A 56,974-nucleotide genomic window follows, 5' to 3' on the forward strand; every position below is an offset into this window, starting at 1 on the left:
TTTGTGTAGGTACACTTTTGCTTACTAAGTTATTTATCTTCTTGAACAAACTCGCTCATAAAGTAAAACTGTTTTTGTTGCCGTTCGGTCAACCTGTTTTCTACATAATTATCAACCAGCTCATTCAAGATAGCATATGTTTTATTCTCATCCATAAACTTCCCAAGCATATTGATCTGCGTATGAAGCAAAGAAGGAACTTTAATCGTTTTAGTCGAGTTATTTTTCCCAACCACTGCTTTACGTTTTTTTGTCTCTTTTGGAGGTTCTACCGACACAGGCACCCTGTCATGGTTTTTCTTCTGCGGTACAACCGTTTCTTCTTTTATAGAATGGATACTAGTTGTTTTTATTTCCGGCTTCTTTTCTGCCTTCTCCGCTTTTGGCTCTTCTTTTTTCGCTGATTCTTCCCTATTCTTTACTTGATTAGTAGATACTGAACTTTTTGCATTATACTTAAAAGGATCTTTGTCGTTAAACTTAACAGGCTGCGCTCTTAAATTATCCTTTTTAGGAACTCTCAGTAACTGTCCTTTTATGTTTTTCTCACTCACCGGCTTCTTCACCGCCTTCAATCTTTTCTATTTTGTCGAGCATTTCCTGAACAACATCAACGAAAACTTGATGCGCGCGATTGTCATGGTGATCTTTATATGTAATTCCTGTGATATCCCAGGCTTTTAGACGTTCTAAATGCTTCACGTAATTTTCGAATACGTTATCATCACCAAACATTTCTTTGGCTCTTTCTACAGTCGCATGGTCTACCCGCCCACCTGGACGTAATAAAACTGGAAGTACCCCTGCTACTTGGATATAAGCCTCGTACTCATCTATCATAAATTGAAGGTAGGAAATGTAGGTTTCTGCACCTTCCAGTGAAAGCTCCTGTGCCTGCAGAATAATTAAGACATAGTCGGCAGCCATCATCGCATTATCAGAGTAATCACTGATGGTAGGTGGTACATCAATTAAGATATAATCATAGTTTTCTTTTAACGGCTCCAATAACCGATTTAAATAAGAAACCTGGTCAAGATCTTCTTGAAATTTGCTGTATAAAAATTTTGGAAGGTTTTTAAATGAAACAGTGGCCGGAATAAGATCCAGATTGTCATTTACATGCATAACCGTAGAAGCCAGATCTCCCTTTTCAAACCCTTCAAAAATAGAAGACTTGATTTCTGTAATTCCTGCTGATCTAGCAATAAGAGTTGTCGCATTTGCTTGCGGGTCCATATCAATAAGAAGAACTTTTTTATTCAGTTCTCTCGATAATTCCCAAGAAGCCATTACTGCCACTTTCGTTTTCCCAACTCCGCCTTTAAAGTTACCTACTACTATCGTTTTTGCTGTCATCTAACCTTCTCCTCTCAATAAGTGCTGCTTGCAAAAGTATACCTAACATATTTCTACTTATTTTTATCTTATCACAGGTAGAAATTTGCGAGAAGCACCTTTTTAAAAATAATGTCCAAATTTGGCATTTTCGCGGCTAAATAATTTGTAACATAAATGTAATATTTCACACTTTTTAATCCTTCTCCCTCGCACAAGTAGAAATTTCTACTTTTCTACTTGTGCAAAAATCGTCGGATTTCCCGCACAGGTAGAAATTTCTACTTTTCTACTTGTGCAGAAATCACTGACTTTCTCGCACAGGTAGAAATTTCTACTTTTCTACTTGTGCAGAAATCACTGACTTTCTCGCACAGGTAGAAATTTCTACTTTTCTACTTGTGCAAGAACCACCGACTTTCTCGCACAGGTAGAAATTTCTACTTGTGTTTATTTTGCATTGCCATTAAATCCTTTTATATCAAGTATTCCGAAAATTCCTTTTTACTTCATATTCTCGCACAGGTAGAAATTTCTACTTTTCTACTTATACAGAAATCACTGACTTTCTCGCACAGGTAGAAATTTCTACTTTTCTACTCATGCAGAAATCACTGACTTTCTCGCACAAGTAGAAATTTCTACTTTTCTACTCATGCAGAAATCACTGACTTTCTCGCACAAGTAGAAATTTCTACTTTTCTACTCATGCAGAAATCACTGACTTTCTCGCACAAGTAGAAATTTCTACATGTGCTATTTTATTACCTCTGAAAACGCATTCTAGAGGGATTTACAAAGAATTAAAGGTGGTGTAGTGTAGGGGGCAATAAAAACAACAACTAAAAAATCCACATCTAAATAAACGTATTTCAACATAAAAAGGCAAAAGCGTGTTGATGAGTACTTGCAGCACTTCATCAGCCATTCATCGTAAATAGGCCACGATAAACACTTGCTTTCACCTGAAAACTTTGTGTTTTCATTAACCGAGAAGAGCTATGCCTTCTCGGTGGTGAAGCGAACCATTTATGGATCCTCACAGGAAAAATAAAGGCGTGTTTATCGTATAGCGATAGATACGCCTTTTATCTTTTCTGAAAGGAGATGAACCAGTATGGGGAAAAATAGAAAACTATCAATCCAGGAGTTTCAATTTTTATACAGCTATGAGCCTTACACGCAAAACCGCAGCCAGCAGCAAAAACAAAAGCTGAATCTTTTATCAAAAGTGATAACTGCGTACGGAGACACTTATTACAACTTAAAAGATAAAACCCGCCAGGTTATTGAAATGGTTTGCTGGTTTTCTGCAGAAAAAGGGTACTGCTTTGCAAAAGAAGATTACTTTTCAGATCGGTTTGGCCTTGCTCCAAGAACGGTCAGAAATATTTTCAAACAGCTTCGCGATGCTGGTGTTATTCTAACTGTACACCGCCATTCTACAACGCAGAACGGCCTAGGATCCGCCATACATATTTTTATGGATCATCCGTATTTTCATATCTGGAACAGCGCGTTTGAACTTGTTAAATGCCAAGCTGAATGCCAAGCCAAAAATTCCGAAATCCCTTGTGAGAGTAAGGGTGAAGAGCAGAAAAAAGTTTCTACCAAGAATTTATCCATTTCTAAAAATCTTTTAAAAATCTTACGTAAGAAAAACGGTCTGGATGAAACATATATCCCGGAAAATATTCCGCAAGAATTTATTTCTGCTGTAAAACCATTCTTCAGAACCGCCGAAGAGGTTTATCACTTATGGGGACGTGTAGTGATCAGCTACAAGCAGTCCAGCCTCAAGAATCCGGTAGAGTTTTACCAGAAGAAAGCTGTTGAAAGCTTTAAACAAGCGGTTTTTGCTTATAAGAACCGCTTAATTAAAAAAGATTTCTCCGGCTACTTTTATGGCATCTTAAAGAACAAGTTCAGCCAGCAAAAAGCTGAAGAAACATTTGAGACGCATCCAATTCTTTATAACTGGCTGGAGGAGGATATGAAACGGGACCAAAACATATCTCCAGCTAACGAAAATAGCAGCTGGCGTGAGGAAATTCAGCGATTGATGCAAAGGGATGAACAAGCACTGTCTATCCAGGAAAAAGCTTATTTACCGTATTGATGTTAAGAAACAAAAGAATCCATATTCTTCTTACAGTATTACAGTAAATCGCCGTGTCGAGACAGGAGCTTTTGGAGCTAAGCCGGATGATCCAACGAACTGCATAAGACGGGCACAAGTTATTACGCTCTGGATATAAGTCTGCTCCTAATCTGTATTCTTCGGGAGTAAGGCCAGCAAAGAGACAGAGGCCCTGAATAATTCATACTTTTAGATTTTCAACCTGATATTTGATGCCGTGTACGTTATTGATATTAGAAGCTCTTTCACTTTTTCGGTGTTTGGGTCAAAAATAATTTTGCTCAGTACAGGTTACAGTATTTAAGCAAGAGTAAAATAGCTTTTACTGGACTGGCTAGTACGGTCCTGTTTGCTGAAGGTCTTTTTAGAATAAATATTACTCGGCTCATTATTATCACTTTGAGTATCATCTCATTCTGAAATTAGCTAAAAGGGACAAGAACCAAGCAATATGCGAAAAGTCTGTCCGCTAGCTCTATGGCTGTACATCAATACTTTTATTTAAATATAGGCAGGTCTTTAGCTGTCATTGACTTTATTGTTTTTTCCCTTTTTAATTGCAACTCTTCTCTAGACATTCTTGCCTTTTCATTTAGAAAAAAACAAACTGTAAAACAATTTGCACTAAGTGACCTTAAGTCGGGAATCTCCTATGGGACAAAGCAACCAAACTTACGCTTAATCGCAGGGACATTTCTAAAGGGTGGAAATGGCAGTGAGCATCCCTCAGCTGTTCGATTTATTTGTGACAATGGAGCATTCAGGATTGGCTAAAAAAATGTAGGATAATTTCTTATCTCTGAATGATAAAGTATTAAGCGACAGTCAGCAAAAGTATACCTACGCACGTGTGTACCTAATCAAAAGTGTACCTAATCAAAAGTATACTTTTGATTAGGTACACTTTTGATAGTAATTTCTATACAAACTCTCCTTTATTGTTTAATATCCAGCCTTCTCTATACCAAATAGTTGAAGAGTGATTTTGGTTAGGCATCTCTGAAGTTGTATTTGTTTGTATCTTTTGGTATACATAAAATTTCAAATTGTCATCATATGTATGTATCAGTATACGAAAAGAGAGAAGGTAACAAAAACTGTCTAGAACAAGCCATAAGAAGGGAACCTTTCTCATTAATTGCAAAGTAATCTAAAGGAGTCTTCTAGTCGGTAATACGATAAAAAGGTAACACTTCCAACCATCCTTCCTGCTCACGAAAAAGCAGCAAGGATTCTTAAAGAAGACATAAGTGAATACCGCAAAGCATAAGATGTAGTTGCTGTGAATACAAATTCTTTCGTTAAACATACAATATTAATAATGGCGAATACAAATTGGTTCACTTTAGAATACAATTGCACTTTAAACACAAGAGGCAATTCTTCTTTTTACCAACTATTTTAAAAAGTCACTTTAAATAAAAAGCAAAAAATTAATGATGATGAGCGATGCTGTAATTTTTATCGTGCAGCCGGCTAAGCTCCATCATAGGGTGTTTCGCTTTCCACTACCGTTACAACCCGTAGGCATTTTTCTCATGAAATAACCCCTCACTTGCTAATAGTACATAAACGGTTACACCATTCAGGCTTTACGAATTTGCATAAATTACTTAAATTGACCAGATGGATAGTAATGTCCTGAAAGTCCCTCACTCATATTCGTCCCCTTCCTCTTCACAGGTATACCTAATCAAATGTATACCTAACAAAAAGTGTATCTAATCAAAAGTATACTTTTTGTTAGGTATACTTTTTGTTAGTGATTTTGGACAGGAATTTACTCAAAATCATTAAGCCATACCTGAAAGGAAATACAAAGCTTTCTCACTTTTTTAAAAGGGGGGACAAAGGCTTTGGTGATTAATCCTCATTAGAAAATTTAAATCAGGATTACAGACAAGTTCAGAATTGTATTCAGATGGAGATACAAATACGAGTATAAATACATCTGCAAGTTTGAATATAATTTAGATAAAGGTTTTAACATAACCCTCTTATATCTTTATAAACTAGGTCTGCTGATAAGTTAGTTGAATTTAAACTGTGTCACTGTCTGCAGATTACACTGCTTAGCAAATAACAAAAAGAACCTCGCTTTGACTAAGCAGAAGTTCTTAAAAGATGATCTGTTTAAGAATATTTTGTGAGCCTCATTACATCCATTGGTTTCTCTTTTTTTCCGCTAACACTGTATTACATTAAATATCTCGGAGACATAGGCGGCTGCCTTACATTTATCAGTAGAAAGCAGTAGCTTTCGAGCATGAAAGCCAAGACCCGAAAATGAAAAGGAAAGCGGGTAGATTCAATACTGAACACCGGAGAAGCCTTTAATGGATCCCCTTCTTTTTTAAAACACAACACAACTGATGTGCAAATTCGCTCCATTGCTTACATGATTCAAGGCGCCTATCTAAAAAGATCCGATAAACTCCTTTATAACGGCTGGACTCACTGGATTCATCCCACAAGTACAGACGAATATCGAATTTTTGGGCAATGGCAAACATGTTAATCTTTTCAGAAGTCCGAATAGATGCTAAAGAATACAGCCGGTCAATATACTCTTCTAGCTGATGATTATTCATAGAATCCTCCATTCGACTAAATTTTTGCTAGCATGTTAGTTTTCCTAAATCTTGACCTGCCGAAGAATGTTAAACACTTGTATCTTCATTTTTAATCGTTTCCCACATCTTTTTTAGTTTTCGCAAATCTTCTTCATTGGATTCGGGAAGTTCCCGGTACCATCTTTCCAGTTCAGGATCCCTGATAAATGAGTGCAGTTCCTGGTCGCTTGTGCTGTAGTGACTGCTTTCTTGGATGCCAAGCAGCCATGCAATCGGCGCTTCATACAATTCTGCAAAAAGAGCGAGCTTTTCATTGGTCGGTTTTCTTATGTTTTTCTCGTATCCCGACATGCTGGAGGTAGAAATATTTAATAAGTTTGCGACTTGAGTTTGCGACAGCCCCTTTCTGATCCTGCATTGATATAATTTTTCGCCTAGACTCGACATATGTCATCACCCTGCCCCTACAGTATTAAGAAAAGTATACCAAATTGCCACAAAAAGAGGAAATTTTCCTATTTTTGAAAAAACACATTGACTTCCACAAAATGTGGAAATATAATGTGTTACATAAAAAGGAAAACAAGTAATCTACTAACACCCCAGTCAATGGCATTCTATACATTCTTGTTTTAAAAACAAAGGGGGAGTGTGGCAGATGTCTTTCTTTGCAGTACAGGTAAAAAATGGACAGGAAATTGAAGCAAAGGAAATGCTGAAGTCTGTTTTGGAAGCTATGAGTAGTGTAGGAGTAAAGGCTATTTATGCGCTGGAGTCTTTTACCCATGTACTAAAAGATGATTCTTTATGCGATGAAGTTTCGGAATATTTAGACGAATGTGATGTCGCCCAGTATCTTGAGAGAAAGCGCATTAAAGATAATCTCAGTGCACTGCGTGCAGCACATGCTGAAATCTCATCAGACAGCAGTGAAGAAATGGAAAGTCTTCGGCTGTGTTACCAGAAAGAAATCAGCCGGCAGTCAAAAAACCTGAAAGATCTGCAGCTTTCAAAGAGAATTTACTCGGTCATGAAGGGCTATATTCTGCTGGAGCTGAAAGAAAATTTCTGCGAGCTTCCGAAAGAGCTTTGGCAGTTGGTGAAGAGAGTGCCAAAAGTATGCGGCATTGTCAGTCCTTATTCAATCCCGAAAGAAGAAGTGGAACATTTTTTTGACACAATAGACCTTACACCAAGCATAGAAATGAATGTCATTCAAGAAGAGGCAAATCTGCCGCAAGTGGAAGAACCTGAAATTATCCAGGAGGATTTGGACTGTGAGAAAGAGATTGTGAATTTCAAACAGGCACAAAATGATGGGCAAGAGAACGATCCCGAATGGCCGGGTGAGAAGCTGCCCATCCAAAAATGGATCCAAGCGTGCCATCTGTTTCTGCATGAGAAGAAAAAGACACTCCAAATGCCTTTTCCGTTGTTTACGTATTTACAAAAAAGAAAAGGCTTCACCTGCGCTTTTCTTACAGGAAAACTGTCAATCCATCTGCCGGTCCCAGGAGTTATCAGGCTGGAGAGGAGCGGGTAGACTTTTGTGCCTTTCTCTAGGAAGAGAGCTGGCAGATTCAAATAAAAATACCATGTTTAGTGGTTCAGGTAACAAAACTCCATAAAGGAACAAGCCTGGAAAGAATCTTTTGATCTCTGGACGGGATGGCGCAGCCATGCCTTTTTGTAAAAAAAATAAAGGAAATGAGTGATTCGATGGAAAAGGTAGCTGTAGACCTAGGTTATGGGTTCGTCAAAGCCATTTCTTCATCCGGGAAAAGAGTGCTTTTTCCTTCTCTCGTAGGCAAAGGCTATGAGCGGGCTCTTACAGATTTGTTCGGCCAGAAAAACCTAACACTCTCTAACATGCAGGTTGTCTATCAGGGGGAGGATTATTTTATTGGTGAGCTGGCCAAAGAATCCCGATCCGCTTCAAGAATTTTTGAGAGGGAGCGATTCACCCATGTTTACACACATGTTCTGCTCAATGCAGCTATTCAGGCGGTGACGGATAAGTCGACTAAAAACGTGCAGCTGGCTACGGGGCTGCCACTGGATTTTTATCACGCCCAGGCAAAAGAATTTCAACAGTCGATTACCGGGATACAGCCGAAACTGGAATGGAAAACAGGACCCTTCAGCCATGTAAGCAGAGCCGTCCATATTGAGCAGGCACTTGTGTTTCCGCAGGGGGCTTCAGCCGTTTTCTCTGCGCTGATCAATCATGAAGGAAGCTTTGGGTATCCGCACCTGATGAGAGAGGGTGCTGTGGTAGCCTTAATTGATGTCGGGTTCAGGACGACTGACTTTGTGGTAGTGGAAATGCAGTCCGGCGGTTCTTTTGCGCCGATTGCTCGTTTGTCAGGAACAGCGGATGAAGGAGTGATCAACCTTCACCGTGACATTCGTCAGGCTTTTAAAGCCCAGACAGGCGGTGCTGATATAAATGAATTCTTTATTGACCGGATATTGAAAGATAATGAGCTCAGCTATAAAGGGAAGCGGATTGATTTTGCCAATGTAATCGAAAAAAGCAAGCAGTCCATTTCCGCAAATATTGCAGACCGCCTAAAAGGGGTCTGGGCAGAAGAGTCAGACTTATATGAAGGAATTTTTCTTGCAGGCGGGGGCGGCGATTTGTTTGAATCTTATCTTCAGCCATCATTTGACCACAGATTAATTACGATTAATGAAAGCCAATTTGCGAATGCAATTGGTTATTTGCGTTTGGGAAAAGCATTGTTTAGCCAACAATCCACCCGGAACATGATGTGATCAGATGGAACAGAAGTGGAAGAAACGGTACAGCTTTCGGCTGAAAGCAGGCGATGATGAGCTGTATGAACTGCTTGAAGGGCTTGCAGATTCCAAAAGAAGTGAAGCCATCCGCCGGATGCTACTGTTTGCCTGCCGGACCATTGCGGAAGAAAAGCAAGAATCAGATAAGCATGAAGCCGTCTGGAAAGAACTGCAGGCAATGAGGGAAATGGCAGAGAATCATCATCAGGAGCTCCTTAACCAGCTGGCAAAGGAACAAATAACTTTTACACAGAAGAAGGATCCTGTGCCAAGGAAAGAAAATGAAAAGCGGCTGACTGAAAAAGCATTAAACGATAGTGCAGCAGCCATGATGACGTCCTTTGGCATAATCGACTAGAAAAGAAAAATCGTGCAGGAGAAATGTCTAAGAAAAGCGCAGGATACAACACGCTCAGCAGCGTGTTTTTTGTGTTTTTTCTTAAAGGTGGTGATGCTCATTCAAAATCTGTAATTCTAACGGAAGAAAGGATGGACCTATATGCTGAAGATTCTGCTGGGAGCCTTGTTAATGATGTTTTTGATTTTCGCCATTGGAAGCGTAATGCTGGAGGAATTCCCAGGTGCGCAGCCATTGTGGAATGAAAGCAAGGCACAGGCTGCCTCTTTGTATGAAACCTCTTTGGGAAAGTTTGGTGCAACGGGAACCATACTGCTGATTATCGCCATCTGTTTCCTGGCTGGAACAAGCAGGAAGTATTAAAGGAGTGTGTTTATACATGACAAGCAGTGTAAAAAGAATATCCAGGCGTGTTGATATGCTGAAGAAAATGCTCAGTCCGCCGCAGGCGGTCCGGAAAAAAGAAAAACAGAGCCGGCCTAAAGGCTATATGGCGAGAAGAGCAGGAGCCGCTGCTTTTTGGGTACTGTTCAGCTTTATGTTTTTAACCGTCGCTGTAACGCTTTTCTCAAAGACCGAAAAACCGTACACGCCTAAAGCCACAACGGTGGAAGCTGTAGAAAATCCCGCTGTAAAACCAGAAGCCGTCCAGTTTGCCAAAAGCTTTACCACCCACTATTTCAATTGGGGAAACAGTGAGGAAGAAAAGAAAAAGCGTCAGGAAAAGCTAAAAGCGTTCCTCGCTGAAGGACTGGACCCGCAGGCAGGCTTGAATATGGAAAAAGTAACATGGAATTCAGTTTACAAAAGCTCTGCAGTTAAACAGGTAAAAGAAAGAGGCAGTAACAAGTCGCTGATCACTTTTTATGTAAGTGCAGAGTTTTCACGTGAAACAAAGGATGAGGATGAGCCCGAAACGAAAAATGTATCAAAGTATTTTGTGGTTCCTGTAGCTTATGACGGGCATTCATATGGAGTCTATGAACTGCCGAAATTCACTTATATGAAAGAGCAGACGACGGTAAAAGCGGAAGAAACAGGGCTGCAAAAAGCTTCTTCCTCACCGGAAACATCTGCTGTACGCCGATTCCTCGATACGTTTTTTAAAAGCTACACAGAAGACTCAACTGACAAGCTTGCTTATATTTTAGAAGACGGAACCCGCATTGCCGGTTTAAATAAGTCGATGACATTTGTAAAAGTTGCATCTGCAGATATCTATGAAGGGAAAAAGAAAGGCGAATACAGTGTGCAAAGTGAAGTGATCATGCAGGACCCGGAATCAGACATGCAGTTTCATACGGACTATGAGCTGGCTGTCAAAAAAGAGGGCGGGCGTTTTGTCGTGTCTGCCATGAATGAAAGTGAGGGGGATGAGCAATGAGTTTAGAAGGAATTTTCCAGTGGTTTTCCGAGCAGGTTCAGTACATTTTGCTGTTTGTGCTGTTTATTGTGCTCTTGGCAGCTGCGTATAAACGGGCATGGCTGACCATGATCGGGAGCCTGATCGGCCTTGCGTTTATCGGCATTTTTGTGGTGAACCCGGAGGTACTGCTGAACTTATCAGAATGGCTTAGCGGACAGCTCAATATAGGAGCTTAAATATATTATATAGAAGAAACGAGTAAAGAAGGCGATAAAATGAACCGGGTACCCTTGTATGTGATCAATAACTTTTTAAAGTTCGACCGGAAAATCTACCAGCTTTTTGGCCTTCAGCTGGGAAGGCCAATACGCTTAAAATCCGTTTTTTATTTCTTCTTTTTTGGGGCAGTGGAGCTGCTGTGGTATTTCACTCCGGGACTGGGTGTGCTTTTGCACTGGATACCAGCCGGCATTCTCTTTGCTGTTCCGGTAACGCTCGCCTGGCTGCTGTCTGACATCGGAACTGAGAACCGGTCCCCTGTTTCCTATTTTCGCTCCTTTATCGGCTTCCATTGCCGGAGACTGGAGCGGGTGACGTACTTTAAGGGAAGGAAAATGAGAAAACCGAAAACATTTGCAGTGGACGTGGTCTGTACGTACAAAGAACCGAGAAAGAAAAAACATAGGTTTACACCTAGCATGTACGCTTTTAAAGGTTATACCACATACAAATAAGCGGCAAAGGAGTGCGGTACTTGATGAAAAGCATGATGGAGTTTCCGATTAAGCACATTGAAGGAAATCTGCTGTTTGGACGGGATGGCACAGTGTGGGCGTACTACCGGGTTGAAGGATTCGGCTATGACTTTAGAGAAACGGAAGAAAAAATGATACCATTTCAGCAGCAGCTGTCTTTTCTGGCCAACAACGGCCATGACCTTCATTTTGTGGTTTCTCCTTCCCCTACAGACACAGGAGCGGTTTTAGACGAGACGATTCAGGAGATGCAGCATCTGAGCTATCCGCTGAAAGAAAGCGGCGTGGCTTTTATGGAGCAGCTGAAAGATGTATTAATAAAGCAGCGCCAAATTAACGAAACGAGTGAGTACTATCATTACCTGGGTGTGCAGCTGAATCCGGAAAAGAACAAGTACAAAGAAGGAAATGCCGGCACGAACGCACTGGATGCCCTGCAGAAATTTTTGATTGGGTTTAAATCACCGGTGTACCGGGCGATGGGGTTAGAGCCGTATGACATTTTGCAGGAAGAGATCGATGCCTGGAAAGAACAGGCGGAGACTTTAATTACAACCGTTTCGAGCGGTTTTTCTTCCGCAGTTAAACCGATCAGCGCAAAAGAAGCTGTATACCTGGCTGAAAAAGTATTTGCGGTTACCAATTCAAATCATGACGTGAAACACCGGCCTGATTCTACGCCGGGCGAATATGTAGAAGGGGTGGAAGAGAACGGAGACATACACAAAGCGGTGCGTCCGGATGAACAAGCTTTCTTGGATCTGCAGAGTGCAAGTGTGGAAGAAGTAGGGCCGAAAATGCTTCTGATGAAAAAGATCATTGAAAATGATGTGGAAGAAATGTATGTGCAGTATCTTGTATGTGACTCAATGGATGAGGTGAATCATCACCCAGGTTTTGAATGGCTGTATAAAATTCAAGCGAAAATGCCATTTCCCGTGGGTGTTTCCATCCGGGCTTACCATCAGCATAACACACAGGTTCGGAAAAAGCTGAGCAACGCCCGGCTTGAATTTGAGGATCAGCGGCAGGAAGCGGTCAAAGGAGGCACAGGTGTAGACTTAAGTGTTTCAACTTCAGAACAGGGTGCCATCCAGATGGAAAATTATTTTAAAAGAAGCGGCCAGCCCGCCTACAGCTGCTCTTTTGTGTTCAGAGTCAATGCAAAAGACCAAAAAACACTAAAGTCCCGAGCAGACAGCCTGCGGAATGAGCTTTCACGATATGGGATCAGTGTACTTGCTCCTTACGGGGAACAGATTGCACTGGCGATGGAAACCATTCCGGGATCCAAGCAGTATCATACAGACTATAAAATTGAAGCAGCCCCGGGCGTCTTAGCCGGGGCTTTGTTTGGTGCTACGACCAATATTGGCGACAACCGGGGGCTTTTTATCGGTTATACAAAGCAGTTTAAACGGCCGGTGTTCATCAAGCCAGACCTCGCTGCCAAAGCATTTGAAGGGGTTCATAATGTCGTGGATTCGATTTCTGTTCTGGTAGCGGGCATGACCGGCAAAGGGAAATCGGTTTTTATGAACCTGTTTACGTATTTATCCGTGTTGAGCGGTTCACAGGCACTGATTTTAGATCCCAAGGGAGGTGCGACACGTTCCTAAGTGAAAAGCTTAGGCACTGTTGAACTCAACAGTTCAGCAGTGAACTGTCATTCTGAGAAGTCAAACGAAGGAGTAACGTCTGGAAGGGCTTCCCTTAATCCTCCGACATGCAGGAATGTCAACAAGTACTGAACTGTATGAAGCTCGGTGAAGTCGGTTGAAGGTTACCGTAAATTAGAATCTCTAATACGAAAGCTGTCCAGCGGTGGGTGGTGTAACTGATAGACCGGAGGTCTATAAAACACTCAAGGTTAGGATGCGCGATGGACTAGAGGCGATCGCTAGTAAGCGCAGACGAATCCCTGATGGTACGGGTCTATATCGGAAGGGAATCGAAAGGTTCTCTGACACAAATACGTGTCGCTACTGTGGGTGAGTAAAACTCTCCTTTATGAAAGCCCATATATCGTTACAGGCGTTATCAAGGTAGCAGGCTCATAGGGGAAACCTAAAAGTGTATGTGCAGATAAGAATGACGGAACGTGGTAAGCTGCCGGCATGGAGGGCTTGTTCCCTTTGAAGTGTTGCCAAGGAAAGTCACAATGAGATTAGTTGTCGATATAACTTGGCTTAACGGCAGTGAAAGTGGTGGCACAGTACCGATGAAACGTGTAATGAACGTGGAGGGATAGCCACTAGTCGATTGAAGATTGAATGTTACTATTGGTTGACATGGTTCCGGGTAAGACTAAGAGATGTAATACTCCAGATCACTAATGAGGTTACAGCCCATGTTAAAGAAAACCGAGCTAAGACATAGCGAATATTATGACACAAAAAGTGTATGACAATTTATATTCGAGCAGTCTTAACGGTAACAAGTTCTATTCAATTGGAATCGATGGAACGCCGCATGCCCGGAAACGGGCGCGTACGGTGTGAAGTGGGGGAAAAGCCGGAGATAACCTCAAAGGCTTACCTATCACTATATAGGAAAAGTTGGGAAGAAGGGCTGCCGTTTATTCCGAAAGAGCATCTTTCGCTGTGGACACTTGGCCGCAGCCAGAAGGATGCTGGGTGTCTCGACCCTTTCCGTACCAGTACCAATATCGAGGAAGCAAAAGATGTCTGCATGGATATTCTTTCATATCTGGCAGGCATTCATATTCAAGATGACCAGTACACCATTTTAAGTGAAGCGGTGGAAGAAGTTTCACACATGAACGACCCATGCATTGGTGCTGTCATTTCCTATCTTCAGGAACTGTATAAGAAGCGGCCGGAAAATATGTCGAAGAGCCGGCATGAGTCAGTTGAACGGCTGAAAGGCACGTTGGAAACACTGCGGCGCAACCAGCTGGCCCGTCTTCTGTTTGGAGAAGTTGGCCAGGATTACAGAGCGCTGGCAGTGGACAAGCCGCTTCAGGTCATGATGGTGCAGAATTTAACACTGCCGGATGCCCATACAAAGCAGCCGCGTCCAGCACATAAAATTTCGGAAGCAATTATGATTTCGCTGACGGCCTTCACCAAGCAGTACATGTTCAGCCAGGACCGGTCCCGGCATAAAATTATTCTCCAGGATGAAGCAAGAAGTGTAGACCGGAGTGCGGTGGGCGCTGAATTAATGAATTTTATTATCCGCCAGGGACGCTATTACAACACGACCCTTATCAAAGGGTCGCAGAATGCGTCCGACTACGGGGAAGATGTCGCTAACATCGGCATGAAATTCAGCTTCGGAATGAAAAAGACGAGTGAAGCAGCAGAAATGCTGGATTACTTAAACCTGCCACAGACACAAGCAAACATTGAAACGTTGAAAGGGCTCAACCGGGGCGAGGCGCTGTTTCAGGATATTTACGGCCGCTCCGCAGTGGTTAAAATTAATCCGGTGTTTAAAGACCTTCTCGATGCCTTTGATTCTTCCACTTCTACAGAAGAAGAGCGTAGGCGTGAAAAAGAAAGGGTACTAATGTAAGCGGAGGTGTTCGTGTGAAAAAATGGAAAAGTCGTTTGTTCGCTGGCGGGATGCTGTTGATTTTATTAATGATGGCGGGATGTGGAGATAAGCAAGATTTTGAAGCGGCGGATAAAGTAGCGTATGAGTATATTGCGTCAAAGGTAGAACGAGACGATGATCGTATGAAAAAAATTTTAACAGATCAAGGTATACAATATGCAGAAAGTACAAGTTTACTAAAAGACGGAGAGCATTTATATCCAGGTAAGGAAGATGAAATGGGAGACCGTTATGAAATTGTACGTTATGACGGTATCGGCGAAGAAAACACACTTTACTATCGAGTAAAGTATGAACTTACAGATAATAATCTTTCTGAAAGCACTGCAGAATATATAATGATAGTTAAAGATAATGAGGGTCGATGGAAAGTTACTAAGCCAGTAGGAATCTCCAACGAAGAAAAAGCAGATATATTCGCATCTGAAGAAGGCAAGGAAAAGGGTATTACCGTACATGAGTACAGAGAAAGTGAATAATAAACAACTCCTTTAAGAAGTAATTTAATGAAGGGGGGACAAGGCCAAATAACTCCTTATTTTGATAAGGGAGGGTTTTTTTATGCCTAAAAATATGTGTCGTATTAAGAAAAAGATCTTCTTGTTTATCTCGATTCTGCTAGTAGTTACCTATCCAGTTACAAAAGCGTTGGCAGAAGAGAATTCTGATAAACAGGAAAAACAAGAAATCATGAACAACTCTGAGGTAGAGGAAAAGGGGATTTTCTCTACATTATATTCAGTAAAGTATGGAGATCTGAGCAATGGAAACAGTCACTACTTGTTAGACATTGTTCCACTTGATAATGAACAAATGAAAGCTGAAGAAAATAAAAGTTGGTGGAAGAGGGGATGGAGTTTTGTTAATGGTTCTGCTTTAAAGAACGAAGTAATAAGCCAAATATATGAACTGGTGAATATGGTTAACAACTTTTTGTTCCAATTGAATATACGCCTTACCCAATTCATGCTTTCGACTTTAAATCTTGCGTATGAATTTAATTTAATTGACCAGCTTATAGAAAAACTTCAGGAGCTAATGTTAGACATTACCGGTATATCGGGAGCTACTTTAGGTAACTCAGGGTTATTTGGAAGTTTTGCTGGTGTAATCGCTGTGCTGGCCGTTGCTTATGCTTGTTATCTCTATGTATGGAAACGCGCAGCTGTAGAATCAATCGCTGAAATGATGAAAACGGTGCTGACATTTGCGATTGCGCTTCTATTTTTCTCTAATTACAGTGCATTTCTGTCAGGAATTAACCAAGTTACTAGTGAGGCAAGCCAACTTATCCTTTCTGGCTCTGTGAATGACACCTCTGTAAAAGAATCAAATAATACATCTAGGGGCACTAAAGAAATAACATTGAAAGAAAAGATGATGGATAATGTGTGGACTTTGTTTGTAGACCGTCCATATTTATTTATGCAGTACGGTACAGATGATGTCGATGAAATTGGAAGTGAAAGAATTCAAGAACTGCTGACACTGTCTCCGGGACAAGGAAGGCAAGACTACGTAACAGACAAAGAAGTACGAGCAGAGAGTAATAATATGATGACCTATGGATCTGTAATGGAGCGTGCGGTTTTTACCCCTTTGTATTTAGTAGTGAATGGCCTGTGCTCAATCCCTGTCTTTTTGTTGGCACTGCTGCTTTTGGTCTTCCAGTTTTGGTTCATGGGAATTGCAGCTGTTGCCCCTTTTGCTTTGCTGTTTGCAGCAATTCCAGGCCAATTCGGTGTGTTGAAAAAGTATTTCGTTGAACTGGGGCTTCCGCTGGTTTTAAAAATTATAGTCTCCTTTGGGGCAATTGTGGTTTTTGCGATATCAGAAATCGTGTACAATTTGAACAATATTGCAGTTGGAGGAGCATCTGAATACATTATCGTCTGTGTCCTTCAGTTCATACTTCTGGCGCTTATGTTTTTTCTCAGAAACCGGATTAAAAACATTTTCTCTGCCGGGTCAAAAGAATTTCAAGCGCTGCGGGCTGAAGTCGGGTCTCTTCAGGAAGCCGTCACCAGGCCGGTTAAAACAGGCGTGCAAAATACAGCCACAGTAGCGGGTGCAGTAGTCGGCGGTGTAATAGCAGGAGGAGCGGGAGTTGCAGCAGGTGCAAACATAGGTGGAAAGGTTGGTGAAATTGCCACAGGTGAAGGAAACATACAGAGTGTAACGTCCGGCATTGGCCAAGTGCAAATGCTGTCACACCTGCAGGGGAAACATGGAAATAAAAAGCAGCTGAACGAACCAGGCCAGCACTCTGCAGCCGATCCAGAGCAGACTATTGATAATACCGATATCCCGATCGGGGAACAAGTTTCATATGTGAGTAAAGTGAATCAAGATGAAGATCATACACTGCCGATGGAGCATTCTGCACACCATGAGGAGCCGGCTGAAGAGATGCAATTCACAAATTGGAGTGCACCTGAACAGAATGAAAACATAGAAAAACGAGACAGCAATCAAATGCCAGAGGATTCAGCAATGGATACTCCTTTTGAAGACGGCGATGATTCTTATGAGAATTTAGCCAGCCTTCAGCATCATATACCACCGGCACAGAACGAATTTCACGATGAAAAAGAAGAAGCAGTTTCTTCTTTTAAAAGTGAAAGGCATACCGAGTCTACAGAGGGTATTAAAGATACTGGGTTTTATGTGAATGATAACACCTATGTGCCCAATCAAGAATCAGCAGGGTACCCAATACTATATCCACTTGAAAGGGAAGAAACTAAAAAAGAGGATATGGAAACGGAAAAATGGACCGATGATGTACGCAACAATCCTAGAGATTATAAGCCTACAGAACATGAGAATGAACAAGAGTTGTATGACTTTAAAACGGATACGAAAAGAGATGAGTAACCGTGTTTCAGCAACTGGACAGCCGTATGAAGCAATGGATCGTAAACAGCGTAATGGGGATAGCCATTGCGCTATTAGTGCTGGGCTTTTTCACAGGGAGGAAACAGGATGGCCAGCCGCCGCACGTGAGAACAAAAGAGAACAGTCAGCATGAAACGAAGGAAGCCGCAAGCCGTGACAGCGAAGGCGAGCAGGAAACAACGGAGCATTACTATGGCGACGATTACGGCGACCTGGGGGAAATCCCTCCCACACCTGTTAATGAATCAGAACAGCCTCCATCAATGGAGGAGCATTTTACCAAAGAAGAAATAGCAAAATCTAAAGCCGCTGTTGAGAAATTTATTGCAGCTTTTTATCCGTACAATGGAAAAGATCCGCTTCAGAATATCAGAAACAGTAAAAGTACCGTAAGCAGTGAGTTGTATGGGTTCTTGATAGAAGCACCGGAGCGGCCTACTTCCATGACGGTGGAAAGAAAACTGATTTCCTTGGAAATCATTGAACCATTTGCACCAATGGCCGAAGTGATGACATGGAATGCAAAAGTGAATGGCGAAGTAACGGATGCGGAAGGAGCCAAAAGAGCAGAAACCGATTTATACAAACTAAAACTTGAAAAGATGGAAGGTGAATATAAGGTCGTTGATTTTCTGATTAATTATCTTGAGTAGTGACGCTACCGGGAGGGAGATGGTGTGAAAAAGTGGCTGCTTATCATTCCCTTGATCCTGAGCGCGCCGATCGTAATGGTCATCGGGGTGCTTATTTTTGCGCTTATCTTGATTGCAAACGTTGAAGAAGAAACGGTGGAATTTACCGAAACGACGGGTACCGTCCAGCTCAGCCAGCTTGGTGAAAACGAAGTGCCAAAACAGTTTATAAAACATTACCAGAAAGCAGGAGAAGCGTACGGTGTCCCGTGGACTCTTTTAGCTGCTATTCACCGGGTAGAAACTCATTTTAGCTCTAACCTGTCAGAAAGTTACGCGGGTGCCGTTGGCGCGACCCAGTTCATGCCATGTACCTGGACAGGCTGGAGTCATCCAACCTGTTCCGGCCTTGGACGCGGCAATATCGATAAAGAAACCATGCTCGATGTAAGCCAGATCAAGAAATACGGCGGCTATGGGGTGGATGGCAATGGAGACGGAGTTGCCGATCCCATGGACATTGATGATGCGCTTCATTCCACTGCCAACTATTTAGCCGCTTCCGGGGTGAAAACCGATCCGAGAAAAGCGGTCTTTACGTATAACCACAGTCAAAAGTATGTCGCAGATGTTATGGGGTTTTTTGAAAGCTATACAGGCGGGGTCACTGAAGTCAGCGCGGGGGCGGTCGAGATCAAAGGTGATACCGCCTGGCCGGTTCCCCACACCAAAAACGTCACTTCTCTTTATGGGCAGCGCTGGGGGAGGCTTCATGCCGGCATTGATATTGCAGGCGGGAACGATTTGGACAAGCCCATTGTGGCTTTTATGCCCGGTAAAGTGATTGTCAGTGAGCTGAATGGAGCATTAAAAGGAAAGGGATACGGCTATTTGATCATCATTGACCATGGAAACGGAATCACTACCCGCTATGGACATTTAAGCAAAAAAGGCATCCCGGCGGGCACCACTGTGGAAGCTGGCCAGCAAATCGGAACCATGGGTAATACAGGCCACTCTTATGGTGTGCATCTTCATTTTGAAGTAAGGATAAACGGAAAAGCGGTTGATCCGATGAGCTATGTGAAAGATTTTGGTCCGAAAGTAAATGAGTAGCTGTTCATGACGTTGGAGGAGCAATAAAGGCCGTTACAACAAGGATGGATAAGAAAACGTCTGACACAAATTTTTTGAATGTCCGACATATTTAACGCAGCTAACTCTTCATTCACATAGGTTCTCACCCAGATGCGTCAGACGTAAGCGGCTTTTCGCATGTGGACAAAATCAGTGTCTGACGTTTCTTTTAAATCCATTGTTCTCTCAGTCGCGAGAGGCTGGTTAACGTCATGAAAGGAGGTGAGTGTTATAAAGGAGAAAATCGAGCACTTAAAGGAATTACTCCAAAACATGGAGACGTTAAAAAGTGATGTAATGAGAAGAATTCATGAGCTGGAAGACTATTCGCCACAACAGCCGGTCATGACCGTTTATCCAGGTGCAAAGACAGAAGCTAAGCAGATAAATGGCTATCCGGTCTTTCAGTTCTCGTATGAAGGGACACTGCCGCTGTATCAGCAGGATGGAAAGTACAGATCTGCGGTGCGTTACTATTATTTCCGGGCTACTTTTGAGGCCTATGACCGAAACGCTAGTGATCTAACCTTTAGCAGGGCCGCTGTATTAATTATTCACTATTTTAAAGATCGTTTCGTGCGCGATCTTGATAATCGGAACCGCAAGTTTTTGCTGGATGCCATCCGCCAGACAGGATTAATACAGGATGACAGCTGGCGGGATCTGGCTGTGATGGAGGAGGGTTACCACGATCCACACAAAGATCATGTTCAGGCATATGTTTTAGCCCGTGAACATCTCGCGGATTTTCTTACTTATATGGAGCGTTATCACTCTCAGGAAATCATGGTGCCCCATTTGTCTAAACACGCAATTCTTGAAGAAGCGGAGGGCCAGCAATTTCAAACACAGGAAGAAAAAATGACAGGAGAAATAGAAGAGAAAAATACGAAGGAAGCAGCCGAATACCAAAACATGTGGAATTAAAAATTATGAAAAAACCGGTGACGTAGAGCAAGACAATGTACAGGTAAGAACTGGTAGCAAAAACAGCATAACCGAACCTTACCCAACTGTTCTTACCTAAAAAATACAGGCAAACCTATATGAAAAGCTATTGGAAAAGGGGGAGTTAGGATTTCCCTGTTCTTACCTGAAAGAGAAAGTAAATATATCGCTTTTATCCTGTTTTATCGACTGGCTGGTGGATTGAAGCAAAAAGGGAAGTTTAGTTGGAGCAATCCGGAAGCATGGAGGATTGACGGAAACTAAACAATCCCGGCCATGGACAAAAACGAGGTGAAGAAATTGGGCGGAAAACAGGTAGTCAAAAGAATTCAACCGCGGGATGTAGAGATGCTGCATATGCTTTATCAATACCGGGCGCTGAGTACCCAGCAGTTGATGCGCTATTTTCAAATGTCTGCTTATTATGCAAACAAGAAGACCCATATTATGAGGAATTCAGATTGGATTAAATCGCTGCCTATTCTTTCGGAAAAAACAAGGAAGATCGGTGCCTATCACTGTTTGACGGATAAGGGAATTTCCATGCTCCAAAAGCAGGGGATTCCTACAAACCGGAAAGCTGAAGATCTGAAAGTGACGCGCCGATTTCTTCCCTATCTTCTTTCAGCAAATGACCTGATGATTGATCTTGCCCCTTTTGGGTGGACAATGCGGGACAGCAGAGAAATTAAATCCATGTATGGACTGAATAGGGGAAATAATATTCATGGCTCTCTTACCAGTCCCGGTGGAACCGAGTATGGCTTTTATATTTTCATGAGCCGTACGCTTCCAAAATACGTCATGAAAGTAGTAAGAGAAATCAAGGAATCCGCCATCCACAACTTTATTATTTTTACGAAAGGACAGGCTTCTTTCCGTGATTTTATTTCAGAAGCAGCGTGCCCGGGAAAAGAGTTGATCACAGGCGGCTCTTTGAATGTCATGCCTTATACATTCGGGAAAGCGTATCTTCAGTTTATGGCTGATGAGCGAAATATGCTGCGTGTACTGTCGGAACATAACATCACATCGCTTTCGGAAAAGCCGCGGCTTTATACCACATTTGACCGGCTGGTGGAACACAATGGAGAGGAAAAGTATCTGGTTAGTTTGCTTGATACCGATTTGATGAAAGTGTACAGCCTGAAAAGGTACCGGAAAGAAGCATTTGACCGGGACCAGCGGCGGATTTTGATATTGACACATATGAAGCAGTTTCACCAGGAACTGCTCAAGGACGTTCATCATCTTGACTACGAAGAGGTACACCCAAGTGAAATCCAAGCCGTCGGTATGACGAAAACACAGGAGGGATGAATGGATGAGTTTGCTGCCTGAATTCCAAACGATTACCGGGCTGATTGATAATGGCCATCTGCTGCATGATGAAATTTCAGCTATGCCGCGCACGTCCCAGAGAAGAATGTACGGTCTCATGAAAGAGATCATGAAGGATGAATTGATCTTTGTCATAGAAGTGGAGAAGCGCAAACTGCGTGTGAACCATGAATGAAGCTGTTTGTTTTTTCACTTGTTGCTGCTGCAGCAGGAACAGCGGGATTCATTGGGATGTACCAGGAGTGGTATATTCCTCCTTCCAAGGCCCTTCTTATCACTACAGGTATTCTGGGGATCACTTGCATCGCAGCGGCTATGCAGCGTACAGGAAGAAAAAACGTAGTGTCACTTCTGCTTTTCGGCCTGTCCTTGTTTATGGTACAGACGGCCGGAGCCTGGATCTTTGAGAGCTGGACATTTGAAACCATCCTGTCTGCTTCAGGCATGATGAAAATTTCGATGATCCTTTTCGGGACAGGCGCCCTTGTATTGAATATGCTTTATTTTACTTCACAAAGAGCGGCGAAAAAACGCAGCACTCAGCGGACAGCTGCACAGGCTAAAGAAGGCTGGATCTTATTTAAGAGGAAACGAGCAGAAAAAACCGTTGCTATTATTCTGGGCGAATCGATTAAAGCAGGGCGTGAGTAACTGCTCTAGCTTAAAGGAGGTGGTTTCAATCGGACTCCCGATTACCTGGCAGGGAAACGACTGTTTCACCCATATGCTTGTGGTAGGTCCCACTCGTTCCGGAAAGACGGCTACCATTTTAAAGCCGATGATTTACCAGCTCCTTCTTCAAAAAAAACAGGGCATGCCTCTGGGATTATCGGTAGTTGAGCCAAAAGGGGATCTGGCAGGGATGGTAAAAGAAATGTGCACGGAAATGAATATTCCCTGTATCCATATTGACCCGGAGCTGCCTCACAGTCATGGTTTTAACCCGATGGAAGGCAGTATGGATGATGTAGCGGAAGCAACCGTTGTTGTACTGAAAGGGCTTTTTGGCAAACAGGATGCGTTTTTTGCAACTGTCCAGGAGCTGTCCGCCCGCAATGTCACCAAACTTCTGAAAGCTTTGCATGGAGACAAAATGGATATTATCGATGTGATGAACACGCTGCGGGATGAAAAAGAACTGGAGAAAAAGGTAAAAGAGCTGAAAAAGCGGGACGGTTTGACCGATCTCGTTCACTTTTTTGAATCCGAGCTGCTTGGCAGCATGCGCGAGAAATACCGGCAGTTTGTGATTGGGCTTCGTGCCCAGCTGGAAAACATCACAAGCAATGAATCACTGAAGAGAATTATGACCGGCAAAAGTGATATCAACATTGACCGGCACTTTGAAGAAGGCGGGGTCCTGGCAGTGAACACCGCGCTTGGCAAACTGCGCAAAGCAGGTGACGCTTTTGGCCAGTTCATGATCATGCATCTGCAAAATGGCACATTTCGGCGTCCCGGCACAGAACAGAGCCGTATTCCGCATTTTCTGATTGTTGATGAATACAGCCGCTACATTAATCCGGAAGTCGAGATGTTTCTGTCTTTGGCAGCGGAATACCGGGTATCCGGTGTTTTTGCCACGCAGTCACTGGGCCAGCTCGAAGTAGAAGCAGGAAAGATCAGTCCAAAAGCGATGAAGCAGGCCATTTTAACTTCATGCCGGAATAAAATCACATTCGGCGGCTTGTCTGCGGGAGATGCAAAAGAATTTGCGGAAGAATTTGGCCGGGACCGGGTCATCATGCGGCAGAGCACTTTCAAAAACCGAATACTGATCCCAAAACTCTTTCCGGAATCATACCGGGATACAGAAAACGAGGAGTACCGTTTTTATTACACAGACTTAATGGACGGGCTTCCTCGTTTTCATTTTGTTCATAAGCTTCTGCAGGACGGCACGCCGCAGCCGCCTGAACGGGCGAAAGGGACCTTTGTGCCGCGTGACTGGAAAGAAAAAAGAGAATGGGAAAGAAAGCGGCCGTGGCTTGTGCGGAGACTGCACTTTAGACAAAAAAAGCGCAGGAAGAAAGAAAAAGTTCTGCCTGTGCCTGAACCTCTTCAGCCTGTTGAAGCAGTTAAGGAAGAAGATCCATTCCTTGTCGAGGAAAATCTGCTGCAGCATAAAGAATTGGCGGTACGACAAGAAAAGAAAGCTGAAACGACAAAAGAAAAAACAAGCATTGAAGAGTCAGCTGGACCAGCTGAAGAGAAAAAGCCTGCTGTTCAGCAGGCTGCCCAAATAAAAAACGAGACACCGCTCAAAACACTAGGAAAAGAAATAAGCCATACGGAAAAACCAAAGTCTGAAACGGTAACGGCACAAAAGAAAAAAGAATTCACACCGCCGCAGTCATCTGATGGTTTTTGGGATTAACAGGTTCACAGCCAATTAAAAATGAAAAGGAGCGATGAAGAATGGCAGCAGAAAATCTCACACAGGTACTGATTGAAGGATTTGACCCGTCAAAGGTGCAGGCAACGGAAGTCGATGAAAACTGGAAGAAAGTATTCGGTGCTTATCAAAATCAGACGATTCTGCAGGCGCCGGTCATAGGCATTGAAAAGCAGCTCGATAAACAGTGTGCCGTTGTTTCAGTCGGCAGCATCCGCGGCTACATTCCGATGGAGCTTACCGGTGTGGAAACCATCCGCCAGCTGCGCAGCATGACGGGGCAGCCTGTCCTGTTTAAAGTGCTGAATTATGACCGGGATGCCGGCATTTTTACCGCTTCCCGAAAAGCGGCGGTAGAACAGGCCGCGTCCATCACACTTAAAAAAATTGAGCCGGGCGATATGATTGTTGCAGTAGTAAGCCAGGTGAATCCGACACAGGTGCGGGCAGATATTGGCGGGATTGAAGTGAAAATCCCGATTGAAGACATCTCTTACGGCTGGATTGATGACTTAACAGAGAAAGTAAAGTTAGGTGACCACTTAAGAGTAAAGGTCATGGAGATTGATAAAGAAAATGCTAAAGTAAAAGTCAGCGTGAAAGAAGCGGAAGGCAACCCATGGCCATCGTGTGCCGGCCGCTACCAGAAAGGCAATGAATATGTGGGCACGGTCTCGGGTGTCCGTGAATATGGTGTGTTTATTAACTTGGAGCCGGGTGTGGACAGCCTTTCGAGGCATTTAAAATTCCAGGATGTCAAAAAAGGGGACCGGGTGCTGGTCCGGGTACTCGAAACCGATGCAAAGAAACAGCAAATCCGCTCGCGCATTACGCGGGTGCTGTAAGGAGCAGAGAACCATGAGCCTTAGCCCGTTTTCACTCCAACATAACTGGAAATGTAACTGGACAAGAGTACCGGAACATATCAAGCCGGACAAATACGTAAACGGGGAATCACCAAAAGAAAGGCGGGCGCTTGAGGCGCTCGCCTGCATTGGCGTAATCGGAGGCCTGCAGCTTTCCCGGTTATTTTCTTTGGACAAAAAGCGGAAAAAGAAAATGGTGCTGGAGAAAAAGCTGGTCCGTCATGACATCCAAAAGAACAAGCAGGTGATTCCTGTTTATACATTGGGGATCAACGGAGCAAAAGCGGCTGGTGTTCCAGGATATGAAAACAACTACTGGCTGAAGTATGGGGCGGGAGATATGCTGGGAAAGCTGCTGTTTTTCCAGCTGTATGAATGGTTTCCCGGCTCGCGTCTTTCTCCAGCCATCAACCCGTTTGAAGGAGTTATTTTTCACAAAAACAAGCCGCTTTATATTTATTCCGCAAAAGGAGATATTCAGGACCTTTTAGTGTTTCTGAAATGGAACGAGTTCAATGAGCGGATGATCGTGATAACTGAATCATTCAAGCATTTGGAAGGCCTTTTACATTGTGGCGATATGAAGATAAGAGCTGTTTTGCAGCAAGAAGCACACTCTGCGCGGGAAAGGCTTGGTTTTTATGTGAAAAGCGGAAGTGAGTGGGTTGAAGAACAGCTTCCACAACAAAGCCCCGTAAACATGGCTTGAAAGAAAGGCGGGCAAACAGCCAGTATATCCGAAAAGGTCTAACATCTTCTTTTTTCGGAAGTGGCTTTTATTATCACTGTGCGGCTACAGTCCATTTTTTCCACTGATGAAGATCTTTTGTTCCTACCACTCATAAGGTCTTATGAATGCGGGTATTCCAGATAAAAGAACAGGAAAAAAGGAAGCACGAATTAGTCCGCGTGCTTCCTTTTGATATTTTAAAGAGAAAGGATGCTATCCTTTCTTCTAGTACACATCTACATCTATTATTTGGGCTTTCCACTCACTGAATATGTCTTTTACCGTTTGGTTTGAGATATCCTCTTCTGACAATGAAGGGTGGTTTTGCTTGTTTCGAACCGTTTCTATTTTGTCCAGCTCGGACATAACAGAGGATTTGCGGCTCTCGATAATTTGCTTAATATCTGCATCTGGGTTTTCCAGCAGCATTTTTTCATGTCTTTTCACGATTTGCTCAAGAGCTTTATTATCCCGTTCATTCATTTGTTTCAAACGCTGCTCTACCTGGCCGAGAATTAAATTGTAGAATGGATCTTTTTCTGTTTTCTCTGCCGGTCCTTTATAGTCAGCATAATTTTCTTTGACAGCCGATATAATATAACCGGCATGGTTCTTCTTCGATGAAGTGCTTGTGATCACATATCGGATGTTTGCGCGGAGGTAATCATAATGATATTTTCCTGCTAATTTAATCGCTGCATCTCCTCTTACGCCATTTTTTATCAGCACATTCACCAGTGACTGAACCTGCTCCATTGTAGAATCAACATCTGTTTGAAGATCTTGAAACCGCTGGCTTGGATTTATGTAAAAAATAAAGGATTCAATCCGTCTGCCTTTTTTGGTATGTACCTCATAGTCAAATTCAATATCAGTTTTTTCATTGAGTTCTTTTTTCGCTTTCTCCAGTACGGTCGCTCTAAAGTGTTTCATCAGTTTTAGTGTATCATCTGGAATATCGAGCAGCTGCCTCAATTCTTTCACATACATAATTCGATGGGATTTCCACTTCTTATTTGTCTCTTTCTGTATAATAGATCGGGATTTCCACTCATCTTCTTTTAGAAATTCATAAATTCTCCACGAATATTCGCTGTTTAAGCGGAGGACATTAATTAAGCGGTACTTTGTAAATTTTTCGAGGTTCAGCAGGTATTCAGCAAGAGCATCAGACAGTTTAATCTTCACTTGTCCGTTTCCATGAAAATAAGTGGCTTGCTGTACCCATTGAATTTTATCTACGACCCGCTGCTTTCCGTCTGTAGAATAGATGGTGATCTGTTTTTGCATAATCCCGTCAATCGCTTTTTCTACCTGGCTATAAAAACTTTTTCCTTTGTAGCCGATTAACTGGGCAAGGTCTTTTACGCTAAGGACATACGTTTTGAAATCACGATCGTCTGGCTGAATCAGGGCGATTAAAGAATAGATAATACGGCGCTCTGTCACTGTAAGGTTCTGAGCCATATTAATAAGGCTCGTGGACTGATTTACCCAGTATTCCGGTTTTATATTGGCTTCGAACATGTCATCTTCAAAAGACAGCTGACGGTTTTTCACAGCAGATCCACCTCCTCCGAAAAGCATGGTATTCTTTTTCTATTTTAGTCAGATTTTTTGAGAAGTAAAAGGCGGACAGGAAAAATGTAAACAAACTGCAATATATCCTTTATTATGGGGTCAGCTAAATCAGCTTCCAGCTTGCTGTTTTTTATTTTATATCTGTTTTAAAATGCTTTCTTTGTTTTCTTTGTTAAGAGAACTTTTAAAACGAGTCGTATCAAGGGATGGGAAGCCTATATGTCCCTTTGAATGGGGTCATGTATCCTTTTAAATGGGGTGGTATATCCCTTAATTTGGGGCAACATGTCCTGTGAATTGGTTCTATATGTCCTGTGAATTAGGGTGATATGTCCTCTTAAATAGGGTGGAGAATTAAAGAAATTGAGGACCATGTATTATATCCCTTTAAATGGGGTGAACGCCCAAGCACTTTTTTTGGTCCCTGAAAGAGAGAGTGCTGGTTGCTGCTGAACTGATCAGAAAATAATCCTGAAGTAAACAGGAGAAAGACAATAAAAATTCAAATATGAAGATGCAGAAAAAACACTTTTGTCTCTGGGACATCACTCTTTTTTTATAATGAATTCCTCTTCTCGAATAAGATCTGTATGTCCCTCTCAATGGGGTGCAGAATAGGAAAAAGGCATATTATATAGAATGCGTCCTTCTAAGTGGGGTCACAGGGTTCTTCATTCATTTATATATCCCTTTAAATGGGGTCAAAGTTCAAGATGGGTTCGTTTTTACAGCTTAAGTTTAGTTATTAAGAGGAAAAAAATAGCGTAGACATCACAATATGTCCCCTAATTTGGGGTAATGGAGCGCCTGGCTTGCTATGATGCCAGTCGTCTTAACGGAAAAGGTCAAGAAATTGATTACGCGAGTGCCTATACATATGGCTGACACCCTATTTTGAGGGACATTAAAAAATAAAAATATTTGGTTACGACTCCTTTATGTTTGAGATGAGATCGGCAAGTTGGTGAAGATTGGCGTGTCCGTTTTTGCAAAAGAGCTGTGTCATATTGAGGTGGTTCGTAATCTTTTAAATGCAGTACTATTGAGTAGGTTTATGAGCAGGAACCGTATCAACGGGGAAGTCAAGACATTTTGGATAACTCAAAAATGGCATTGGTTTTTAGATCATCAGGCAATAAGGTTAAAATAATGCATGTGAAGCGGCCAAGGTCAAGTACAGCTTAAAAGCTGCACAAAATAAAATTGAATTAACAAAGGAGGAAGTGGTTGCTGTATGATTCGAGTTGCCTTTTTGATGAATGTTGTTCGACCAGTATATACAGCGGATTTTAAAGAAGATGGCACTTTGGCTCGAAATCTTGACGGAGAGATATTAGATCCACGGCTTTCAGAAGAAGAGCTGGAGGTAACGTTTGAAGATAAAACCGTCATTCTATCCATTAAGCACTTTGGGAAGGAAACTGAATTGTGGGATGAAAGGGCTCGGCTAGCAAAAGAGCACCGGGTTTACAAAAGCCGTATTCAACTTCTTTTCCTCGATCCGAATAAAAAGCCTGTTTTACCGCCAGAGGAGGAAGTGGATCGAGAATAGTCAAAAGTAGCTGAAGCGTTCAGAGTGAGTTTTTTAGAAGATACCATCAGCCATAATTTATTCGTTGGTTTCCAAATTGAGCGACTGTTGGCAGATAAGGAACACTTTATTTACGAATCATTAAGGATGCGGCAGTAAAGGTGACAATTGATGAAGAAGATAAAAAGCAGCCCCTAGTGAACTGCTCTGTAAATGTAGCTATACAACCCTAACACTTAAAAGGTATTTATTTGTTTTAGGCTTTATTAAAAGTTAGGGTTGGTTTCTGTTCCAAAGAAGCCCGAAAAGAAACTTTACAGCAAACGTTTAAAACATAACTGATTTTTCATTTCGTCCTAAAAAAGTTAGGCTTAGGAATGAGAACATCCCAAAAGCGTTAGAAAAAACATAAGAAGTGGTAGCTGTTTATTTTGTTCCTGCCACAGTATGTAAGATAAGGGTTGAATAAACTAACAGAAACCTGTGTTTTAAGTGTTTTATCAATAATTGTTTTTTATGTTTTAGGCCTGAAAAAAACCAATAGCACTAGGCATTGAAACGTCCTATATATAACGGAATTGAGGTAAAATATAACAAAATTAGGATGAACCATACCATTTTTAGGATAAACATATCATAATCTAGCGTATTTAGGACATGGTGTTTTGTGAAGGTTACTCCGACACCGTGCAAAATGGCATTTGCTTATTATGCTTAAGGATAAATGCAAATTCGTCCCCTTTTTTATCTGAAATCTGTTATCTTTTAAAGAAATCATCCCTAAATTGTTATGTTCTCTAAATGTGAACCGCTCCATCAAAATCTTTGATTTAGGTGGAACGGTTCACACACAAACTGCAAATGCTAGTAGTAATAAGCCTCTGTCATACATGGATAGTTTGCTGGAAGGCGCGTTTAAAGCACAACGTTATGCTCAAAAAGATCCAATTTACTATGGAGCCATGCTAAGAGAAGTTCAAGAATCAAAGAAGAACGTTTAATGCGTGCAATGCCCGTTATACATACAATGGAACCGCTAAAGGAGCATATAAATAATCAAATAACAAAATGCGATTGACAGGTTTAGTTAGACTTAAGGAGGGACAAGCTAATGGAGAGTATAAATAGAAAACAAATTAAAATAGGAACATTAAATGTCAGTAAGGCATTGATGAAGAAACTGGCTCTTTCAGGAGAACGAGAAGAATGGACAGCGCGTGCCCGCCGCATTATTGAAACGGGCATATACAAAGGAGTGTGTGAGACGGGTCACTTATTCGAAGGAGAGAATATAGCTGTGCAGCTTGATAAACAATTGAGAAAAATTGTTTCCTTAGATGTCCGTGAGCCTAAAAAAGAACAAAAGAAAAAGCCTGCATCCGGCAGTATACTGAGCCAGTCTTTTTCAGAGATTGAAATGTCTTTGCAGAAAATAACGATGTACGGCGAACAGCTGTCAGATGAATTAAGCCGAACAGACAAAGAAATTAGCGGGATTTATCATAAAATTGAAACAACTGCTTTTAATATGGCGCAGGGTTATCAATATGCAAAGCAGTTGCAATACCTTCTTCGCAAAAGACGTCTTGTGAAAGGAGAGAGTGCTAAATTTCATGTTATAAAAGAAGAGCTTAATCTTATGGACAAACAAATGAAGGCGGTCCGTCATAAAACAACACGTATTCAAGGCAAACAAGATGGCTATACGACCGGGTGGAATACATCTCTTTCTGAAATTGAGTGGATGTTCAAGAAAGAATGAACGAAACGGTTGAAACTGTGTCCAGGTGTTTAAGCAGGCGCTTTATTGACACTCCCACGGTTAAAGCCGCAAGTCCTTCACTTTGCGGTGAGACGGATGGGGTTCTGAAGTGCGAACGCGTTCATTGTTTAGAACTCGCCTTCAGTTAGGGGCAGTGTCATCAGCCCGTCCTGCTGTTACCACAGGACTAGGTTAAGCGGCTTGCTTGTTTTTCTTTTTGGAAAGGCCGCTGATGGCTTTTGAAATAGTAATGGCCGCATTCGCATCAGCATGAAGGGTATACTGACATTTGACACAAGCAAACGGGTGTCTTTTTCGATTCTTTTTGTCTGCGTGGCCACATTTGCATGTTTGGGAGATATGATGCGGATTCACATATTCCACTTGAATCCCTGCCATTTTGGCTTTGTATTCAATAAACTGCTGAAGCTGATAATGTGCCCAAGAGTGCAGATTTCTGCCTGCATCTTTTTTGACTTGGCTTTAAGGCGAATACCTGTCAAATCTTCCATTCGAATGTAGCGAACACGGTTCTCTGCAGCGAAACGAACAATTTGCCGGCTTATTTTATGATTCAGGTTTTTCATCTATTGGGATTCTTTATTTTTAGAGGCTTTACTAACAGAAAGAAGCTTATTTTTTCCTGAGTTTTTTCTCCGTGAAGAAAATGTTCTTCGAATAAAAGCAGCCTCATTTCCTTTGAAAAATAATGAATTTGTCCCTATTGAAGCAACAGCTAAATAATTCAGCCCTGCGTCTACACCCATCCCTTTAGAAAAAGAGGAAACCACCTACAGTTCAAAGGAAGCCGCCACAGACATATACTATTTCCCTTTTTTCCATAAAGATCGCTATCTAAAAGCCAATTTAGAGGTGTTTTTCTATAGGTACAATGGTCAGTTATCCAGAGGATGTAAAAAAGAAGCATTGGTATAACATACCAATCATTTAGTTTAAAACAACCTAATAAGAAATCCTTCTTTAAGGAAAGGGTTGTCATTCAGCCTTGCCAATGCCAGAATTACTTTTAAGGATTTTTTACTTTTATTTTGTTTTTTAACAAGTGAGGAGAGAATCAAATGAAGGATTCGGGATATGTTTCAGACGAAGGCTTTCAGGACACGGGGATGATATTTAAGTTCATACGCAAAAATAACAATTTTATCCATACATTTTCTGAAGGCGAATTACTTTATAAAATGAATTTTTACCCAGAAGGGCTTATTGGAAAAACATTATATGAAGTGTATCCAGACGACATTGAGATGGCAGCCTTATTAATTACATATTACGAAAAAGCTTGGGAAGGCCGTTTTGTCAAATACGAAGGTGTGTACAATGATATACAATATGTGACGTATTTAAGACCTTTGGTTTCAGAAGGGAAAGTGGTTGAAATAGTTGGAACGTGTATTGACATCACAAAAAGAAAAAAGATGGAAGAAGACATCCGACAAAAAGAAAATTTATATCGGACGGTTCTTGGGACAATGTCTGAAGCGGTACTGATTGAAATAGAGGGAGAAATCATCACGCTTAATGAAAGCGCAAACAAAATGCTCGGGATTAAAACAGGTGATTTTACAGAATCTTCTATGAAGGAATTAAATCAGGAGTACATAAAAGAAAATGGCTCAACGATCCCTTATTCAGAGCTGCCGGGGGTCATTACCCAGCGGAATGGCACTCCTATTAAAGATTTTATATTAGGAGTAAAAGATAAAAACAAGGAAACAAAGTGGCTTTCTGTTAATTCTAACCCGCTTACATTGCCGGGTAAATATGAACGTTCTGCTCTTGTGACACTTTCCGAAATTACATTACAAAAACAACAAGAAAAAAAATTAATGGATTCTTACGCTTTTCAGCGCAATTTGATTGATCGGCTGGATAGTGGAATTATTGTGATAGATCGAAATAAAAAGATTAGGCTTATGAACAAGAAGTTTTATGAAATGTTCAAGTTAGACGGCGGGATTGATTTATACATTGGACATCATGCTCCGGACCTACATAGCCTTTTTGACGAAGAAATGAATGAGTTGGAAACTGAAAAGCTCGGAAATCAGAAAAGCATAGCAAAAGAGATTGAAGTCCATCAAACTGTCACACTACGGTGTAACTGTGTTCCACTTAAAGAGGAAAACGAGGATTATGGTTATTTGTGGGGTTTTGAAGATGTGACTGAAAGCAAAAGAATGGAAAAAATGATTATTCACGCAAAAGAAGAAGCTGAAAAAGCAAATGTAGCTAAATCGGACTTTCTGTCTAAAATGAGCCATGAGCTCCGTACGCCGCTAAATGGCATTCTTGGCTTTGCTCAGCTTTTGGAAGTGGAAGAGGGATTAACCGAAACGCAGCAAGAATTTGTTCAGGAAATTTTAAATGGAGGAAGGCATTTACTAGAATTAGTAAATGAAGTATTGGATTTATCGAGAATCGAAACAGGCAATTTGAAAATTTCAATAGATGAGGTTAATCTTCTCACTGTTATGAACGAATGTATCCATATTGTTCAGCCGCTGGCAAAGAAAAAGAATATAAGCATTCATAATCAATTAACCCCTTTTCAAAACACCTTAGTTCTTGCTGATCCAATTCGCCTTAAACAAATAATACTTAACCTTCTGGATAATGCCATTAAGTATAACAAGGATTACGGAAAAATAAATATTGATTGCTATCAAAAAGGGAGCGAGCAGGTTGTTCATATCGTGGATACAGGTATAGGGCTTTCAAAAGAAGAATATACTAAAATATTTGTTCCGTTCTATCGAATCGAAGGGACAAAGGAAGCAGGAACAGGCATCGGCTTGTCTCTCGTTAAACAGCTTGTACACTTAATGGGAGGGGATATTAGTGTAACAAGCACTAAAGGAAAAGGAAGTGATTTTTCTTTTAGTCTGCCTGTTCCGACTAATTTAAAAGCCGCTGTCAGGTGGGGTGAACAAGTGGAACCACGTATTGTAAATAATGATACAGCAGAGCACTACCGCTTGCTCTATATCGAAGATAATAAGGCCAATTTTCATTTAGTAAGTAACATTATTGAATCGCAGCCTTCCTTTACGCTCTTATCAGCCCCCACTGGAAAAAAAGGATTAGAACTCGCAGCGAAGAAAAAAGTAGATTTAATTTTGCTTGATATTAATCTGCCCGATATTCATGGTTACGAAGTTTTTGACAGGCTAAAAAAGAATGAACAAACGAAGGATATTGCCGTTATTGCAGTCAGTGCAAATGCGATGCCAGAGGATATTCAATATGCCTTGGCTAAAGGGTTTGATAACTATGTGACAAAACCTATAAATGTAAAAGAGTTTTTAACAGTCGTGCAGGAAACGTTAAATAAAACAATTTATCAAAATATCCCAGATCATAAAATTTTAAGCACAGGACCTTACGGGGAAGAAGCTGTCTCCGCAAAAACACTTCAGTTATCTTTAGAAGATTTGAAGAAAATCAAGAAAAAGAACTACAAAGCAGCCATCGCCATGCACTATGGCGAAAGCGATTGGTCAAGGTCCCAGGTGGAAGGAGTAAAAGCCACTTTTGAAAAAATGGGGATTGAGATCATAGCGGTAACGGATGCCCAATTTGATTGGGAAAAGCAAGTGGCGGATATTGAAGCCATTTTAGCCCAAAGGCCGGATATTCTTATAAGTATCCCTGTAAAACCGGCACGAATGGCAAGCATATATAAAAAAGCAGCCCAGGCGAATACAAAGCTGGTATTCATAGATAATATACCAAAGAACCTGCAGCATGGAAAAGATTATGTTAGTATTGTATCCTCTGACAACTATGGAAATGGTATTGAATCCGCTCATGTTATGGCTGATAAATTAGGTGGAAAAGGCAATATAGGCGTTATTTATTATAAAGAGGATTTTTTTGCAACCAAACAAAGAACAGAAGCATTTGAAAAAACAATACAAGAAGCTTATCCTAAAATTCAAATTGTTGACCGCATTGGCATTAACGGTCCGAATGATGGGCAAAAAGCGGCAGCTTCCATGATTGGAAAACATCAGGACTTGAATGGTATCTTTGTCGTGTGGGATGTGCCAGCTGAAGGAGCCTTAAAAGCTGCTCATGCTGAAGGAAGAAATGATTTGGTCATTACAACGGTCGATTTAGGCTTAAATGTGGCAGTGGAAATTGCCCGGGGCGGTCTAATAAAGGGACTGGGTGCGCAGCTTCCATACCAGCAGGGAGTCGCTGAAGCCATTCTAGCAGGATATGCGTTAATTGGAAAATATGCGCCGCCCTATGTGGCTGTTCCATCTTTAAGAGTAACAAAAGAAAATATTCTGGACGCTTGGAAACTCGTTTATAACAAGGAGGCGCCAGCCATCATTCAAACAGCAGCAGCTCAAGAAGAAGTGTAAGGAAAGAGGGAAATACCGGATGAAAGTATTAATCGCTGAGGATGACGCAGCTTCAAGAAAACTGTTAAGATATTTTATCGGCAGTTTACCTGATTATAAAATTGTTGGAGAAGCAACGAACGGTGAAGAATTAATCAAGTATGTGACGAAAGAAAAACCGGATATTGCTTTGGTGGATATTGGAATGCCTCTAATGGATGGTATGGAAGCAGTTAAAGCATGTAAAGAACTTTTTCCATCCTTGCAGGTTATTTTTACTACCGGCCATGACGATTATGCACTCGAGGCATTTAATGTAAAAGCTGTTGACTATATTTTAAAGCCAATTGAACGAAATCGTTTATACAGTGCGTTAGAGAGGGCTGCACAAGCCGGTAAACTAAAAAAAGCCGGTAAAGAGCCGCCTGCTAAAAAAAATTTAACGATTAAACAGCACAAAAATATCATTTTTATTCCGCTTGATGAAATTATCTTTATAGAGAGAGAGGATCGCAAATCCGTCATTTATACAAGAAATAATAAATTCGAAACAAATGAAACGTTAGCAAGCTTAGAAGAAGCTCTTGACTCCAGGTTTATAGCGTCTCATAGATCTTGTATCATCAATATGAGGCTTTTAATAAAAATTGAAGCAGCGGGTCAAGGATATAGAGCATATTTTAAAGATTATGACCGGTCAGCAAAGGTTTCAAAGCATAAAATCGATGAATTGCAAAGATATATGTCATAAGAAGTTATGGAACTCAGCCTAGGTGCTGAGTTTTTTTATTTTTTAAAATTTATACTTTTTTTGTTTAAACGAATCATTTTTAGGTCTGAAACCTGGAAAATGTCTTGTCGAATGGAAGAAAACTGTGTTTGAAACCGGTTAGACACTCAAAATGAATACGTTTACAATGCGGTTATAGCAAAATAACAAGAAACAAAAAAGAAAAGAGAATCCTAAAATGCCAGGAATTAAAGAGGTAGCCAAACAAGCAAATGTTTCAATTGCTACTGTATCAAGGGTATTAAGCAAACCGGAAACGGTAGCGAAGGAGACCATCAAAAAAGTATTAGCTGTGATTGAAGACTTAAACTATCAGCCTAATGCCGCTGCCCGCCAGCTGAGAATGTCTGAAACAACTACCATTCTGGTAGTTGTCCCGGATATTACAAATACATTCTTTTCGAATGTGCTGAGAGGAATCGAGTTTGTCGCTCTTGAAAATGGCTACCAGGTGTTGCTTGGAGATGCAGACAATAATGCGGAACGTGAGAAGGGATACTTAAGCATCCTTCGCCAAAAAAAGGCAGCCGGAATGATTTTACTGACCGCGGGAATTGAAGCGGAAACCGTGGAAGAAATAGCTTCTGAATATCCGGTTGTTCTTGCATGTGAATACCTGGAGGGCGTTAATGTACCAACGGTTTCAATTGACAATGTCAGCAGCGCTCGAAAGGCAACCGAGTATTTGATTAATCTCGGACATAAGAAAATAGGTTTTATCTCAGGCCCTATGAATAGCGTACTGGGCCGGGACAGGATGAAGGGATTTTATCAGGCGATGGCACAGTATAACCTAAAGGTTGAGCCGGATTTGGTGCAGGAAGGTAACTTTTCCTATAAAAGCGGCTTGGATATGATGCACAAACTTTTAGCGTACAGCCACCCACCCACAGCGGTATTTGCAGCAAATGATGAGATGGCCTTTGGCGCGATCAATGCAATTGAGCAAAAAGGATTAACTGTTCCGAACGATATATCAGTGATTGGGTTTGACGATATACAGTTTTCATCCATCTTTAAACCGGCCCTAACAACGATCTCACAGCCGACTTTTGACATAGGCACAAAAGCAATGGAACTTTTAATAGGCCTCATGACAAAGCAGGAAATGGAGAAAACACAGTACATTTTAGAAAACAAGCTGGTTCTTCGGGATTCATGCTATAAATGCAGCCGCTAAAAATCATTTTTAAAAAGTCGATGTAAACGTTTACGGAACAACAAAAAAGCATCAGCAAAATTTTTGGTTGCAGGGGCTTGAATAAACAGGAAAACGGTGAAGCTTCAAATAACTTTGTAGATAATGTAAACGTTTACCGTGTCAGTAAGGCTTCAACATCCTTTATCCATAAGTTAGTTGGACTCAAAGGTTAAAAAGAGAGGATGTATGAGCGTTTAGGATAAATGCTTTAATAAAAGTTCTTGCTAATCTCTTTAAGGAGGTGTCGGGGCCGCATTCGCAATTGATTTTGGGCTTTTGGGAAATATTTCAAAAAGGGGGAGAAACAATGAAATTTGGATACCAAACAAATACGTGGGGTGGGGTCGTGGGTCATCCCGCCGGAGTCACTTCAATAAAAGATCTTTATTACCTGGCGAACGGCTCAACTGAGGAAGCTTTAAAAGAAATTTCGGAAGCAGGTTATGAAGGCTTTGAAATATTCGACGGAAACCTAATGCAATATAAAAGCAACAAAGAAGAATTTAAGGAATTGCTGGAAAAATACCAGCTAACATTGATCGGTGTTTATACAGGAGGAAACTTTATATATCCAGATGTTTTAGAAGAGGAGTTAGCGAAAATTGAGGAAGTTGCTGCTCTTTCTGCTGAGTTTGGTGCCCGCCACTTAGTAATTGGCGGAGGGGCAGTTCGTTCAACCGGTATCCGGGAAAGCGATTACGAAGATTTAGGAGCAGCACTTAATAGGGTAAAAGAAATTGCCGAAAAGCAAGGGCTCATTCCGACCTATCACCCGCATCTTGGAACGAATGTTGAAGCACCGGAACAGCTGGATAAGCTGATGCAGCATACAACTATCGGTTTATGCCCTGATACGGCTCATATTGAAGCAGGCGGTGGTGATCCGGTAGAAGTTGTTCGTAAATATGCGGACCGGATTAAATACATTCACTTTAAAGATTATGAGAATGGTGAGTTTCTGCCGCTCGGTGAAGGCCAACAGAAGTTTGATGAGATGGTCCGTCTTCTGAATGAAGCCGGTTACGATGATTGGATTACGGTTGAACTGGACAGCTATGAAGTGCCGAAGCAAGGCGCAGAAATCAGTCGTCGTTTCTTATCTTCTTTTGAAAAGTAATAGATAAAGAGAATTAACAAACAAAGGGGACGGGATTATGAAAAGAAAATCTTCACTATTAACAGCCATGTTATTAAGCAGTAGCCTCATGCTTGCTGCATGCGGTGGGGGAAGCGCTTCAAAAACAGAAGAGAGCCAGCAAAAAGCAGTGAAGCTTGAAGAAACGGGACCATTGACAATCAATCCGGAAATTTCATCCGAACAAGAAATTTTGAGCAAAGGTCCAAACGGGGAAGATGCTTTTTCAGCCATTAAGCTGCAATTGACTGAAGAAGAACTGGCAAAAATTAAAGAAGGTAAATACAAAGCGGCTATTGTCATGCACTACACAGGAAATGATTACTCGACAGCACAAATAAACGGCTTAAAAGCTGCTTTTGAAAGAATGGGGATTGAAGTAGTAGCAGTAACAGACGGACAGTTTAAGCCTGAAAAACAAATTGCTGATATTGAAACGGTTCTGGCAAAATCACCTGATATCATTGTCAGCTTGCCTGTAGATCCTACTTCTACTGCCGCTTCATTTAAAAAAGCGGCTGAAGCCGGCGTGAAATTAGTGTTTATGGATGTTCCACCAACTGGTTTAACTGCTGGGAAGGACTATTTAAGCGTTGTTTCTTCAGATAACTATGGAAATGGGGTAGCAGCTGCAGAAACAATGGCAAAACAACTTGGCGGCAAAGGGGAAATTGGTGTTATCTTCCATGATGTTGACTTTTTTGTAAACAATCAGCGTGTTGAAGCATTTGAAACAACAATCAAAGAAAAGTATCCAGATATTGAAATCGTTGCACGAGGCGGTATCACGAGCCCGAATGATGGTGAAGAAGTAGCTTCAGGCATGTTGACTAAACATAATGACCTGGATGGCATCTTTGCTATTTGGGATGTGCCTGCAGAAGGGGTGTTAGCGGCAGCCCGTGCAACAGGAAATGAAGATTTAGTGATCACAACAGTTGACTTAGGTACGAATGCAGCGCTGGACATTGCTTCTGGCGGAAGCATTAAAGGACTTGGAGCTCAGCTTCCGTACGATCAAGGCATCGCAGAAGCTATTTTAGCAGGGCAGGCTCTTCTTGGAAAAGAAGTACCGCCGTATGTAGCAGTTCCAGGGCTGAGTGTAACAGAAGAAAACGTATTAGATGCCTGGCAGTTAGTGTACCGTCAGCCGGCACCAGAAGTAGTTCAAAGTGCTGCAAAATAAAAACAATGACCATTTAGGAGGAAAATGAAATGAAAAAATTAAACGTAGGTATGATTGGCGGAGGATTTATGGGGAAAGCGCATGCACTTGCGTATGCAGGAATGCCGATGTTTTTCTGGCCGGCTCCAGTAACTCCACACCGTCACACAGTAGTAGACGTAACAGACGAACTGGCAAAAGATGCAGCGGCACGCCTTGGGTTTGACAACTATTCTTCAGACTGGAGAGAAGTAGTAGAGGATCCGGAAATCGATATTATCGACATTGTGACACCAAATGATTCCCATGCGGAAATCGCGATCGCAGCCGCAAAAGCAGGCAAGCATATTATTTCCGAAAAGCCGCTTGCGCGTGATGCAGCTGAAGCGAAAACAATGCTTGATGCGGTAAAAGAAGCAGGCGTAAAGCATATGGTTGCGTTCAACTACCGCAGAACACCGGCTGTTGCACTGGCAAAAAAATATATCGAGGAAGGCAAGCTTGGGAAAATCCTAAATTTCCGCGGTACATATTTGCAGGACTGGTCGGCTGACCCGAATTCACCCCTTTCATGGCGCTTTCAAAAAGACCGTGCCGGTTCTGGAGCTTTAGGAGATATTGGTACACATGTAATTGACTTTGCACGCTACCTTGTCGGAGAGATCTCTGATGTAAATGCGGTTGCGAAAACGTGGATTGGCGAACGTCCAATTCAAAGCGGAGGCGTCGATAAGCTTGGAACAGTAAAAGTAGATGGCGATGTACCAAAAGCGGAAGTTGATGTGGATGATGAATTTATGACACTCGTTAAATTTGAAAACGGTGCTATTGGAAGTATTGAGGCTACCCGCAACGCATGGGGACGCAATAACTTCTTAACATTTGAAATTCATGGTGAAAAAGGCTCACTCGTCTTTAACTATGAACGCCGCGACGAACTGCAAGTATGCTTCTCAGATGATCCGGGCGACAGCCGTGGTTTCAGAACCGTGTATACAGGTCCTGCTCATCCATACGGAGAAGGTTTATGGCCAATCCCGGCACTTGGTATTGGCTATGGTGAAACAAAAATTATTGAAACATATGACTTTATGAAATCCATTGCGGAAGATACAAGCGTTTCACCAGACTTTGAAGATGGATACCAAATCGCCGTCATTTCAGATGCAATCCTGGAATCAGCCGAAAAAGGCGAATGGGTGAATCTTTCTAAAAAAAGTGAAATGGTAGATCTTTCGAAATAAGGAATTCGAAAAAATAGATGGAGGCTGCAACTGCAGCCTCTGTTAAAAAGAAGGTGAATGAGATTGGAAAAGCCAATGCTTTCAATGAAAAATATCTCAAAAGCGTTTAATGGAATTACCGTACTTAATTCAGTCGATTTCTCTGTTAGAAAAGGCGAAGTTCACGCTTTAATGGGCGGAAATGGAGCTGGAAAATCGACACTGATGAAAATTTTAACAGGTGTATATACAGCCGATCAGGGCGAAATTTACATTGATGACCAGCTCGTTGAAATTAACAATACAGATGATGCAAGAAAAAATTATATATCTATGATTTTTCAGGAGTTCAGCTTAATTCCCACATTAACAGTGGCACAAAATATTTTTCTTACTAGAGAAGATAAAACATCAATGGGACTAATAAATGATAAAGAGTGTGTGGAAAAAACGAGAAATTTGCTTCAAGAGCTAGAAGTCGACATTGATCCAAACGAACTTGTCGGCAACCTCGGCGTAGGGTACTGGCAAATGACCGAAATCGCAAAAGCATTATCGCAGGAAACAAAAATTCTCGTCATGGACGAGCCGACCGCTTCTTTGACAAAAAAAGAAACAGAAGTTTTATTTTCCTTTATTAATCAGTTGAAATCAAAAGGCTATGCGATTATTTATATTTCGCATCGTATGGATGAGATTCTTGAAATTTGTGACCGTATTACGATTTTACGCGACGGAAGACATGTCGCTACTGAAGACTGCAAACAAATCGATCTAGACATGGTTATTCAGTACATTGTCGGATCGGGTATGGATAAAGCGTTTGAATGGAAAGAACGGGAGTATGCAACAGACGTTGCGCCGGTACTCCAGGTAAAGAATTTATCAGTTGGTTCAAAGGTACAAAATGTGAATTTTAACCTGTATCCAGGTGAGATCGTGGGCATTGCCGGATTGATGGGAAGCGGCCGGACTGAAACCGTAAGCGCTATCTTCGGGACGGGCCCGAAAGACAGAGGCGATATCGTTGTAAACGGCCAGCCTGTAGCGATAAAAAATGCATCGGATGCCATAAAAGCAGGATTAGCGCTTATTCCAGAAGACCGGCGTGTACAAGGGCTTGTTTTAGAACATAGTGTGAAAGATAACATCATCCTGCCAATCTTGTCGAAAATGCAAAAAGGTTTGTTTATTGATAATAAAAAAGCCAATCAAGTGGCTAATGATTTTGTAAAAAAACTAAACATTAAAACAGATGATATTTATAAAACAACCAATCTATTGTCCGGCGGGAATCAGCAAAAAATTGTTTTGGCAAAATGGCTGGCGAATGATCCATCTGTGCTAATACTTGATGAACCAACCATTGGTGTAGACATTGGAGCGAAAACCGAGATTGTGGATGTCGTGCGCGAACTAGCAGACAGCGGGAAAGCCATTTTGGTCATTTCCTCAGAACTTCCCGAGCTTCTCGCATTAAGTGACCGTGTACTGGTCATGCATGAAGGGCGAATGATCAAGGAAATGCAAAGACGTGATATTGAAACAGAGGAGGAGTTACAACATGCAATCCAAGGATTCTAATCTAAATGGCACAGTTGCTGTAGGCAGCCATACAGTTTCGCGCAAAAAAACATTTGACTGGCGAAATTATATTGTCTACCTCGCTTTTATTGGGGTCATCATTTATTTCTCAGTTACTTTGCATGACCAGGGATTTGTTTCAACGGACAACCTGCTGAACATTATTCGTCAAACAGCGATGATTTCCTTAATGGGCCTTGCGATGACATTTGTTATCAGCACCGGAGAAATTGACTTGTCTGTTGGTTCAATTGCCGCATTGTCTTCTTTAACAGCAGCATTAACCATCCAAGCCGGATTTGGCATGGTCGGCGGCGTAGCAGTTGGTTTAGGTACGGGACTTCTTGTTGGATTAGTAAATGGTTTATTAGTAACGAAATTGGCGATTCCATCTTTCCTAGTGACACTTGGTACGATGGGAACCGTCGCAGGTCTTGCAATGTGGATTACGGACACGGCACCAGTGCCGATTGTTGATGCAACATTCAACTTTGTATTTGGTTCAGGAGATATCGGACCGATTCCTATTCTTTTGATTTGGACAGTAGTAGCAACGATTATTGCTCATTTTTTACTGCGTAAAACTTCATTTGGAAGACAGACACTTGCAACAGGCGGAAATGAAAGCGCTGCAAGATTCTCGGGTGTTAAAACACAGCGCATTAAGCTTCTTGTGTTCCTTGGTTCTGGTTTTATGGCGGGATTTGCAGGTCTTCTTTACGCAGGCCGTATGCATGCAGGCCGTTTCACATTTGGTGAAGGGGACGAACTTTCTGTTATCGCCGCAGTAATCCTTGGCGGAACAAGCCTTTTCGGCGGCGTAGGTACAGTCATTGGTACAGTCATCGGTTCCTTAATGATCGGAACAATTAACAATGGATTGATCATTATGGGTCTTGATGTCAGCCAGCAAATGATGATTAAAGGATTAATTATCATCCTGGCTGTAGCATTTGGTAAAAAAGCAATTAAGCGTTAAGCCGAACAGGAGGGGCATAAATGAAGAAAATAAAAGTAGGTGTGATCGGCACTGGCTTTATTGGGCCCACTCATATAGAAGCCATTAGACGGATTGGTTTTGCCGAAGTGGTCGCGATTGCAGGGAACGGCCAGGAGTCGGCAGAACAGAAAGCAGCAGAGCTCGGAATTCCTAAAGCGTACGGGGATTACCGGGACCTGCTCAAAGATAATGAAGTAGAGGTGGTTCATAATTGTACACCGAATCATCTTCACTTTCCGATTAATAAAGAGATTATTTTGGCTGGAAAGCACGTTCTGTCAGAAAAGCCGCTGGCAATGTCAAGTGAGGAATCGGCGGAACTTCTTGCTCTTGCAAAAGAACATAATGTCGTTCATGGTGTGTGTTTTAATTACCGTCAATTTCCAATCGTGAAACAGTTTGCTTCCATGATTAAAAAAGAACAGCTTGGCAAAGTCAACCTCGTACACGGAAGCTACCTGCAGGACTGGATGTTATATGAAACAGATTACAACTGGCGTTTAGCACCGGAAGTCGGTGGAAAATCACGTACAGTGGCAGATATCGGATCACACTGGTGTGATACGGTTCAGTATGTGACAGGTAAAAAAATCGTTGAAGTGTTTGCGGATTTGGCGACCGTGATTCCGGTCAGGAAAAAGCCGTCTTCAATAGGAGAAACATTTGGCGGCCAATTATCGGCAGATACCGTTTATGAAGATATTCCCATTAATACCGAAGACTATGCATCAGTGCTTGTCCGCTTTGAAGATGGAACAAGAGGGGTTTTCACTGTGTCCCAAGTGAGTGCGGGCAGAAAAAATAGGCTAAGTTTCGAAGTAAATGGCAGCCAGCAGTCCGCTCATTGGAACCAAGAAGAACCGGAAAAACTTTGGATTGGCCATCGTGACAAACCAAATGAAATACTAATGGCTGATCCTGTCTTGTTTGCAGACGAAGCAAAATCCGCTATTCACCATCCCGGCGGACATAATGAAGGCTGGCCCGATGCAATGAAAAATATGATGATTAACTTTTACAGCTTTATCCGAGACGGAAAAGATCCCCACCGTAATGAAACACCATTTGCCACATTTGAAGATGGCCACATCTCCATGTGCATTATCGATGCGATTTTGCATAGCCATGAACAGCAAAAATGGGTAAAGGTGGAGTCAATTAAGGAGGTTTCCCTGTGAAGCTAGGTGTGTTTACCGTTTTATACCATCAGCTGCCTTTTGAGGAAATGCTGGACAAGCTGCAAGAAATGGGCGTGGAGGCAGTAGAGCTCGGAACCGGTAATTACCCCGGAAACAGCCACTGCGATCCGGATGAGCTTTTGGGCAGCCCTGAGAAAATAAAGGGGTTTAAAAATGCCGTTGAAAGCCGGGGAATGACAATAAGCGGGTTGAGCTGCCATGGCAACCCGCTTCACCCGGACAAAAAATTTGCGGCAGAATCTCATGCTGTTTGGCAGAAAACTGTGAAGCTTGCAGAACGTCTGGAAATCCCGGTTGTAAACGGATTTTCCGGCTGTCCCGGAGATCATCCGGAGGCTAAATTTCCAAACTGGGTGACGTGTTCATGGCCGCCGGAGTATGCAGAAATGCTGGAGTGGCAATGGAATGAAGTCGTTATTCCATATTGGAAAGAAGAAGTGAAATTTGCTCAAAAGCATGGGATTCATCAAATTGCACTGGAAATGCATCCAGGATTTGTTGTGTATAACCCGGATACGCTGCTGAAGCTGAGAGAGCATGCAGGAGAAGCCATCGGTGCGAATTTTGATCCGAGCCACCTCCTCTGGCAGGGAATTAATCCAGTAGAAGCGATTAAAAAGCTTGGAAAAGAAAATGCCATTTATCACTTCCATGCAAAAGATACATATTTAGATGGAGCGAATATTGATGTAAATGGCGTTCTTGATACAAAACACTACAGCGACATTTTAAACCGTGCGTGGACATTCCGTTCTGTAGGGTATGGGCAGAATGAAAAAATGTGGAAAGATCTTATGAGCGCGCTCCGAGCGGTTGGCTATGATTATGTGGTGTCGATTGAGCACGAAGATATGCTTGCTTCTGTTGATGAAGGGTTGGACAAGGCGATTTCTTTATTAAAAGACGTGATGTTTAAAGAGCAAGTCGGGGAAATATGGTGGGCTTAAAAAAGCTCCAGTATTGCTATTTAAAACAGGCAGGAAATGAAAGGGGAAGCCGCTATGATTAAGTATTCATATAATACACTCGTGTATGCAGGGGAAGACATTGAAACGAGCATCGCTAGATTATCAAAATTCGGCTATGACGGCGTTGAATTTGTGGGAGAACCTGAACAACAGGATCGTATGCTCATTAAAGAATTGCTTAGTAAGTATAATATCGCTGCTTCTACCATTTGTGCAATTTACAACCCAGAAAGAGATGTAATCTCCAGCAGAAAAGAAATTAGAAAAAACGCAGTAGAGTACATTAAAAGCTGTGTTGACTTTGCTCAGTTTATTGGTGCGACAGGCATTTCGCTAACACCCACTGCCTGTATGAAAATACATCAGGAGGCCGACAGAAAAACTGAATTTTCTTGGGCTGTTGAAGGAATTAAAGAAGCGGGAACATATGCAGGTGAACACGGAGTCAAAATTACAGTGGAGCCGTGGAATCGCTATGAAAATTATTTCATTAACCGTATGGAACAGTCTCTGGAGCTTGTACATGCCATCGATTTACCGAGCGTTGGATGCATGGGTGATACATACCATATGAACATTGAAGAAGTAGATATTGGCAATGCAATCCGCCTCGCTGGCGACAAGTTATATCATTTGCATATTGCGGACAGCAATAGAGCGGCACCTGGCAGAGGCCATATTGATTTTAACCTTGTAAAGAAAGCGCTTCAGGATATTAACTACAGCGGATATTTAACAATGGAACTATTACCTGCCTTTGCCGATCCATTTAATGGTGTGCGCTGTGAAGAGTTTTATAATCAATACACGGAAGAGTCGATCGTTTTCCTGAAAAACCTGTTTAAGGAGGAAGCATGATGACAAATGAAATGAAAGCAGCTGTAACATACGGAAAACAAAATTTAAAAATTGAACGGGTTCCTGTTCCTGAAATTAAAGATAATGAAGTACTGATTAAAGTGAAAGCATGCGGAATATGCGGTACAGATCCGCATATTTACAACGGTCATTTTCCTGCACCGATGCCGCTCATTCAAGGTCATGAATTTGCCGGAGAAGTTGTGAAGGTCGGCTCAAATGTAACAAGTGTTGCAATAGGAGACCGTGTAACAGCGGATATTAATATCAGCTGCGGAAATTGTTACTATTGCCGGACAGGACAAAAGCTTTTCTGTGAAAATATTACCCAGCTTGGTGTTCATGTGAATGGTGCATTTGCTGAGTATGTGAAAGCTCCGGAAAATAATGTTTATATATTGCCGGAGGGCATGTCTTGGGCAGAAGGAGCTTATATCGAACCGCTCGCTTGTGTCATAAGAGGACAGGAACGCGCAAGTGTCAGCATGGGTGACACGGTTGCCATTATCGGAGCTGGCCCAATGGGTCTTGCGCATGCACTGATGGCAAAGTTAAACGGCGCAACCAAAGTCATTATTTCGGAAATGAACCAGGCACGTCTTCAAAAAGCAAGAGATCTAGGTGTAGACGTTGTCATTGATGCCTCAGAAATGGATCCTGTTCAAGAAGTGCTTAATCAGACAGATGGACGAGGGGCTGATGTTGTATTTGAAGTAGTAGGTGCGATTCCTACTTATCAGCAGGCATTAAATCTAGTAAGAAAAGGCGGCACATTAGTTGCATACGGCGCCGCTCCTGCTGATCAGGCTATGCAAATTAAGCCTTTTGATATTTTCAGCAAAGAACTAACGATCGTAGGCTCGTATGCAGGTACGTACGGAACATGGGTAAAAGCAATTGAATTAATTTCATCAAAAAGATTTAACCCTCACAATATCTTCAGTAAAACGGTTGCGCTGGATCAGCTAGAAGATGGAATTGTAGAGGCCGACAAGAATAAGGATACGATTAAACTTCTAGTTACTGTAGCTGATTAAAAAACGGTGAAGCGGGATACAGGCAGAGATTGTTTCTGCTTTTATCTCTTTTCTCCCATATAGGTGGAGGGATTTGTATGTTTGAGTATAGTGCCACACAGTGGATTTACGGTAATGAAAACTTAGAAGACAGTTTAAAAAGATTAAAAAAATACTGTTATCAAGGTGTTGAATTAGCTGGAGAGCCTGATTCAATCAACATTGAAGCCACGAAGCAATTACTTAAAAAGTATGGGTTAAAATGTAGCTCGATCTGTGGAATTTACACACCTGAACGAGACCTTTCCTCCGCAGATGAACAAGTGAGAAAAAACGCGGTGGAATACGTGAAAAAATGTGTAAATTTAGCGAAAAGCTTACACGCTTCGACTGTTATTGTTGTTCCGACATGCGTAGGGAAAGTTCAGCCTGAAACGACTATCGAAGAAGAATGGAATTATGCCATTGACGGCGTAAAAAAAGCGGGGCTTTATGCAAAAGAGCACAATATTACATTGGCTCTTGAAACGCTAAACCGGTACGAGACCTATTTGGCTAACAATTTAGAATTAGGATTGAGGTTTGTAAAAGAAGTTGACTTGGAAAGTGTTAAGATCATGGCTGATTTGTTTCATATGAGTTTAGAGGAGCGGGATATGATTCAATCTTTAAAAAAGATTTCACCTTATCTTACTCACGTTCATATAGCAGATAATACACGTGAAGCAGCAGGGCTTGGCCAAACAGACTTCAAGCCCGTGATCTCTTTTCTAAAGGAACTAGGCTATAAAGGATATATTACGATGGAATTTTTACCGGCCGTGTCAAATCCGTATCTTGCGTCATCGCTTCAAGGGGAAGCGAATATTTTTGATCATTTTACAGAGCAGTCAATCAAGCATATGAAAGAAATAGTCCAAACGGTTTAAGCAGATGAAAATGAACATAAGAAGGAGGAAGTATCATTGATTATTATTCATGCATTTTTAAAAGTGAATCCAAAATACCGTGATGATTTTCTTCAAAAAGCTAAGCAGGTGGCAGTCCCGTCACAGGCTGAAGAAGGAAATATAAGCTATCAGTTTTATGAAAATCCAGAACGGCCAAACAGTTTTGTATTCTTGGAGAAATGGAAAGATAAAGAGTCTATTAACTATCATGAAGCAACAGCCCACTTTAAACAGTTTGCAGAAGAAGTACAGCTTGTTTTAAGCGAACCGATTCAGGTAGAAGTATTCAACGTATCTGAAGAGGGCTAATGATGGAGGCTGGAAAGGAAGTGAGAAACTGTGAATCTTAACCTTGTAAACAAAACGGTACTTGTAACCGGTGGGAGCAAGGGAATCGGCAAAGGGATTGCTGCAGCCTTGGCTGCCGAAGGGGCAAGCGTTATTATTTGTGGACGCGGTGAAGAAGCGCTGCATGAGGCTGAAAAAGAGATTAAGCAAGAAGGAGGCAATATTCTCGCAATAAAAGCTGATTTGTCCGAACAGGAAGATGTGGATCATCTTATTTCTTCTATTATTGAACGCTACGAAACGATTGACATTCTGATAAACAATGCCGGGGTCGTCAGCGGCTTTGATGACTTTGAAACTTTACAAATAGAAGATTGGCAGAAGTTGTTTGATGTGAACCTGTTTGGGACCGTACGGGTAACAAAAGCAGTCATTCCTTACATGAAAAAAGCAGGTTATGGGCGTATTATTAATATCTCTTCAGAGTCTGGCGTTCAGCCGGATGCTTTTATGCCGCACTATAACGCATCAAAAGCTGCTTTAATTAATTTTACGAAAAGCTTGTCAAAAGCATATGCGAAAAATGGAATTTTGGTTAATACAATATCGCCAGCGTTTATCATGACTCCGCTGCTTGAGACAGTATTAAAGGAATCTGCCCAAAAACAAAATATGACTTTTGATGAAGCTGTTCAGGAATTTCTTTTAAATCATCGCCCTCACATTGAGGTGAAGCGCCCAGGCACAGTAGAAGAAGTAGCGTCAGCAGTTTTGTATTTAGTATCCGATAATGCATCGTTTATTAATGGAGTGAATCTTCGCGTAGATGGGGGTTCAGTAGCAAGTCAATAAAATCATTTATAGAAATGTCAGTTTTTCGCATCAATAGGTTTTATTTCTTAGGATAATTTAGAAAGCGGTTTCAAATAATGGAGGGATTAACATGAAAAAAACATTTTTAATGTTCATCACAGTACTGTTAGGCGCTTTTCTTGCTCTTGCGGGATGTGGCAACCAAAACGCTGCAACTGAAGAAGGAGAAACAGAACAAAAAGCAGCTGAGCTTCCAGACTCAGGCGCTTTAACGATTAGTGAGGATATTCCAAGCGGCACGAAGATTTTAAGTAAAGGGCCGAATGGAGAGGGAGCAATTTCTGCCAAAACACTTAATTTATCAGAAGAAGATATCGCAAAAGTGCAAGAAGGAAAGTATAAAGCCGCAATCGTTATGCACTATGCGGGCAATGACTGGTCTAAAGCACAAATTGATGGGTTAGAGGCGGCGTTTAAACGGATGGGAATCGAAGTTATTGCCGTGACAGATGGCCAATTTAAAGCAGAAAAGCAAGTATCCGATATTGAAACAGTACTGGCGAAAGATCCAGATATTATCGTAAGTATTCCGGTAGATCCAGTTTCAACAGCGGAAGCGTATAAAAAAGCAGCGGCTGCAGGGGTAAAATTAGTTTTTATGGATAACGCGCCACAAGGATTAGTAGCAGGGAAAGACTACGTCAGCGTTGTTTCTGCTGATAACTATGGCAACGGTGTAGAAGCAGCGGAAATTATGGCTGCTCAGCTTGAAGAAAAAGGGAAAATCGGTGTTGTGTTTCATGACGCAGATTTCTTTGTAACACGCCAGCGTACAGAAGCTTTCGAAAAAACAATCAAAGAGAAATATCCGAACATTGAAATTATTGTACGCAGCGGTATTACAGATCCAAACACAGGTGAAAAAATTGCATCTGCCATGCTGACAAAAAACCCTGACCTAGATGGGATCTTCGCTGTCTGGGATGTGCCGGCTGAAGGAGTGCTTTCCGCTGCCCGTACTGCAGGAAGAGAAGATCTTGTTATCACAACCATTGACCTTGGAACAAACGTTGCGCTTGATATTGCGCAAGGCGGAATTGTAAAAGGGCTTGGTGCACAGCTTCCATATGACCAAGGGATCGCTGAAGCGATTTTGTCAGGGTACTCCTTGCTTGGAAAAGAAGCACCCCCATATGTTGCAGTACCTTCATTAAATGTAACGAAGGAAAACATTTTGGAATCTTGGAAAATGGTTTACCACACAGATGCACCAGATGTTATTCAACAAGCAGCGCAATAAGGTTTAAAACAAATCAGGACCGACCCGAAGTCCATTCTCATTGCCTTTGGGTCCGGTCCTTTGCTTTTCTTAAATTAATCATTTTTACAATTCAGCGACTACACTATATGGATGGTGAAAACATGCCGAAGAAGAAAATACACTGGCCTCGCAAGAAAAAAGAACTAAAGAAACAAACAAAGAAAGGAATTTCTTTATTTAAAAATAAGCGCATCAGCCAAAAATACGGTTCAGTTCTTGCAATCGTTATTTTATTGTTTATTGCTGCAACCGCTATCACATCCTTTATTTTAAACGATTTGACGAACAAACTGGACGAGCTCGATCAAAAAGGAAAAAACGCTCTTGTCCTCAGCGAAATGGCATCGTTATTTCGCCAGAAAGATATTCGGATAAGCGATTACATTTTACTTGAGGACCAAACGGCTATTGATCAGTACAATGAACAGAGCGAACAGTTAAACACAATGTTAGAGCAGGCAAGAGTAGTAGCCCCTGCTTCAGCTCTCAGTGTATTGGACCAGGTACAAGCGAATGACAGTGAAATGAATCGTATTTTTAACGATCTGGTTATTCCTTCTGTTCAGCAGAACAATGAAGAAGAAACATTTTCGTGAACCTCTCCACCTAAATCAAAGATTTTGATGGAGCATCCCTTATCTTGAATACGGTACAACATCAGCTGGTTAAGCTTCCTGCGGAAGCCCAAGTGCATGATGGAGACTAATGAACGAAGACAAAGTCTGCGATGTCCTTATTGCCAGTTCAGGTACTTTTGCCTGAAGAGACAACCATTTCGTTTCCGAAATGGATTTCTGAAAAGCCCGAATGAAATAACGAGCCCCGATATTATACGAAGCGGACAAATCCGCGTGATAGACTTTGCCCGTTGAAAATATGGCAAGGTCTTTTTTCGGATTCCGTTCCACTTTTCCAGAGCCGTCGAACGCCAGGGCGCTAGTGTTTCGCGGATTGATCCGGGATATGCGCATGCCCAGGCAGTGCGCCATTTCTTCCACTTTGTTCTGGATACCTATCTTTCGCCACCCGTGAAGTTTGAAGCGAAGTCTCCTGGCTCCATAGAACCCCTTTGGGATTTTCATTCTGCCTAAGTACTCGAATACGATAACGTCACAGCCATGTTTTGCCGCGAACTTTACAATTTCATGGCTTGTGTGGCGGACAATATGCTGCTGGTACCCATTGATCTGCCGCCAAAAATTGGGTGCCTGAATGCGGCCGCTTGCCCGCTGGGCTTTCCGCAATTTGTTGGTTACTGTCTGCAGCCGGTCTTTTTCTTTAGGCTGGTTAATAAATGTCCGGCCTAAGACAGTGCCTGCTGCGTCGATAACGGAACAAACCGCAGAGTTCGTCAGTCCAAGGTCTACTGCACACACCTTTTGTTCTTGAATAGGGGCTTTTGTTAAAGTAACTTTATTTTCATAGCTGATGGAAAGGAAGAATTTCTTTCCCCGCTTAATCAGCTTAGGGTTGTGCTCTTTCCATTCCCAGACACCGCGTTTGTAGTGGTCCTGCTCTTTAAATTCGATATCTGTCCATATCCAGTCATTCTGGTGGAATACCTTGATTTGCGCAGTCGTATCAGATGTTCTATTAAACATATTCCCTCGATAAAAAACAGGAAATTCTTTATGTTCCACCTGTAGGCGGGGAGGCTGTTTCTTAAATCTTTTTCCTTCGGAAAGAGCGTATTTCTGCTCTTTTTGCCAGTTTTGATAGGTAGAGCGGAAGCTCTTCACTTTGCCGAAAGCAGAAGCAATCGCACTTCTGCGAAAGTAAGAAGGGAATTTGTAAAAACGCTCGTTAAAATCTTTGTATTTTGGGAGAGGGTTTGATTTGGTTGCGTGAATCAGCTTTTCCACCGCAGGTACAATTGATTTGGTTGTCAGGCCGTCGGTATGATCAAACTCTTTGTCAATCACCTGGATAATGAAGGACAGGGCCTCATTATAAATATCCAGCGTATTATTGAAGATTTCGGTCTGGTTTGTAATCTTGTGCAGCAGCGACTTCGCAACTTTCATCACCAAACCCTCCTTTCCATTTTTTAGTCCTTATGATACGTTGATCGTATCAAAGTGGAAATCAATTGTAAAATAAAAAGAGAATCAATAGGAATGATGATGAGCAAGAAGCAGCAATAGGTATAATAAAAAGATAGAAAAACAAGAAAAATCAAGGCTTTAGCGCCTAACCCCCACTAAATCAGAGATTTTGAAGGGGAATGCGGCGCTAATTTTTTGTTCAAATAAGAGATGCGCCTTTTTTGTTATAGGCCAGTTTGTGGAGGAAGCATAATGAGTAAGAGAATACTGATTAAAAATCATTTGCGAAATGTTTCACTATTCAACTAACAGGTGCTTCTATTTAATATCTCGGCTGTCATTTCGGCAGCTTTTTCTTATTCAGCTAACGAAGCAGGTTAGCTGTACAAGTTACAAATTTAATGGTTTAAAGTTATAGAGCATTTCTTTGAATGAGGAATGTTTTTTATTTTTGCTTAAAACAAAAAATACAATAAAAATATTATCCAAATTAATAAAAATTTATTGTAAAACGATAAAATATATATTAAAATCAAAATCAGAATAAATAAGTGAGGTGCTTTTTATGGAAAAAGTAACAACATTGTTTTTAAAAATAACTGTTATTTTTTTAGGAGTCCCAGTTCTTGCTCTGTGCATCTTTTTGGTGCCTGAGATGGCGAATCTTGCAGTAAAATTGCTTCCAGAGTTTACTTTTATAAAATATCTCGTTTTCATCGCTTTTGATGCATCGGTGATACCTTTTTACTTTGCTTTGTATCAGGCTTTCAAACTCTTGCGCTATATTGACAAAAATAAAGCTTTCTCCAATTTATCTGTAAAAGCTTTAAAGAAAATCAAATACTGTGCCATCACAATCAGTATTTTGCATGTGCTAGTTTGGCCGCTCTTCTATATCTTTGCGGAAGTGGACGACGCACCAGGAGTTATCTTTGTCGGATTGGTTGTTCCTTTTGCTTCGATGGTTATCGCAGTCTTTGCGGCTGTTCTCCAAAAACTTTTACAAGAAGCAATTAATATCAAATCAGAAAATGATTTAACGGTCTGAGGTGAATAACAATGGCAATTATAATCAATATTGATGTGATGTTAGCAAAAAGGAAAATGAGCGTAACAGAACTTTCGGAGAAGGTTGGAATAACAATGGCGAACCTTTCTATATTGAAAAATGGAAAGGCAAAAGCGATTCGATTATCCACTTTAGAGGCAATTTGTAAGGCTTTAGAATGTCAGCCTGGAGATATTTTAGAATACAAAAGTGACGAAGAAAGTTAAATATTGTGGAGGAAACTTAATATAACAATTATTAGGGGAGGTATAACTGTGGACATTAACAATTTGATTATTGAAAATATTGCTAACCCTCATGAGCTGGAGAGAATGTATAGAAAAGACCCGAAAGCTTTTAAAAAGTCATTCTCACACGCATGGGAACAAAATCCTGATTCTCAGGTTCTTGGTGTTTGGTATGAAAGATTGCATTTCAAGGAGACGACAAATACAGAAAAATCTTCCTTGCTTCAAAAAGGGTTCTTATTCATGGGCATTTTAGCTATTCTAGCCGGGATAAGCACCAGGATCATTTTCCATTTTGTCGAACAGGAAGCAATTGCTCCAATTAATCTGGCTTTTGGTATAGTTCCTTTTATTGCTGCCTATTTTGTTTATAATAATACTCCGAAAAAAAGTGTTATTTATTCTCTTGCAGCGTTGTTCCTAATTTCCGGGTTTTATCTTAATATGTTGCCATTAAATTATAAAGACAGTATTATCCTTGCTTATTTACACCTTCCCATATTCTTATGGGTATTGGTAGGGCTTGCGTTTACAGGAAATGAATATTCAAAAGGCAGTACAAGATTAGCCTATATTAAATTTAATTTGGAATATTGTATTCTTTACGCCAGCATGGCAGTTAGCGGAATGGTACTAGCAGCATTAACCATGCAGTTATTTAGCTTTGTTGGCTTGGATATAAAAGACTTCTATTTTAGTAATGTCGTTTTATTTGGTGCTGCCGCTCTCGCTATTGTGGCTGCATACTTGGTATCACTGAATCTTAAACTTGCTAAGAATATTACACCATATATAGCTAAAATTTTTAGCCCTCTTGTCCTGGTCACATTGTTGGTCTATCTTATAACGGTTATATGGGTCGGAAAAAATCCATTCTTGGACCGCAATTTCCTGATAGCCTTCAACGGAATACTCCTTGGTGTATTGGCCGTTACCATATTTTCCATTATTGAGAGCGACTCAGATGAGAAAAAGAACATTTCAGATTATATAAATTTTTCCTTGATTGTTTTTGCGCTTATCATTGACAGTGTGGCTTTGTCAGCCATCGTGTTTAGACTTTCTTCTTATGGGATTACGCCTAATAGACTTGCTGTTTTAGGGGTAAACATACTTATCTGGGCAAATCTAATTTGGATTATGCTCTCCTATATACGTTTTCTACAAAACCAATCCGGACCATCAACTATCCAAGATGCCGTTACTAAGTATTTGCCGGTCTACGGACTTTGGGCAGCTTTCGTTACATTTACTTTTCCTATAATTTTTAATTAGAAAGGCTCTGTTAATGTAACGAAGAGCTAATCTTCTATAACGTATAAATCCTTAGAGCCGATATTATGCAGCTTTTTATACAGAGTTGCATAGTTTTGGCTTATTTTCATTATTAAAGTTAAAAAGAGGGTATTCAACTAGAAGACATAATATATTGTTGTTGCAACTGGTTTCTTTAAAATATGTCCAGTTTCATGTGCCCAACGAAAAAGGACTTCATGAAACGTATTTGATAAGCTAAATTGCAGGTTTTAAGTTTGAGTTTGATTTAGATTAAATGTGAAAAGATGTACTTACACTAAAGGGGTGCTTTAGTTGAAGAAAAATTTTAAAAGTTAATTCTCTAATTAGGGAATCGGCTTTTTTTAGTTTTGGCGAATGATCAGTGTCATAAATTAAAAGTTTTGACACCTTTCTGGCTGCGTAGTAATATCAAGGTCTTGGTTAGTGTCTAAACTTAGTGTCATAAATAACGTTAGAAAGAGGAGCATTTTTTATGAAATATGGGTATGCAAGGGTGTCAACGGTAGGCCAAGATCTACAATCGCAAATTGAAACGTTGAAGTCGGAAGGGTGCAAGGTTATCTATAATGAGAAATTTACTGGCACAAGAACGGATCGCCATGAATTCCAAAAGGCACTAGCTGCTTTAGTGAAAGGAGACACGCTAGTTGTAACGAAATTGGACCGCTTTGCTCGTTCAGCAGGCGACGCAATACAAATCGTGAGGGGTCTTTTCGAGCGAGGTGTTAAAGTACATATTCTTAACATGGGTCTTATTGAAAACACACCGACAGGAAAGCTTATCTTCACAATTTTGAGCGGGTTTGCTGAGTTTGAGAGAGATATGATTGTGGAACGTACACAGGAGGGTAAAGCGATTGCCAGGCAGCGTTCGGATTTTCGTGAGGGAAGACCGAATAAGTTCACCAAAGCACAAATTCTACATGCCTTACAATTACTTGAGACACATTCTTATAAGCAGGTCGCAGAGAAGACAGGTATTTCAAAAAGCACGTTAGTAAGAGCAAAGCGTAAAGAAGCACAGGTTACAGAGTCGGCACTTCTTTAATATTGTGATCTTCTCAGTATATGAGTCTATTATTGGATCACTCAGCAAAAAAGTTTAAGAAATTTAACGGCAATGAGATATCTGAGTTTATACCTACAAATTAGGAACTCTTTGACTGAATTTTTAAGCATAGGTGGGGTATTGAAATTAACTATTTTAACAAGCAAATAAGAAAATAAAAAGTATCCGATTGTTGGGTCTAGATAAAGGTCCTAGAGTAAAATAAGGAGAGTAATCAAACAAACGGATAAAAAAGCTAAAAACATCCGATTGTTGGGTCTAAGGTTAGCTTTTAGAGTAAAACAAAGAGAGTGATCAAACAAACGGATAAAAAAGCTAAAAACATCCGATTGTTGGGTCAAAGGTTAGCTTTTAGAGTAAAATAAAGAGAGTGATCAAACAAACGGATAAAAAAGCTAAAAACATCCGATTGTTGGGTCTAAGGTTAGCTTTTAGAGTAAAATAAAGAGAGTGATCAAACAAACGGATAAAAAAGCTAAAAACATCCGATTGTTGGGTCTAGGGTTAGCTTCTAGAGTAAAACAAGGATAGTGATCAAACAAACGGATAAAAAAGCTAAAAACATCCGATTGTTGGGTCTAGGATTAGCTTTTAGAGTAAAACAAGGAGAGAGATCAAACAAACGGGTGAAAAAGCTAAAAACATCCGA

Annotated in this window: 50 protein-coding genes and 1 pseudogene; 44 read left to right on the plus strand and 7 right to left on the minus strand. The window is 41.3% G+C overall.

Annotated features, from left to right (window positions below; all coding sequences use genetic code 11):
- Nucleotides 1–29: 29 nt before the first annotated feature.
- Nucleotides 30–554: a hypothetical protein gene (locus tag VP98_RS17835; protein ID WP_046176713.1), complete on the minus strand. Its 525-nt coding sequence runs from the start codon at nucleotides 552–554 to the stop codon at nucleotides 30–32.
- Nucleotides 547–1,359 carry an AAA family ATPase gene (locus VP98_RS17840; RefSeq protein WP_046176714.1) on the minus strand — a complete coding sequence of 271 codons (813 nt, stop codon included), beginning with the start codon at nucleotides 1,357–1,359 and terminating at the stop codon, nucleotides 547–549. The genes VP98_RS17835 and VP98_RS17840 overlap by 8 nt, the downstream gene beginning before the upstream one ends.
- Before the next feature lie 1,096 nt (nucleotides 1,360–2,455).
- On the opposite strand from VP98_RS17840, the gene VP98_RS17845 reads away from it, so the two are divergent.
- Entirely contained in the window at nucleotides 2,456–3,457 is a 1,002-nt protein-coding gene (locus VP98_RS17845) for a helix-turn-helix domain-containing protein (RefSeq protein ID WP_046176715.1), read from the plus strand.
- A gap of 2,354 nt (nucleotides 3,458–5,811) precedes the next feature.
- Here VP98_RS17845 and VP98_RS17850 read toward each other — a convergent pair.
- Complete coding sequence (locus VP98_RS17850; RefSeq protein WP_052712287.1) at nucleotides 5,812–6,069, minus strand: hypothetical protein; 258 nt, start codon at nucleotides 6,067–6,069, stop codon at nucleotides 5,812–5,814.
- A gap of 69 nt (nucleotides 6,070–6,138) precedes the next feature.
- Nucleotides 6,139–6,498, minus strand: coding sequence for a helix-turn-helix domain-containing protein (locus VP98_RS17855; protein WP_046176716.1), 360 nt, complete (start codon nucleotides 6,496–6,498; stop codon nucleotides 6,139–6,141).
- Nucleotides 6,499–6,709: 211 nt separating this feature from the next.
- On the opposite strand from VP98_RS17855, the gene VP98_RS17860 reads away from it, so the two are divergent.
- The 20 genes from VP98_RS17860 to VP98_RS17955 all read left to right on the plus strand — a co-directional run bounded on the left by VP98_RS17860 (nucleotide 6,710) and on the right by VP98_RS17955 (nucleotide 25,840).
- Nucleotides 6,710–7,594 carry a transcription termination/antitermination NusG family protein gene (locus tag VP98_RS17860; RefSeq protein ID WP_046176717.1) on the plus strand — a complete coding sequence of 295 codons (885 nt, stop codon included), beginning with the start codon at nucleotides 6,710–6,712 and terminating at the stop codon, nucleotides 7,592–7,594.
- Nucleotides 7,595–7,770: 176 nt separating this feature from the next.
- On the plus strand, nucleotides 7,771–8,829 hold the full coding sequence (locus VP98_RS17865) for a ParM/StbA family protein (protein WP_156151423.1): 1,059 nt from the start codon (nucleotides 7,771–7,773) through the stop codon (nucleotides 8,827–8,829).
- A gap of 4 nt (nucleotides 8,830–8,833) precedes the next feature.
- Nucleotides 8,834–9,211: a hypothetical protein gene (locus tag VP98_RS17870; protein WP_046176719.1), complete on the plus strand. Its 378-nt coding sequence runs from the start codon at nucleotides 8,834–8,836 to the stop codon at nucleotides 9,209–9,211.
- Between the two features lie 141 nt (nucleotides 9,212–9,352).
- Nucleotides 9,353–9,574, plus strand: coding sequence for a hypothetical protein (locus VP98_RS17875; RefSeq protein ID WP_046176720.1), 222 nt, complete (start codon nucleotides 9,353–9,355; stop codon nucleotides 9,572–9,574).
- Between the two features lie 16 nt (nucleotides 9,575–9,590).
- Nucleotides 9,591–10,595 (plus strand): conjugal transfer protein, encoded by a 1,005-nt coding sequence (locus VP98_RS17880; protein ID WP_046176721.1) that lies wholly within the window; start codon nucleotides 9,591–9,593, stop codon nucleotides 10,593–10,595.
- Nucleotides 10,592–10,813, plus strand: a complete 222-nt coding sequence (locus VP98_RS17885; protein WP_046176722.1) for a TcpD family membrane protein — start codon at nucleotides 10,592–10,594, stop codon at nucleotides 10,811–10,813. The genes VP98_RS17880 and VP98_RS17885 overlap by 4 nt, the downstream gene beginning before the upstream one ends.
- Nucleotides 10,814–10,852: 39 nt before the next feature.
- Nucleotides 10,853–11,311, plus strand: coding sequence for a TcpE family conjugal transfer membrane protein (locus tag VP98_RS17890; protein WP_046176723.1), 459 nt, complete (start codon nucleotides 10,853–10,855; stop codon nucleotides 11,309–11,311).
- A gap of 23 nt (nucleotides 11,312–11,334) precedes the next feature.
- Nucleotides 11,335–12,951, plus strand: a complete 1,617-nt coding sequence (locus VP98_RS17895) for an ATP-binding protein (RefSeq protein WP_052712288.1) — start codon at nucleotides 11,335–11,337, stop codon at nucleotides 12,949–12,951.
- 784 nt (nucleotides 12,952–13,735) lie between these two features.
- Nucleotides 13,736–14,872: an ATP-binding protein gene (locus tag VP98_RS17900; protein ID WP_231584214.1), complete on the plus strand. Its 1,137-nt coding sequence runs from the start codon at nucleotides 13,736–13,738 to the stop codon at nucleotides 14,870–14,872.
- Between the two features lie 14 nt (nucleotides 14,873–14,886).
- Nucleotides 14,887–15,393: a hypothetical protein gene (locus VP98_RS17905; protein WP_046176724.1), complete on the plus strand. Its 507-nt coding sequence runs from the start codon at nucleotides 14,887–14,889 to the stop codon at nucleotides 15,391–15,393.
- 82 nt (nucleotides 15,394–15,475) lie between these two features.
- Nucleotides 15,476–17,791, plus strand: coding sequence for a CD3337/EF1877 family mobilome membrane protein (locus VP98_RS17910; protein ID WP_046176725.1), 2,316 nt, complete (start codon nucleotides 15,476–15,478; stop codon nucleotides 17,789–17,791).
- Nucleotides 17,792–17,793: 2 nt separating this feature from the next.
- Nucleotides 17,794–18,465 carry a hypothetical protein gene (locus VP98_RS17915; RefSeq protein ID WP_046176726.1) on the plus strand — a complete coding sequence of 224 codons (672 nt, stop codon included), beginning with the start codon at nucleotides 17,794–17,796 and terminating at the stop codon, nucleotides 18,463–18,465.
- A gap of 24 nt (nucleotides 18,466–18,489) precedes the next feature.
- Nucleotides 18,490–19,560, plus strand: a complete 1,071-nt coding sequence (locus tag VP98_RS17920; RefSeq protein WP_046176727.1) for a peptidoglycan DD-metalloendopeptidase family protein — start codon at nucleotides 18,490–18,492, stop codon at nucleotides 19,558–19,560.
- Between the two features lie 294 nt (nucleotides 19,561–19,854).
- Nucleotides 19,855–20,508 (plus strand): RusA family crossover junction endodeoxyribonuclease, encoded by a 654-nt coding sequence (locus tag VP98_RS17925; protein WP_046176728.1) that lies wholly within the window; start codon nucleotides 19,855–19,857, stop codon nucleotides 20,506–20,508.
- Nucleotides 20,509–20,829: 321 nt separating this feature from the next.
- A complete protein-coding gene (locus VP98_RS17930) occupies nucleotides 20,830–21,849 on the plus strand; it encodes a replication-relaxation family protein (protein ID WP_197076619.1) in 1,020 nt (339 codons plus the stop codon).
- Nucleotides 21,850–21,853: 4 nt separating this feature from the next.
- On the plus strand, nucleotides 21,854–22,045 hold the full coding sequence (locus tag VP98_RS17935) for a hypothetical protein (RefSeq protein ID WP_046176730.1): 192 nt from the start codon (nucleotides 21,854–21,856) through the stop codon (nucleotides 22,043–22,045).
- Nucleotides 22,042–22,521 carry an RNA-binding protein gene (locus tag VP98_RS17940; protein WP_046176731.1) on the plus strand — a complete coding sequence of 160 codons (480 nt, stop codon included), beginning with the start codon at nucleotides 22,042–22,044 and terminating at the stop codon, nucleotides 22,519–22,521. Before VP98_RS17935 ends, VP98_RS17940 begins: the two co-directional genes overlap by 4 nt.
- Complete coding sequence (locus VP98_RS17945; protein ID WP_231584215.1) at nucleotides 22,478–24,247, plus strand: type IV secretory system conjugative DNA transfer family protein; 1,770 nt, start codon at nucleotides 22,478–22,480, stop codon at nucleotides 24,245–24,247. The genes VP98_RS17940 and VP98_RS17945 overlap by 44 nt, the downstream gene beginning before the upstream one ends.
- Nucleotides 24,248–24,288: 41 nt before the next feature.
- Nucleotides 24,289–25,110 carry a S1 RNA-binding domain-containing protein gene (locus tag VP98_RS17950; RefSeq protein ID WP_046176732.1) on the plus strand — a complete coding sequence of 274 codons (822 nt, stop codon included), beginning with the start codon at nucleotides 24,289–24,291 and terminating at the stop codon, nucleotides 25,108–25,110.
- Nucleotides 25,111–25,123: 13 nt separating this feature from the next.
- Entirely contained in the window at nucleotides 25,124–25,840 is a 717-nt protein-coding gene (locus VP98_RS17955; protein ID WP_046176733.1) for a hypothetical protein, read from the plus strand.
- Between the two features lie 246 nt (nucleotides 25,841–26,086).
- On the opposite strand, the gene VP98_RS17960 is transcribed toward VP98_RS17955, so the two are convergent.
- Nucleotides 26,087–27,421, minus strand: a complete 1,335-nt coding sequence (locus tag VP98_RS17960; protein ID WP_046176734.1) for a replication initiation protein — start codon at nucleotides 27,419–27,421, stop codon at nucleotides 26,087–26,089.
- Nucleotides 27,422–28,676: 1,255 nt separating this feature from the next.
- On the opposite strand from VP98_RS17960, the gene VP98_RS17965 reads away from it, so the two are divergent.
- Nucleotides 28,677–28,994, plus strand: a complete 318-nt coding sequence (locus tag VP98_RS17965) for a hypothetical protein (RefSeq protein ID WP_046176735.1) — start codon at nucleotides 28,677–28,679, stop codon at nucleotides 28,992–28,994.
- Between the two features lie 1,090 nt (nucleotides 28,995–30,084).
- Nucleotides 30,085–30,735: a hypothetical protein gene (locus tag VP98_RS17970; protein WP_046176736.1), complete on the plus strand. Its 651-nt coding sequence runs from the start codon at nucleotides 30,085–30,087 to the stop codon at nucleotides 30,733–30,735.
- 192 nt (nucleotides 30,736–30,927) lie between these two features.
- On the opposite strand, the pseudogene VP98_RS19495 reads toward VP98_RS17970, so the two are convergent.
- A pseudogene (locus VP98_RS19495) lies at nucleotides 30,928–31,511 on the minus strand (RNA-guided endonuclease TnpB family protein); the annotation flags it as partial.
- A 303-nt stretch (nucleotides 31,512–31,814) separates the two neighbouring features.
- Here VP98_RS19495 and VP98_RS18385 point away from each other — a divergent pair.
- The 17 genes from VP98_RS18385 to VP98_RS18060 all read left to right on the plus strand — a co-directional run bounded on the left by VP98_RS18385 (nucleotide 31,815) and on the right by VP98_RS18060 (nucleotide 51,212).
- Complete coding sequence (locus VP98_RS18385) at nucleotides 31,815–35,126, plus strand: substrate-binding domain-containing protein (RefSeq protein WP_156151425.1); 3,312 nt, start codon at nucleotides 31,815–31,817, stop codon at nucleotides 35,124–35,126.
- 19 nt (nucleotides 35,127–35,145) lie between these two features.
- Complete coding sequence (locus VP98_RS17985) at nucleotides 35,146–35,856, plus strand: LytR/AlgR family response regulator transcription factor (RefSeq protein ID WP_046176737.1); 711 nt, start codon at nucleotides 35,146–35,148, stop codon at nucleotides 35,854–35,856.
- Between the two features lie 217 nt (nucleotides 35,857–36,073).
- Nucleotides 36,074–37,075, plus strand: coding sequence for a LacI family DNA-binding transcriptional regulator (locus VP98_RS17990; protein ID WP_046176738.1), 1,002 nt, complete (start codon nucleotides 36,074–36,076; stop codon nucleotides 37,073–37,075).
- A 328-nt stretch (nucleotides 37,076–37,403) separates the two neighbouring features.
- Nucleotides 37,404–38,213, plus strand: coding sequence for a sugar phosphate isomerase/epimerase family protein (locus VP98_RS17995; RefSeq protein ID WP_046176760.1), 810 nt, complete (start codon nucleotides 37,404–37,406; stop codon nucleotides 38,211–38,213).
- A gap of 37 nt (nucleotides 38,214–38,250) precedes the next feature.
- Nucleotides 38,251–39,417: a substrate-binding domain-containing protein gene (locus tag VP98_RS18000; RefSeq protein ID WP_046176739.1), complete on the plus strand. Its 1,167-nt coding sequence runs from the start codon at nucleotides 38,251–38,253 to the stop codon at nucleotides 39,415–39,417.
- Between the two features lie 29 nt (nucleotides 39,418–39,446).
- Complete coding sequence (locus VP98_RS18005) at nucleotides 39,447–40,640, plus strand: levoglucosan dehydrogenase (RefSeq protein WP_046176740.1); 1,194 nt, start codon at nucleotides 39,447–39,449, stop codon at nucleotides 40,638–40,640.
- A gap of 57 nt (nucleotides 40,641–40,697) precedes the next feature.
- Nucleotides 40,698–42,203 (plus strand): sugar ABC transporter ATP-binding protein, encoded by a 1,506-nt coding sequence (locus VP98_RS18010; protein ID WP_046176741.1) that lies wholly within the window; start codon nucleotides 40,698–40,700, stop codon nucleotides 42,201–42,203.
- Nucleotides 42,184–43,182 carry an ABC transporter permease gene (locus VP98_RS18015; protein ID WP_046176742.1) on the plus strand — a complete coding sequence of 333 codons (999 nt, stop codon included), beginning with the start codon at nucleotides 42,184–42,186 and terminating at the stop codon, nucleotides 43,180–43,182. Before VP98_RS18010 ends, VP98_RS18015 begins: the two co-directional genes overlap by 20 nt.
- Before the next feature lie 20 nt (nucleotides 43,183–43,202).
- A complete protein-coding gene (locus tag VP98_RS18020) occupies nucleotides 43,203–44,381 on the plus strand; it encodes a Gfo/Idh/MocA family protein (protein WP_046176743.1) in 1,179 nt (392 codons plus the stop codon).
- Nucleotides 44,378–45,349, plus strand: a complete 972-nt coding sequence (locus tag VP98_RS18025; protein WP_046176744.1) for a sugar phosphate isomerase/epimerase family protein — start codon at nucleotides 44,378–44,380, stop codon at nucleotides 45,347–45,349. The genes VP98_RS18020 and VP98_RS18025 overlap by 4 nt, the downstream gene beginning before the upstream one ends.
- Nucleotides 45,350–45,403: 54 nt before the next feature.
- Nucleotides 45,404–46,228 (plus strand): sugar phosphate isomerase/epimerase family protein, encoded by an 825-nt coding sequence (locus VP98_RS18030; protein WP_046176745.1) that lies wholly within the window; start codon nucleotides 45,404–45,406, stop codon nucleotides 46,226–46,228.
- On the plus strand, nucleotides 46,228–47,265 hold the full coding sequence (locus VP98_RS18035; RefSeq protein ID WP_052712293.1) for a zinc-dependent alcohol dehydrogenase family protein: 1,038 nt from the start codon (nucleotides 46,228–46,230) through the stop codon (nucleotides 47,263–47,265). The genes VP98_RS18030 and VP98_RS18035 overlap by 1 nt, the downstream gene beginning before the upstream one ends.
- 77 nt (nucleotides 47,266–47,342) lie before the next feature.
- On the plus strand, nucleotides 47,343–48,173 hold the full coding sequence (locus VP98_RS18040) for a sugar phosphate isomerase/epimerase family protein (RefSeq protein ID WP_046176746.1): 831 nt from the start codon (nucleotides 47,343–47,345) through the stop codon (nucleotides 48,171–48,173).
- A 36-nt stretch (nucleotides 48,174–48,209) separates the two neighbouring features.
- The gene (locus tag VP98_RS18045; RefSeq protein ID WP_046176747.1) at nucleotides 48,210–48,503 is read left to right on the plus strand and encodes a putative quinol monooxygenase; all 294 of its coding nucleotides are present in this window, start codon (nucleotides 48,210–48,212) and stop codon (nucleotides 48,501–48,503) included.
- A 30-nt stretch (nucleotides 48,504–48,533) separates the two neighbouring features.
- Nucleotides 48,534–49,334 (plus strand): SDR family NAD(P)-dependent oxidoreductase, encoded by an 801-nt coding sequence (locus VP98_RS18050; RefSeq protein WP_046176748.1) that lies wholly within the window; start codon nucleotides 48,534–48,536, stop codon nucleotides 49,332–49,334.
- Between the two features lie 91 nt (nucleotides 49,335–49,425).
- Nucleotides 49,426–50,595, plus strand: a complete 1,170-nt coding sequence (locus VP98_RS18055; RefSeq protein ID WP_046176749.1) for a substrate-binding domain-containing protein — start codon at nucleotides 49,426–49,428, stop codon at nucleotides 50,593–50,595.
- A 122-nt stretch (nucleotides 50,596–50,717) separates the two neighbouring features.
- On the plus strand, nucleotides 50,718–51,212 hold the full coding sequence (locus tag VP98_RS18060; protein ID WP_046176750.1) for a hypothetical protein: 495 nt from the start codon (nucleotides 50,718–50,720) through the stop codon (nucleotides 51,210–51,212).
- A gap of 69 nt (nucleotides 51,213–51,281) precedes the next feature.
- Here the strand turns inward: VP98_RS18060 and VP98_RS18065 are convergent, their stop codons facing one another.
- Entirely contained in the window at nucleotides 51,282–52,640 is a 1,359-nt protein-coding gene (locus VP98_RS18065; protein ID WP_046176751.1) for an RNA-guided endonuclease TnpB family protein, read from the minus strand.
- 586 nt (nucleotides 52,641–53,226) lie between these two features.
- Between VP98_RS18065 and VP98_RS18070 the strand changes: the two genes are divergently transcribed.
- The 4 genes from VP98_RS18070 to VP98_RS18085 all read left to right on the plus strand — a co-directional run bounded on the left by VP98_RS18070 (nucleotide 53,227) and on the right by VP98_RS18085 (nucleotide 56,304).
- Nucleotides 53,227–53,709, plus strand: a complete 483-nt coding sequence (locus VP98_RS18070; RefSeq protein ID WP_046176752.1) for a DUF2975 domain-containing protein — start codon at nucleotides 53,227–53,229, stop codon at nucleotides 53,707–53,709.
- 11 nt (nucleotides 53,710–53,720) lie between these two features.
- A complete protein-coding gene (locus VP98_RS18075; RefSeq protein WP_046176753.1) occupies nucleotides 53,721–53,936 on the plus strand; it encodes a helix-turn-helix domain-containing protein in 216 nt (71 codons plus the stop codon).
- A 48-nt stretch (nucleotides 53,937–53,984) separates the two neighbouring features.
- The gene (locus VP98_RS18080; protein ID WP_046176754.1) at nucleotides 53,985–55,232 is read left to right on the plus strand and encodes a DUF4153 domain-containing protein; all 1,248 of its coding nucleotides are present in this window, start codon (nucleotides 53,985–53,987) and stop codon (nucleotides 55,230–55,232) included.
- Nucleotides 55,233–55,728: 496 nt separating this feature from the next.
- Entirely contained in the window at nucleotides 55,729–56,304 is a 576-nt protein-coding gene (locus VP98_RS18085; protein WP_046176755.1) for a recombinase family protein, read from the plus strand.
- The last annotated feature ends 670 nt before the right edge of the window (nucleotides 56,305–56,974 follow it).

Origin of the sequence: Domibacillus indicus, from assembly GCF_000970685.1 — a bacterium.
GTDB classification, from domain to species: Bacteria; Bacillota; Bacilli; order Bacillales; family Domibacillaceae; genus Domibacillus; species Domibacillus indicus.

Bases quoted from the DNA above. Each gene is read 5' to 3' on its own strand.
- VP98_RS17840 (WP_046176714.1), bottom strand. From the start codon at position 1,359: ATGACAGCAAAAACGATAGTAGTAGGTAACTTTAAAGGCGGAGTTGGG.
- VP98_RS17845 (WP_046176715.1), top strand. From the start codon at position 2,456: ATGGGGAAAAATAGAAAACTATCAATCCAGGAGTTTCAATTTTTATAC.
- VP98_RS17850 (WP_052712287.1), bottom strand. From the start codon at position 6,069: ATGAATAATCATCAGCTAGAAGAGTATATTGACCGGCTGTATTCTTTA.
- VP98_RS17855 (WP_046176716.1), bottom strand. From the start codon at position 6,498: ATGTCGAGTCTAGGCGAAAAATTATATCAATGCAGGATCAGAAAGGGG.
- VP98_RS17860 (WP_046176717.1), top strand. From the start codon at position 6,710: ATGTCTTTCTTTGCAGTACAGGTAAAAAATGGACAGGAAATTGAAGCA.
- VP98_RS17865 (WP_156151423.1), top strand. From the start codon at position 7,771: ATGGAAAAGGTAGCTGTAGACCTAGGTTATGGGTTCGTCAAAGCCATT.
- VP98_RS17870 (WP_046176719.1), top strand. From the start codon at position 8,834: ATGGAACAGAAGTGGAAGAAACGGTACAGCTTTCGGCTGAAAGCAGGC.
- VP98_RS17875 (WP_046176720.1), top strand. From the start codon at position 9,353: ATGCTGAAGATTCTGCTGGGAGCCTTGTTAATGATGTTTTTGATTTTC.
- VP98_RS17880 (WP_046176721.1), top strand. From the start codon at position 9,591: ATGACAAGCAGTGTAAAAAGAATATCCAGGCGTGTTGATATGCTGAAG.
- VP98_RS17885 (WP_046176722.1), top strand. From the start codon at position 10,592: ATGAGTTTAGAAGGAATTTTCCAGTGGTTTTCCGAGCAGGTTCAGTAC.
- VP98_RS17890 (WP_046176723.1), top strand. From the start codon at position 10,853: ATGAACCGGGTACCCTTGTATGTGATCAATAACTTTTTAAAGTTCGAC.
- VP98_RS17895 (WP_052712288.1), top strand. From the start codon at position 11,335: ATGAAAAGCATGATGGAGTTTCCGATTAAGCACATTGAAGGAAATCTG.
- VP98_RS17900 (WP_231584214.1), top strand. From the start codon at position 13,736: ATGACAATTTATATTCGAGCAGTCTTAACGGTAACAAGTTCTATTCAA.
- VP98_RS17910 (WP_046176725.1), top strand. From the start codon at position 15,476: ATGCCTAAAAATATGTGTCGTATTAAGAAAAAGATCTTCTTGTTTATC.
- VP98_RS17925 (WP_046176728.1), top strand. From the start codon at position 19,855: ATGGAGACGTTAAAAAGTGATGTAATGAGAAGAATTCATGAGCTGGAA.
- VP98_RS17935 (WP_046176730.1), top strand. From the start codon at position 21,854: ATGAGTTTGCTGCCTGAATTCCAAACGATTACCGGGCTGATTGATAAT.
- VP98_RS17940 (WP_046176731.1), top strand. From the start codon at position 22,042: ATGAAGCTGTTTGTTTTTTCACTTGTTGCTGCTGCAGCAGGAACAGCG.
- VP98_RS17950 (WP_046176732.1), top strand. From the start codon at position 24,289: ATGGCAGCAGAAAATCTCACACAGGTACTGATTGAAGGATTTGACCCG.
- VP98_RS17955 (WP_046176733.1), top strand. From the start codon at position 25,124: ATGAGCCTTAGCCCGTTTTCACTCCAACATAACTGGAAATGTAACTGG.
- VP98_RS17965 (WP_046176735.1), top strand. From the start codon at position 28,677: ATGATTCGAGTTGCCTTTTTGATGAATGTTGTTCGACCAGTATATACA.
- VP98_RS17970 (WP_046176736.1), top strand. From the start codon at position 30,085: ATGGAGAGTATAAATAGAAAACAAATTAAAATAGGAACATTAAATGTC.
- VP98_RS18385 (WP_156151425.1), top strand. From the start codon at position 31,815: ATGAAGGATTCGGGATATGTTTCAGACGAAGGCTTTCAGGACACGGGG.
- VP98_RS17985 (WP_046176737.1), top strand. From the start codon at position 35,146: ATGAAAGTATTAATCGCTGAGGATGACGCAGCTTCAAGAAAACTGTTA.
- VP98_RS17990 (WP_046176738.1), top strand. From the start codon at position 36,074: ATGCCAGGAATTAAAGAGGTAGCCAAACAAGCAAATGTTTCAATTGCT.
- VP98_RS17995 (WP_046176760.1), top strand. From the start codon at position 37,404: ATGAAATTTGGATACCAAACAAATACGTGGGGTGGGGTCGTGGGTCAT.
- VP98_RS18000 (WP_046176739.1), top strand. From the start codon at position 38,251: ATGAAAAGAAAATCTTCACTATTAACAGCCATGTTATTAAGCAGTAGC.
- VP98_RS18005 (WP_046176740.1), top strand. From the start codon at position 39,447: ATGAAAAAATTAAACGTAGGTATGATTGGCGGAGGATTTATGGGGAAA.
- VP98_RS18010 (WP_046176741.1), top strand. From the start codon at position 40,698: ATGAGATTGGAAAAGCCAATGCTTTCAATGAAAAATATCTCAAAAGCG.
- VP98_RS18015 (WP_046176742.1), top strand. From the start codon at position 42,184: ATGCAATCCAAGGATTCTAATCTAAATGGCACAGTTGCTGTAGGCAGC.
- VP98_RS18020 (WP_046176743.1), top strand. From the start codon at position 43,203: ATGAAGAAAATAAAAGTAGGTGTGATCGGCACTGGCTTTATTGGGCCC.
- VP98_RS18030 (WP_046176745.1), top strand. From the start codon at position 45,404: ATGATTAAGTATTCATATAATACACTCGTGTATGCAGGGGAAGACATT.
- VP98_RS18035 (WP_052712293.1), top strand. From the start codon at position 46,228: ATGACAAATGAAATGAAAGCAGCTGTAACATACGGAAAACAAAATTTA.
- VP98_RS18040 (WP_046176746.1), top strand. From the start codon at position 47,343: ATGTTTGAGTATAGTGCCACACAGTGGATTTACGGTAATGAAAACTTA.
- VP98_RS18055 (WP_046176749.1), top strand. From the start codon at position 49,426: ATGAAAAAAACATTTTTAATGTTCATCACAGTACTGTTAGGCGCTTTT.
- VP98_RS18060 (WP_046176750.1), top strand. From the start codon at position 50,718: ATGCCGAAGAAGAAAATACACTGGCCTCGCAAGAAAAAAGAACTAAAG.
- VP98_RS18065 (WP_046176751.1), bottom strand. From the start codon at position 52,640: ATGAAAGTTGCGAAGTCGCTGCTGCACAAGATTACAAACCAGACCGAA.
- VP98_RS18070 (WP_046176752.1), top strand. From the start codon at position 53,227: ATGGAAAAAGTAACAACATTGTTTTTAAAAATAACTGTTATTTTTTTA.
- VP98_RS18075 (WP_046176753.1), top strand. From the start codon at position 53,721: ATGGCAATTATAATCAATATTGATGTGATGTTAGCAAAAAGGAAAATG.
- VP98_RS18085 (WP_046176755.1), top strand. From the start codon at position 55,729: ATGAAATATGGGTATGCAAGGGTGTCAACGGTAGGCCAAGATCTACAA.